Raw genomic sequence first — 56267 nt, 5'->3', positions numbered from 1 at the left:
TTCTGCCGTCGCCTTTTTGATGATGATTCACCATCGCGGGTGGCCGTTCCCGTGATAAAGCGAACGGCCTGACCTGCAAGGAGGAGATGCAAGGGTGCAGCAGGAAGCCGCAGCGCAAGCGACCAGAGGGAGTGCGAACGGGTGAGTGATGTCCCCTTTCATAGACTCCGGGTCGGGCCAGAGTCTTTCACGGGTAAGGCAGCACGCGGTGAGCAAAGTACTCAAAAGGTGAAGCTGGAATTAAGCCAGCGGGCGAAGCCCGTTTCCTTTCTGGGGCCGGTAGCGGCCCCAGTCAGGGCGGCGCTGACGGAACGGCAGCTGCAAGCCCGTGCGCCGGAGATGGGGAATTATGACCGGCTCTTCCGGGCGAATACTTACCATTCAAAAACAGGTGCGCCTTCCACATGATCGCCCACGGCAGAGAAGTGGATCATGCTGACATCGGCCTGACGAATTGCGCAAAAGATGAATGCACGTGTGGTTCTCGAAATACCCATTTTTTTCAGTCTGTGTAACGGGTTAGTAACAGCATCGAGCCGAATCAGGTAGCCCACTCCGGTATTCATTAACCACCCGCTGTCTTCATCCCAGAACACGATGTTGTCGAGAATATTATGATCTTCCAGTGTGATGTGATTGATGCAACACTCCAGGACAGGGCGCATCATCATGCGTGAAAGCACAACACGAGGTCCCCATTTCAGAGAGTCGGTAACATCGTTCCATGACCACTCTTCATCATCAGGAACGGGAAGCGTCAGCAACCTGAAAGGTACACCAATTTTTTCTGCAAGAATTTCTCCCATTCCGATAACAGGATCATCACGTTCATTAAGGTCACAGCACGCAATAAATTCACCGTTCAGGTAAATGGCTTCCTCGCCGTTATCAAGCTGAATAGCTGTTACACCGAGTGGCGCATTTTGTAGATAATATTTTGTCATTGGTTATTCTCCGCTATGGCGCTCAAAAGCCGCCCCGTTGCGGGGCGGCGGCTGTCAGATGTAGCCCAACTCGGCGTTCACGGTAGTCATGAACTGCTGCCAGTATTCAAATCGCAGCGCAGGTACATGCGCGCGGCGGCCACTCTTCAGGGCGTTTACAAACGCCTTCGCCTGTGCGACTATTTGCGGGTCGAAAATCATAGTTAACTCCTTTGGTTTTGATGAGGACCAGTTGCATCTGGTCTGGAAGAAGCAGAGTTCGCGCTCTGCTTTTTTATTGCCTGTGATCCGGCAATCCTTTCTGCGTCGATGACGCAAGCCTTCAGTTGTTCACCCCCGGCTCCTTCTGCCGTCTCTTTTTTCTTCGGCTTCCGGGCCAGAACGAAACGCCCTCATTGCGCAGACGATCCGGCAGCGCCCGAAAGAGGCTGCAAGGGTTAAGGACTTATTTTTTCTGTGTCACACCGGAAAAAATCAGGCCTTAAGCAGCTCTGCTGCGACCCTTTCAGACGCTTACGGGAGATGCCAGTCTGCATCAGCAATGAGAGGCTTTCGTGCGTGCGGAGGGGAAAAAGGACGGCAGAAGAAGCCGGTGAAGCCGGCTTTCCTTAGCGGACGCCAGCGGCGGCCAGTGAAAGCGGCGCGGCCGGAACGGTCGCAGCAAGCGCGGGGTTGCCGTTCGACATCGGACACTAGCGAATAGCCCGAAACCGCTTGCGGGTTCGGCGGGGCCTGGCCGGTGCGTCAGCAGCTGCCCGGCGGAGTGTGGCCTGACGACCCGGCGCGCTGGCGCGACGGGGAGCCGAAGGGGGCGCGCCTTTCGCATTTTCCTTTCTCTTTTCGCTGTCAATTTCAACATCAAAAAAAGTGCAATATCTGCACCTTTTAACCTTCAAAAAAACCATAATTTCATTATAAAATAAGTGCAATTTCTGCACTTTTTTAAGGATAAATAATGACAGGTTACGAGCTTCGACTCTGGAGAAAAGGCCTCGGCTGGAGCCGTGACAAGGCGGCTGAACAACTGGATATCAGCCTGCGAACCTATAAAGACTACGAAAACGCGCCCCGCCTGAAACGCAGCATTGCGCTGGCAACAGTGACGCTATCACTACAGGACCAGCTGCCCCGATTCAGACAGAACCGGACCAGCGGCGACAAAATGCGTGAAATGCTCAATGTGATGATCGATGATGCGATCCATCCGGATTAACGGCCCTTCCCTGCGGGCCTCCCCTGCAACGTGTCCTGCACATATTTTTGCGCCATATTCCAGACTCGCGCTTCATCTTTGCTCAGTTCCTCTGAATCAATGGCTTCACAAGTATAGTAAGCATCCCATGGCGGCGGATGACTGACAGCTTTGGGCATATTCAGCAGTTCAACCGCCGCGCGAACTGACGGAAGCACATCACCCGAATCGATCCCTTCATCAAAAATTATCTCTGTGCCCATCGCCACGTTATCCTCCAGCCACGCCAGCAGGATTTCCAGTTTGTGGGGTTTGCTCATACGTCCTCTTTCGGTGTGGCCCGGCAATCGCCGGGCCTGATTTTTCAGTCAATGGCCCGGTAAATCAGATCGCGTTCCGGGTGTTTGATGATGCTGATATAGTCCTTCAGCGCGTCCTGACGGTCGACAAGGCCCTGACAGACTCTGGCCATCTCCGGCCCCATCTCGAAAACCTGCCAGTTGAGGCGGTTCAGGCACATCAGGGTTGCAATGATCCCGGTGGCCTCCGCTGAAACCTCAGCATCGAAGTAATTTCCCGGCATGGTCACGTGATACACCCCTTCCGGCGGTACCAGATATCCGGTCGGGCGGGTAATACAGTCCTCAGTCCATCCGTCAATTCGACCGCTGATACCACGCGGAACGGCAAAGTAACGCCAGAAACCTCCTTCATACTGGCTATGTACCTGTAACCAGGAGGCGACCAGCTGGTCGCCCTGCGGCGTGAAGAATAATTCTGGAATAAAGGCCAGACGCTGGCGCGGGTCAGTGATTTCAATGCTGGCAGTCGGGGCAATCATTGTGGAAGTCATCATTATTCGGCTTTCCTTAGCGGCCGCCAGTGGCGGCCAGTTTAAGTGGCGCTGCCGGAACGGCAGCTGCAAACGCTATGTGTCAGGCGGCATTATCGAGGCCGTACATAAAGTCCTTCATTGCTTTCATGCGCCTCTGGAACTCCAGCTTGTTTTTAAAGTCGTTCCAGTAATAAACCGGGGTATAGCGCACACGATGCAGGTTCATTGTCAGCGTGTTGCCTGTGATAACTTCCGCCGGGATACCCAGTAACGAAAGCTGAACAAACGCCATATCGGCGGCGATCGGGTCAATATCGATACAACTTCCGAACATGTGATTCGAATGGTCATATCCGGCATCTAACAGGCATTCGGCATAGGCGATAATCATCCCCGCCGCGCCGCTCGCGGGGTCACTGACGGTGACAAAACCCTCGCGGCGGATCGACTCTTTCACGCCGGGCATCATCATTCGCGCCATCATCGACTGAACAGAATACGGCGTGAAGTATTGCCCCATGCCATTAGATCCCAGCTCCAGCTCCATGAAAATCGCGCCGAGAAAATCATGAAATTTGGCATCGAGCGCGCATACCATCAGGATGAACAGCTCATGCATTTTCTGAATATCTGCGGCCTCGTAGCGCTCGCAGATTTTGCGGCTACGCTCGATATTCTCCGGTGTAAGAATCCGCGCCAGATCCAGCTCACTGGCAGAAAGCGTGATGAAATCGCAGAACACATCCCAGCGGCGCATATAACGCGCGGTATCGTTAAACAGGCGGATAAACTGCTTACGTGCTGCATCGACGTGCATCAACCCGATAATCGGCTTCTTTTTGGAAACCGGAACAATTGGAATAACGTTGTCAGACTCACGCGCCTGGTTGAAAAATTCTGCAAAACTCAGTTGTGACATAGTTCCCCCTGCTTGCCGCCCCCTCAGGGGCGGCTCCGTGTATCAGTGTGTTTTCTGGCTTTCAGGAATGAAGGTCGCTTTGACCTTCGCCACAATGACGGCGTGATTCAGGTGGCTGTAATCACGCAGACGGAAATAACGCTTGCCGCAGCGCACGAAAATATCAGTCACGTTCCCGCAATACATTTCCTGCATCATGAACGTTTCAGTGTCCTGCGCGGTGTCGCTACGCCAGTTCATTGGCGGCATCATCCCTGCCGCGTCATGGAACTTGTACACGTCGATTTCGACGGGGGCAGTGACAGCCGCTTTTTCGCGGGTCAGCCAGTAGGCGCGCTCGGCCTCGGCGGTCGCGTTCATGTCCAGCGTGTGGGTCGGTTCAGTCTGATATACGTGCATAGGGATCTCCTTTCTTTTTAATCACATCACCCGTTGAGTTACGGGAGCCGCGGTTTTGACGTTTTGCGGGAACCTGCTGAAGTTTCCCGGGTTGTTTCACTTCACCCGTTTGAGAACCTTCGCCGCAGGTGCAGCACGCCACCGGCCGACGCCGGAATCCGGGGCGGAAGCGCAAAGTTTTTACCTGGAAAAAGTTTTCGCTGGAGAGCGGCAGCGGCCCTGGATGACAAGGAGGACTGTGGCGTGATTCAGCACCCAGGAGGAGGCACTCAAAGGGAGAAACGCACAACGGAGAAGACGAGCCGGGACCCGCCGCAACGTCGATACGCGGCTGCGTAGCGATGTTGCCCTGTAGAATCCCGTCGCCGGCGACGGGATGGTGAGAGCGGCGTGGCCGGAACGGCCGCAGCAAGCGTGGTGTTTGACCTTCTCCATCGGACACTAGCGAGTAGCCCGAAACCGCCTGCGGGTTCGGCGGAGCCTGGCGGGTGCGTCAGCAGCTGCCCTGGCGGAGTGTGGCCTGACGACCTGGCGCGCTGGCGCGACGGGGAGCCGAAGGTGGCCGGGTCCTTCGCCTTTCTGGTTTGAAACAGGAGGAATCCGGGAGAAAATGGCACAGCCATCAGGGAAAGTGGAACAGAAATGAGCAGAGAGAAACAAAAGGCAGGAAGAAAGCGGAATACTACAGCAGGACCAGAAAGAGAACACAGACGGAGAGGAGGACTGGAGGCGCACAGCGCCTCTCCCCCGCCCTTTCGGGCTCCCCACTCAGGGTGTTCATGCCAGCAAGATGGGGAAAAGGGCCTCCCCGCAAACAGGGAAGCCCTTCTGAAAGCGCTTGCGGTTATGTTTCAACAACATCAATCCCCTGAGTGGCGGGGGTTTCCCCCCGCCGGGGTTAGCTACTTAGCGGATTCGTAAGCCAGTAATGCAGCGACCTCCCGTTCTCCGTCCTTCAGCCTGATTTCGCAAAGCGATTTTCGGGTCAGGTATGTGAATGCCAGCAGTGTTAAACACACTATCAGCACACACCAGATAACGGGACTTCGCGGCAGTTTCATGGCCTTCTTCTCCTTGCCTTACGGCATCTAAGAGGCTATCCTGATGGTGTCGATTCATGCAGGGGCCTCGGTTAATGAAAATTAACTGGGGCTTTTGTCTTTCTGCCTCACGACACAGGAACAAACCACCGGAACATCCTGAGGCAAAAAGCCTCAAGCGCCACCGCCATTATACCGTTCATCCCTCTTTCTGCCCAGGAGTATGGCAGCTAACTGTCTTAATTTATCCTGCTTATCCGTCTTCCCGGGGATCGCCCTCCCCTCTGGCCCACTCAGTAATCTGCTCATCCAGCACGGCAAGTTGCGGGTATACCGCCTCAGCCAACAGATAAAGATCTGTCTCCAGTCCGCCATGCCAGTCGGCCCATTCGGCAGACATATCATTCAGTTTGTCGACGATGGTCTGCAGCTTCTTACGCTGACTGCGTGCGAGTTTCAGTTCCTCACGGAATGGGTTTCGTTTTCTCACGGCCAGACCTCCCGGAGGGTGATCTTGTTCGGTACCATCCAGCGCTCAAGCTCGCGTTCTTCTGGCGAACTGACCGCCGCCACGTCGTGAACATCCAGCACAACCTCCAGCGCCGACAGGTTATACCCGCGAACCAGATCTGCCAGTGACGGGCAACGTTCTGTCCACGCCCACAGCATTTTTTCAAGATCGTAGTCCCGGATATCCTGTTGTGACCAGTGGGCATACCAGGTGCGGATAGTCTCCGGTGTGTGAAATGCCAGGTCGATTTCGGCCTGCCCGGTCAGGTTGTTATACTTATCTTCCCGGTCTCTGTCGCGGCGTGCCTCCTGACGACTGTATAGCTCATCTTCACGCTGGTAACGACTTGCCTGACGCTCCCCTACACTGAATGCCTGCTCCGGAAACAGCGATGTCACCATCGAGGTATCAAGCGGCGAATAACAATGCCGACCCCGCGAGCGAATAAGAGTATCAAATGCTTCCTCATACTGAGCGAGCGGGACTTTGTCGTCCTTGTACCAGTATACGCCGCGTACCTGGTTAATGGCGCGACCGCTAATTTTGCTGCTCCCACACAGGAACCGGAAAAAGGCCCGGGCATAAGGGTGCGGCGGATTACCGAACCGCCTGTCCTTCTGGGTTGTTTCCTCAACGTGCATAATCGCACGGAGTGCAGCTTCACGTTCTGGCAGTTGCGTCACAAGAGAGAGATGGCGTGGAATGCTCATACTGGTATCTCCTCTTTCAGAATCGACATGATGTCGCATAGTCCGTATCCATCCCAGTGAAGTCCACTGATCTGAAACAAAATGCGGCTGATTTCACTGGCATCGAAGAACGAGGACTGGTGAACACAGGCCAGACGCTCTCCCTGAGACATGGAAATCAGTACAAGCCAGTAATCACTGATTTCACCAGGGCTGCATACCACCACGTCAAAGCGGCCATGTTCAGGGGTAAAGCGAACCTGAACCGGAAACAAGCCGCCGAACTCACTGCGGAATTCTCCGTTCATGTCCCATTTGTCAGGGAGTGCGAAGGCATTCATGACGGCATTAGTTAGTTCACTGCGATACTGAAAACCCGCTGCTCGATGGGCTTCAAACTCTTCGGCGGTCATCGCGGCAAGACGGGAATGATGAATACTCATAGGGTATCTCCTTATTGCCGCCCCATCGGGGCGGCTCTCCATATCAGGCGGCTAATGCCGAGTGGTCAGTTTCAGTCTGTTTTTCTTCAATCGCTTTCGGCTGCGGAGCGCATAACCACGAAGGAACCCAGCAACTGTCTTTCAGACGATCCTCGGCAAGCTCGGCAGCATCGCCCTTCTTCATCTTCGCCGCATCGGACGCTGCCCCTTCCATTCCAGCCTCTTTCAGGGATTCGACAATCTGGTCATGCTTAACGCCTTTGAAATATCCGTCTTTGGTTGGATGCCACCAGTCGCGAAAGTTGAAATCGATCGCAGTCTCCAGCGCGTCAAGTTTGCTTCGGGAGGTATGACCGTTATCGCGAGTCTGAACACCGTCAACGGAACAGGCCGTACAAAACGCCATAAGAGACATGAGCACACCACCATCCAGCGAGAAGAACGAGGTTAAATCCTGTCGCCAGCCCTCTGGTAAAAGCGCCTCAAGACGCTCACCTTCGGTCCGGATTGCGGTATATGCTTTACCCTCCTTGCCCGACGGCGCATTCATGGTCTGTGAGTAATGACCGACAGTCACGCGAACACCAAATGGATTATCCTGCTCTCCACGCCCCGTAAAGACCTCAGCACACATACGCCATGCCAGCAGCGCCACGGCTTTGGTTGGTTGGTTCATCAACGCTGCCTGAACAGCAAGCGTCCTTTCAGACGACATTTTCAGCAGTTGCGGCGCGGTAACCCCTTCGGTGATATCTTTTTTGATCGAAGTCACCGCAGGTACAGGATCCTCCCCACTTTCCGTTTCTCCGTTCTCTTTTGTCGGAAGGTCTTCAATACGGCAGACACCGCGCTGAATGACCAGTTCGCCATACTGGTAGCTGACCACAACACCCGCAGAGGCTTTAATCCCATCCGTCCAGGCACGTTGTCCTGCTTCTTCCTGCATACGACAGATTTCGGCATCAAGCTCGTCAGCTTCATCACAGGCACTGTCAAACGTATTAAATTTCTCTTTCAGTTCATCCAGACGCGCCTGTTCTTCATCGGTATAGACGGTTTCTGGTTTTTCCAGCAGCAGGTAGTCTTGCCCGTCCTGACCATAACGACCTACCGTTTCCGGACGCCCCATACTCCACGACCAGCCCTCGCTCAGTTCGTGTTGCAGTGCAATCGTGTCCAGTTTTTCCTGTACAAGGCGCTGAACCAGTACGCTGTCAGCCGTTCCAGCCCCCTCTTCCTTGGAAAACAAATCTTCACGAACCACACCGCCAGCGGTTTCATATGCTTCACGACCCACAAAGAGAAAGGCTGAACTGGTAACAGAAATTTCGGTTTCTGTGATCGCACGTTTAAGTAAATGAGCCTGAACAGATCCCCACTGCGCGTAGACGCTGTCAAACACCTGAACCTGACGTTCCTGACTGGATTCGAGGCACAGAGCCTGACACTGCTCAACAGTGATTTCATCCTGTGCGAGCTTATCCAGCAGTGCTGGGGCAAGGTTTGCCAGTTTCAACATGCGCTGAACATGGCGGGAACCATAGCCCAGACCATCACCAATCTGCGCAGCGGTTTTGCCCTGCGCCGCCAGCTTACCAAAGGCCATAATTTGCTCGGCAGGGTGCATCGCCTCCAGTTCATTGTTTTCAGCGTAAGACGCTTCAACAGCCAACTCGTCACTGACACACTTAACCGGAACCTGATAATCGGCACCAATACGTCCCGTCTCGCACAACAGATTCAGTGCGGTGAGACGTCTACCACCTGCAGCAACTCCGGATTTGCCCTCCGGCAGCATGTGAACCACGAGGTTATGCAGAAGCCCGAGGTTTTCAATCGAGTTAGCCAGACGTTTAACACTGTCAGCGGTGTAAGGGATGGTACGCACGTTCAGCGGAGATTTAATAAGATCGGACAGCGGAACGTATGTGATAACAGCGGAATCAAGCGCACTTTTCAGTTCTGCGCTGATAACTTTATTCTTCGGATTGGCCTTTTTGGCTGATTTTGCTTTAACATTTGCTACTGACATCGTTATTTCCTCCATTTTAATGATTGTCGCGTTCTGCGGAGGTGCATCTCCGCAGAACACCTTTCGTTTACTGCTGTACTGCCCTGCCGTGACTTTTCAGGTAGCCGTTCAGTACCTGTCCGGCATCCGGCTGGAAATTCCAGACCCGTTCAATCAACTGCTCATGTTCGTCACGCATAACTAACTGAAAATGCGATGACTGGTCGTTTTCTAACGTCACATTGGAGTAATACGCAGACACGTTTTTCGCGTCTTCGCGTGTAAAAGCGCCCAACGGAAGCAGTGGCGCAGGAGCATTGACGACTTCGCCATTCAGCAGCGCCGCCAGCGCATGATCCTCAGCCGTAGGCTGCCGTAATGACTCAGGCTGATTCAGAAAATCCTTCAACGATTTGCACATCACAAAACCCCTCTGGTCTGGTTTTCAGAGGCAAAGCCTCTCCTGCCGTCCTCTTTCTGGTGTTTTCACACTCTGCGGAGGACCTTTCCGCGAGAGCGTAACGGGCACGGCCCGGTGAAGCTGTCCAGGATTAGCGGGAAATTTATTCCGGCTCGTCCGGAAAAAATTTGCTGATAAAGCCCCGGCGGTCCTGGCCAGCAAGACGGGTTGTGGCGGTATCAGCGACCGGAAAGGCACTCAGCAGGGAATGAACGCAGAGGAAGTGGCGGGAGAGAGACGGCAACGTCAACAACGTTGCCCCTTACACCCCGGAACGGGGTGCATCGAGCGCAGGAACGGCGCGACAGGGCGGCGCGACCGGAACGGTCGCTGCAAGCCAGCCTTTGACGTTGCGACAGCCTGGGATGGAAACCCGCTGCCCGAAGGTTTACCGGAGGGCCGGGCAGAGACAGCGCAGCTGGCTCGGTGCGAAGCATGACAGCCCCGGTTCCCGAAGGGAAGTCGCCCGGGTCAACCAGCCCGTGGAAAAAAAGTATCTGAAAGCCCCGGTTTTTATCGTTCTGGTTATGGTTCTGGCCACGCGGCCCACGCCCACGCCCACGCCCACGCCCACGCCCACGCAGGTCAGCATGTTTCAGAAACGACAGCAGGAAAAGCAGATTTCAGAACTGATTCATCACCGGCTTCACCGGCGGAGGGAATGCGCCGCAGGCGCTTTCCCCTGCCGTCATCCCGCAGGGATGACAGGGTTTTCCCGCGCGCGAACAGGCGGCTCATTGGCCGCCTCCGGGACTAATATTTAACTTTTTGCTGGATAAACTGGCCGCCGATAAATAGTTGCTCGCGACGAGTCAACAAATCACAAATATCGTCAAGGAGCATTGGCGTCGTTATGGGTCTGAGGCCTAATTCCCTGCGGCGTTCGTTTACCAGAGTTTTGTAGTGTTTCAGAATTTTGCGTGTTTCAGGTGTCATTTTCATAGGGAACCTTTTTCCGGCAGGGTTTCCCCTGCCTTATCAGAATTAGCGACGAAAAACATAGCCATCAATGAAGTTGAAAGTGTCGATAAACAAATCACGGGCAAACGCGTCATAGTCAAAGTAGCCGCGCAGGCTCTCAGGGATAGCCGCCAGCAGGCTGTGTTCGTTCACGTAGTCCACAGCAAAATCTTCTTCGCTCACGGCCTCGCCATAGTAGGCGTCTTCGAACGCGTCAAAGTCGCATTCGCCGCTGTATTCGGCCCACGCGATAAATGCCGCGTCCTTACCTACATCCTTCGCCTGTTTGTAGGCATCGATGAAATCCCAGTCCACAGAGCTTTCAGAGGCAAACTGAGAAGGAATGCCTTCCCAGTCCTGAAACATCAGTTCCGGGTCATGCTCATTCGCGTGGAGCGCGTGACAGGCTTCCAGAAAGTCTTCTTTCTCGTCGAAATCGGTCAAATCAAACCATTTTCCGGCCAGGCTGCCACAGTTGTATTTGTGATAAGTGCCAACGTATACCGCCGGGGTGGTGGTGATAGTGTTCATGGGTGTTCCCTCCATAGTCCAGGTTATCTGAGTACCGGCTTACGCCGTGCCGACACGACAGCCCGACGAAAAGCGGAGGATGCAAGGTCGGAAGCGGAGGCCGCAGCGCAGATAAAGCAGAGGCGGTCTGGACGGTTTTTCTGCGAATTTTTGAGCAGAAAAACAACGGGAAGAACGCCGATAATCATCAAAAATAACTGCGACCGGGTGACGGTGGAGGTGGCGCCAGCCACGTGCCTTGCATACGCAGCGGTCGGGCTAAAGTGAAGGCACGGCGTTAGCCGCAGACCGCACGAAATCTCATCCCCCGCGCGCCCGTAACAGCGTGGAGGTCGCGCTGGTATAGCGGAGCAGCGCGACATCCGATTCCTGTACAGAACTGCGGGGCAATCTGCCCCGCCCGTCGGTCACGCAGCAATCCGGATTCCGGAGAATGACCGCATCATCGCGTCAATTTCGACGCGGGCCTCGCTGACCGCATCACGTAACCAGCGGCGCTCAAACCATACGCGTGATGGGCTGTCCGGGTGACGCAGCGCGAACGGTACGTCCGTGACACCAACAACGCGACCGTGACATTCGAGACGGATCTGGAGGCGACGAAACGTTTCCTGCCCGTCGAGGACGGCTTTCAGGCGCGCGTCGAGAGTGTCGTTATCCCACTCGGTATCATCGCTTCCGGCTTCCACTTCAATCACGGAGAGCGTGAAGTTGCGCGTCCGGCGGGTAAACACCAGAGGATCAGCAGCAGGACGCAGGGCTTCTGTCAGGCGGTATCCGGCAGCGGCGACACAGCTACAGACATGGTTGATTTCGTCTCGCAGGGCTTTCAGGAGGCACAGGATTTGTTTTACCGACATCCCGGCAGGACAGTTATCGTATTCCAGCGAAATCGTGCCAGCGTGGGCTTTGCGGTGGCCCAGCGAGTTGCGGTAAAGACGAACAATCAGATCGCTCCCGCTAACTAATGGCAGCAGTTCATTCAGTGCGCTATCCGGCATCAGGCCACGCAGCGCAATTTCAGGCAACAGGCGCAGCAGATCGGACGCCCCCAGTTGGCCATAGAAAGCGACGCCTTCCCCACGCGAATAATTCAGGCTGGTATCGATATCCATCGTGGCTGGCCAGCCACGGGCAACCAGCGTGTTACGGGTGTGACGGTGCATAAAGCGATAAGCGGTGGTCATAGTTTTCTCCTTGTCTCGACGCGGCGACTGCTTCGCCGTGCCGATACGACAGCCCGACGATCCGCGGGAAATGCAAGGGCGGAACCGGAGGCCGCAGCGCAGATAAAAAGCAGAAACGGTCTGGACGGTTATCGAGCGAAACCTGAGCGAGAGAACGACGGGAAGAACGTTGAAAAACATAAAAAATTTACTGCGACCGGGCGATGGTGGAGATGGCCCGGCCATGTCCCTTGCATTAACCGCAGTCGGGCTATAGTGGAGGCACGGCGTTGACACCCGCCGCGACACCGGCGCGGCATAAAAAGCGGAGTCCACGACATCCTTATGGCTGATTTGGCGGGCTGACAATGCAGCCCGGCCACGGTTAGCGGGTGAATTCGTCCCAGTGTTCGTTGAACTGATTCTGAACCCGCGGGCTTGTCAGATCACCGGTAACAACCCAGGCATCCAGGAATTTAAGCCCCTGCAGGATAGAACTTTCAACATCATCAAGCAGTGTGATGCTGTTAAACCAGACCGACTTTCCGGAACGATAAGCCCATCGGCAGCCATCACTCTCTTCCAGGCATTCCTGCCACCAGGTTCTCCCCATATAAACAACCCCGGCTTCCGCCAGCGCCAGACTCTCCGCCTGGATCAGGAAATATGACGGAAACTCAAGATCAGAAACTTCGATATCGACGCCAATCAACCAGGTATTCATTATTTCTTTGCCTCTTCAATCGCCCACTGCAGGTGATCCCAGTTGAAACCGATATTGGCATCATGGCATTCATCAGCGAGTGCCATCGCAGCCTCAATCGTCTCGTTGTCCAGCGTGTTATCGAGCGAAAGGAAATCGTCGGCCAGCCAGAACGTCCCTGTACAAAGTGCATCCAGAGGATGTTGCTGCAATCTGGCAATCATCCCCGATACAGTCATTTCACGACGCCACAGACCAGGTGCCGGGAAAACTGCGTTGGCCACATCAAACCACTCCCAGTCTCCTGGCGGTACCGGCCATTTCACCATTTCGGTCTGAACGCCTGGTAGCCGGGACAGACGCTCAAGGATCTCCCCCAGGGAAAACTTATGGCCACTTACATCGTCACTGGCCAGACAGTGGCCATTGAGAAACACCGCATGCTGGCCATCATCCAGCGTAATACACGTCAGCTTAAACATATTTCCCTCCTTAACCCGGCACCCATCTGCGCCGTGCCGACACGACAGCCCGACGATCAGTGGTTAATGCAAGGGCGCCAGCAAGGCCGGTAGCCGGTAATAGCAGAGGCGTTCCGGACGGGTTTTCCGTGAAAATTGAGCGGAAAACCGACGGAAGGAACGGCGATAAGACGTTAAATCCTAGGCGGCCGGGCGCAGCTGGCGGCGCAGCTTCCCTTGCATTCACCACAGTCGGGCTATAGTGAAGGCACGGCGCACCCATGCCTGAAGATGGGATAACCAGACGCTGCCGGTTCAATGCCGGCAGTGGATGGCTGGGGAGAGATGATGAGCCCCGGTTTCCCGGGGACATATTCAGGAAAAACTAGCGCTAAGTTCCCGGTCGTGGATGATGCGTTGGCGCACCTCATCAGCCAGATCATGGAGTACGTTCAGAGGTAGCCAATGGCGTACTGGCGCTCCCGGACGAATAATGCAAATGCCGGCGCTGCGGTCACCTTCACGGACCATGTCAAAATCACGGTAAATCGCGAGGCCAACGGCAACGACTGCGGCCCCATGGTGAAAAATTTCTGTCAGCCATAGTTGCTGTTGTTCAGCATCCGGGCGCATCAGCGGCGGCATATCATTCCACGCTTCACCAAAAACCCAGAAGTGGCGTGTCTGGCGTTCAAAAATATTGATCCCTTCATACTGGGCTCCGGTCATGTCGTTAATAATGCCGGCATCAATGAAGATCTGACGGCACAGGACCATCAAATCGGCTTCAATCGCTTCAGCCAGGCCAATACCGACCGGGTTCGCCTCCTCAAAATCAATCCGAAAACAGGGATCACCTTTCAGGATTTCGCCGCTGACGCTTGCACACAGATTGAGATCACTGCACATCTGCTGCAGGCCATGGACCGCACGGACATCAAGATGGCCACGTGAAGCAATTGCCGGCAGCATCGCCATAATAGATTCGGTAGTGATATGGCCCGAAATAGTGAAGCAATAACAGTTCGCATCAGGCTGGACAACGACTGACGACGGCCAGTTGTTTTCTGACAGGATCTGACGGCTGCGGGTTGGTGCAAGAGTCATATAAAGATTCATAGGGTGCTCCTTCGTTTGATTTACCAGGCTTCTTCTGCCGTAGCTTTTTACGTACGGGAGGATGTCTCCCGCCATAAGTGACAGGCGGCAACGTGCCATCAGGCAAAAATCAAGTTCCGGAGGCAAAGCCGCAGCGCAAGCGACCAGAGGGAGTGCGAACGGGTGCAGTTGCAGGCGACTTTATTTTTGCCGGCACGGTGCAACTGTTTAAGCGATGGCTGGAGATAATCTGACTGCAATAGAGCAGCAAAGTGACTTCATTGGATATACCCACATCGTTATCCCCCGATTCTGTGGATAAGTAACCCAGCTCTCAACGAGAGCAAGATACCACATCACCGGTGGAGTTTTTCCAGGAACTACAGAGGGTTAAAGGCAGCAAAAAATCAATACTTGAAAGTGTCTTCAATAAGGCAATAATACTGTATATGCAAACAGTATTATTTGAGGTGGTTATGTTTGAGTTTATACGTGCTGACAGCAATCCTGAGTTGACGCCCATCCCTCTCTATAGCGATCGCTGCCAGGCCGGGTTCCCCTCACCGGCCCAGGATTACGTGGAGGCCGAACTAGACCTGAACCAGTACTGTATATCGCGGCCCAGCTCAACCTATTTTGTACGAGCTATCGGCAACTCGATGACCGACATCGGCCTGCATTCGGGCGACTTGATGATCGTCGATAAAGCCGAACAGGCTCAACACGGAGACATCGTCATAGCTGAGATAGAGGGAGAGTTCACGGTTAAGAGATTGCTGCTGAGGCCACGGCCTGGACTCCAGGCGATGAACCCAGCCTACCCAACTCTATGGCCAGACCCGGAGAACCTGCAAATTTTCGGTGTCGTAACTGCCTTTGTACACAAAACCCGGGGACATGAATGATGTTCGCCCTGGCAGATGTGAACAGCTTCTATGCGAGTTGTGAGAAGGTCTTTCGTCCTGACTTACGTGATAAACCAGTGGTTGTTCTTAGCAATAATGATGGTTGTGTTATAGCCAGATCGAAGGAAGCGAAGCGGCTTGGAATCAAAATGGGGATCCCCTGGTTTCAGCTAAAAGCAATGCAGTTCCCGGAGAAAGTCCTTACGTTTTCCAGTAATTATGAGCTGTACGCAAGTCTGAGCAACCGGGTCATGGCACATCTGGAAGAACTGGCGCCCCGCGTTGAGCAGTATAGTATCGACGAAATGTTCCTGGATATTCGCGGCATCGATGGCTGTACTGACTTTGAAGATTTCGGACGGCAGCTGCGCGAGCATGTCCTAAGAGGAACCGGACTGACAATTGGCGTCGGGATGGGACCGACAAAAACTTTAGCAAAATCAGCGCAATGGGCATCTAAGGAGTGGCCGCAATTTGGTGGCGTGCTGGCCCTGACTACTGGCAATCTCCGTAGGACGGAGAAACTGCTCTCACTGCAGCCAGTGGAGGAAATCTGGGGGGTTGGTCGCCGCATAGGCAAAAAGCTGAATACATACGGCGTGACGACTGCGCTGCAGCTGGCGCGCATGAACCCTGCCTTTGTACGCAAGAACTTTACCGTGGTGCTGGAGCGGACCGTACGCGAGCTGAACGGTGAGGCCTGTATATCTCTTGAAGAGGCCCCGCCCGCGAAGCAGCAGATTGTCTGCAGCCGATCATTCGGAGAGCGCATCACGACTTACGAAGCGTTGCGACAGGCTATCTGCCAGTACGCCGAACGCGCGGCTGAAAAATTGCGGGGAGAACATCAGTTCTGCCGGCACATATCGGTCTTTATCAAAACCTCCCCTTTCGCAGTCAACGAACCGTATTACGGCAACGTGGCCAGTGAAAAGCTTCTAGTACCCACACGCGACACCCGGGACATCATTAAAGCCTCAGTAAAAGCCCTGGACTGTATCTGGCTCGACGGGCATCGATATGCAAAGGCTGGAGTAATGCTGAATGACTTCACTCCTACGGGGGTAGCACAGTTAAATCTTTTCGATGACGTTAAGCCGCAGGAACGAAGCGAGGAGCTAATGAAAGCCCTGGATGGCATAAACCACTCAGGGCTCGGGAAGGTATGGTTTGCTGGGCGCGGAATAGCGCCGGACTGGCAGATGAAAAGAGAAATGCTGTCGCCGGCATACACAACTAAATGGACTGATATACCGTGCGCCTCAATTTGAGTATCAGAGGAAGCTCTTCATTTTTTCTCGGGCTTCTTCCAGTCGCTGCTGCTCATCATCCTCTACGACTTCGGGCTTGATTGCAGGAGCAAACTGCCCTGCTCCCAGTTCCTGAAGCACTGAGCGAATATCAGCCTGCGTAGGTTTCCATCCGGTAGTCTGACTGAGCAGCCCGGTCAGCTGGTCAGCTGTAAACTCCTTGTTCAGCATTGCGGCCAGAAGCGCGGGCAATCTAGGGTCCAGTTGCTGCAGAGCCATTCCGGAAATAAACGCATTCCGGAACAACTCGCCCCGGGCAGAACGGGGAACGGCTTCAATGACTTCCAGAGCCTGTCTGTCTGCATCCCTCTCAGGATGCAGATATAACGTGAATTTTTTCCGTTCCTCACTCACTTCATTACTCCCCTTTAAATACGGCGATCGCTTCTACCAGTGCGGTCTGTGGAGAGGACATCATAACCACTTTCGGACCCAGATGTTGCCATGCCGCCTGGACTGCCGTTTCGATAAGCGGCGCACCACCACCGACAATATAAACCCGGTTTACATGACGGAAATCGGCAAGATCATCCACCACTCTAGCCCCCAGACTGACGATTGCGCTTTCAATGGTATCCATCACCAGTGGGATTTTGCTCTCGTCATTAATCACCTGGCGGACAAAATCCATATCATGGCGGTGTTTTATCAATTCATCAGCCACCATGGCACTGGTATCACTTGAAGCCATACGAAGCGCACTGAGGGCACTCTGAGTGACCATTGACACACCAATACCCGAATTACCATGAATGGCACTGACCGCATCAAACTGCCCGACAATGACGCCAACATCGAGAGTCGTTCCGCCAAGGTCGATTACCAGCGATTTCTCGTAAGGCCCGACACTGTCTTTTACCAGACGGGTAAACACGGCAGGCAGGGATTCCGGCATAACTTCAACGTGTTCAATACTGAACGTCTCACCTTTGTTCAGTTTTACCGGCCGCATAAGGTTGTCGATCTTGCGTTGAATGTTGAGCTCATTCTTCTGGCATTCTTTTGTATAGAACTCACTGATAGGCAGTGTCACCGTCAGTGAAACAGCCTGTGGCTTCAGCCCGCTGTTAAGTAATGCATGATGTACAGCCAGAACATTCACATCAGTGTACTGATACTCAATATGAGTCGTCAGGATAGACTGATTGCTGACTTCATCATAGGTGTACTTCTTGCCATCGAGCTCGTAGTTAAAAGTCTGTCGATTTCCCAGCCCCTCTACCTTCCAGCCGGTACGGAATGAGTTCGCAGATACTGACGTCTGCAGCTTCTTCCCGGCATACCAGGCAAGTTTTACGTTTGTTGATCCGTCATCACAGAAAATATTCATTATCATTCCTTAGCCCAGACATCGATAACACTCAAAGTGAGTATTAACAAATATTCTCACGGCAGTGCAACTACTCACTTTGAGTTCCTTCGAGCATGATAATATCAAAACAAACTCATAATCAAATCATTTGAACATCGAAAACACATTATTTTAATATTACTTTGACATCAAAGTGAGTTGAGATGACTTTCACCAAAAAGCATCGCTATCGGTTGACATGACAGCCAAAAAAACTATTATCATGATATTGTTTTAATATTAAAAAGGGATTGCAATGATACTTACGATAGCTAACACAAAAGGTGGCGTAGGTAAGTCTACGCTCGCGGTCAACATTGCCGTAAAAAGAGCCCTTCAGGGGAAAAAAGTTTGGTTAGTCGATGGTGATAAACAGGGTTCGTCGCAAACAGCTATTTTGGTTCGTTCAGAGGACGGTGTTGAGCCAGGTATTGCTTGCTCGCATTACCCTGAAGGTCCGGTATTAAGGAGCCAGGTTTTACAACAGAAAGATAACTATGACGATATCATCATCGAATGCGGGGGCCGAGATTCCACTGCTATGAGGGCAGCTCTGACAATCACAGACGTCCTTTTAGTCCCTTCAGCACCGGGAAGTTTCGAAGCTTGGGCTATGGATGCCAACGCCGAGCTAATCAAAGAAGCGCGGAGCATAAGAGATGGGTTGGTCTGCTATTCGCTTTTGAACAAAGCAGATACTCAAGCCAGATCCTCCTACAACAGAGATATGCTGGAAATGATGGAAGAGTACAAAGAGGACATCCCAATCCTCGACAAAGTCATCTATCAAAGAAAAGTCTACGCCAATGCTGCAGGCAGTGGAAGAACCGTAAGTGAACTGAAATTACGTTCGCATGAAAAGATTGCAGTACAAGAGCTAGATACTCTCATATCAACACTATTTGAATAGTTAAATGCAATCAAAATAATATTAAAGTAATGTATAGGTGATATGAAATGGCGCTCCAAAAAAAACCCAAAAACCAGCAATCTGTTTCAAATAATGAGGCAGTAGAAAACTTCATAAACTCAGCCCCCGATGCAAAAATCCCCGCGTCGAAGGGAGTAGTTAAAGGTAAAAAACAGCAGATCACAATCACGATGGACCCTGAACTGATTAAGCGTATAGATGAAGCAGCTGCAGAGAACGGGCAATCCCGCGCTGCTTTCATTAATATGTCATGCATAAACATACTGGACTATGGTTTGCAAATTGCTGGCAAGAAGAAAATCAGCGACTAAAAACATCAAAACACAATGAAAGCAATATCTATTTGATGTTGTTTTAATATTAAAACAACATCAAATCAATCTTTTCTGATTCTTACTGTTATCTTAGATTTTTTTTATCATCGCAACAGCCTCAGCCCCAGACATCTGAAACTGCACCCTGTGCCTTGCTGCGACATCGAGAGCAAACACCTTCGTATACACCTCAGTTGAGCTGATGCTCTTATGCCCCATTAAACTCTGCAGTACCTTCAGTGGTATACCGGCATAAAGCATGTGCATGGCGTAGGAATGACGGAACGTGTGCGGTGTCACCGGCACGGAGAACGTCACCCCGTCGGCCGCTGCCGCTTCAACTGCTTCGCTGAGCCAGGTGCGGACCGTCCGATCGGTAATCTCCCAGATACGCGCCTTCTCGGTTCTGCCGCTTCGCTTATTGCGTCGTTCAAGAGGTATTTTCAGCGTGGCCACCATCATCTCCAGCTGGCTGACATAGTTCGCATCGGAAAGCGGAACCAGGCGATGCACCTGACTGCCGGCAGGCGATCGGCCGGCCGTTCGGGCCGCTTTCTCCGCCCGCTGCTTGAGTGTGGCCAGCTGCACGAACGGGTAGGGTGATGCCAGAGAAAAATCCCCTCGCGTCAGCGCCAGTGCCTCATTAATACGCGCGCCCGTATTCCACAGTGTTGCCAGCAGCATCTTGCGGTGCAGATCGGGAACATAGTGGAGCAGGGCACTCACTTCCGGAGCCAACAGGTATCTGGGCAGTTCGTCCTGAACGAGAGCCATCTGACGCAGGGCCAGCGCCGCCGGATAGTCGATGGACACAGGCAACTGAGCTACCGTTCCTGGCTGCTGCCCCAGGGTAACGAGTCCGGTCATCAGTGTGACTCTCCGGCTGACGATATATTCAGTGCTGATGCGATGATTTCCCGGTTTTCCTCATTACGCCAGTTACCGAAATAGTCAACTTCCTGACGCAGGGATATGTCAGCAGCCTCTATCAGGTTCGATATTTTCTGCAGGGTATTCTGCAGCTGCTGTGCTGATATCACCCGTGGCACATCATGTTCATCCACGCCGTTGCGGTGTACAAGATCATTTCGCCAGTCTGAGATGATGCCCAGTGGCTCAGTTGGCCAGACGGGAGGGATGTGCAGCACGGCCCCGAAATAGCGCTCAATGGTTTTAACGTTATGAAATGTCATTCGGGAAACATAATTTCGGGCTGCAGGCCTGAACAGTTCAACATCCATTGTGCGGGCGGCGGTTTTATCTTTATTAGTGACCTTAGGTGCGGATTTCAGATAGTACTCATTAAGGAAACGTTTAAGGGGCCAGTCATGCTCAAGCAGAGCCCTGGCGCAGTACATCAGGTACGCCTCCATTACAGTCACGGCATGGACGAAAGACATCCTGTACACCAGTTCAGGATGCTCCTTATCGAGTAGGATATACAGCTTCTTCAGCTCCTTCTTTGCGTGTATGTAACGCTGATGAACATTGTTCAGGGAAGCCACAAAGAGCCCGTGTTCATGTTCCCACTGAGCCTGATCGGCCATCGCTTCCTGCTCCCAGCAGTACAGGTTCGCGGCCTGCTCCCATTCTTCAGAGTTGGGATTAACATCCGGGTAATTCTCCTCAAGCCATTCATTAAACCGTTCAGCTTCCAGATCCTGCATATATTCCTTCATGCTACCCATATTGCTGTGACCTCTTATAGTGTCTTAATAAAGAAGAAATCCTGCCTTCCGTATGTATTCAGCGATCGGCAGCCAGTTCTTCAGCCAGCTTCACAAACCCTTTGTGCTCAGTCTGCAGGTAATGACTGTAAATCCGGGCATCACGTTCTGTCAGTTTTGATGGATTGCCGGTGAAGTAATGCTGCAGCACCGCAATACAGTGACTGTAGGTATCGAGATCGTATTCCCAGTCGCCCAGTTCCCCGACCGCATCCAGTTCCTGGCGAAAGACGTCATACTTCCGGCCGAGGACTTCAAGGCCGAGACTGGTGGCAGCATAAATATTGTTTTCGCTAGGTACAGCGATAGCATTACGGATCTTCTCAAACGCGTAACTGAAAGTATTTTTATCGTTCAGAGCGGTAAACATGTTCTTTCCTCAGTTGATTAATTAGCTGTGCAATTTTACCACACCTTAATCATCTCCGGATGAGAGGCACTCTGTTGCACAAGTGACTTTCACAAAACTAAATTTCACATAATGAAATAATAACCAAGCTTATAGCCACTCAATTAAATTACCGGATACCTGTTTTCCAGTGATCCGATTTTTTAGCTATAGCAATATTTCCGGAAGTGTACCACGCACACGGAATAAGCAAAGCGCCAAAATCCGCTGCCGCGCGCCGGGTCACGGGGGAGTGCGGAAACACAACATATAGCGTCATTAGCAGCTGAAAACACCGCTACATCTTGTGTCTGTGGGCCGCCGCGCGGAGGGGCGGGTGAGGAAGATCCGGAACCAGGGGTTTTCGGATCTCTGCGAGAAGAGAAAGAAACTAATACTACTGGAGCAATAATTATCAGTTATTGTTGCTTTAATTACATTATTGCCTGAAAGGCAACAATCATCACACTCTGTTGCAGAAATCAGCACACCGAAAAAGAAAGCCGCCCCTCTCATGCGTAACCCGTTACATGCGCTTCGGGTTCAGATCAAATATTGATTAACCCTTGACGGAAATAAAATGAAGCCGGTACGGGATCGCCGTAATATGAATAAAATTATTCAAAGCCTTCGGGCATTCATCAGCAACTGAATAAAGGTATCAAGGAATGTATCCTGTATTTGAGAATGGCTCCTGCTGGGTCAAGGTAGATTTTCATCTTCATACCCGTGCAGATAAAGAATTTCGCTATGCCGGAGAGTCCGACAGATATATTCGCGACTACGTCAGTGCCCTGAAAGCGGCTGGAGTGGGCGTCGGCGTGATCACCAATCACAATAAATTCGATCCCGGTGAGTTTAAGGCACTGCGCAAAGCCGCGCGCCGTGAAGGTATGGAGCTGCTTCCCGGCGTGGAGCTGTCCGTTAATGATGGCCAGGCCGGTGTGCATACGCTCGTGGTGTTTGCTGATGAGTGGTTTATCAATCCGCAGCAGACAAACCATATTGAAAGTTTCCTGACGGCCACGTTTGCGGGCGTTGATAATTTTGAGAACGAAAATGCCCGTTCAACAGAAAATATCACACAGACCATCCAGCGCCTTGACCGGTACGAACGGGATTACTTTATTGTGTTTGCCCACGTGGAGGCCCCTAACGGATTATGGGGCGGGCTGAGCCCTGGCAGGATTGGGGAGCTTTTTGATAACGAGCTTATCCGCCGGCGCGTGACGGGATTTCAGAAGGTGATGACCCACGACCTGCGGATCAAAATTAAGGGCGTGCTCGGTGAACGCTATCCTGCCGAAGTCCAGGGATGCGATGCCAAAACGCTGGATAACATTGGTGTCAGAAAAGTCGCCAGCTATCTGAAACTGGGGGATTACAGTTTTGAGGCTGTCCGCTTTGCGCTGCAGGATTTCCCGCACCGCGTCAGCAGGGAGAAACCGGCACTGAGCCACAGCCATATCCGCCAGATAGCATTCGAGGGAGCCGGTTCGCTGGGCGGAACTGTGGTGAAATTATCTCCGGAGCTGAACACCCTGATAGGGATCCGCGGCAGCGGCAAATCCTCCATCCTTGAAGGGATCCGGTATGCCCTGGACATTCCCTTTGGCGAGAAGGCTTCTGACCGCGATTACAAAGAAAATCTGGTCAGTAATTTACTCAAAAGCGGGGGGAAGATTACCGTTGAGGCCGTATGCCGTCACGGGCGGGCCTATCAGATAGTCCGTATCTTCGGTCAGGAGCCGCAGGTCATTTTTGACGGACAGGCCCGGCACGGGGTGGCGCTGCGGGAAACGGTGCTGCACAAGCCGGTGTATTTTGGCCAGAAAGATCTGTCCAATACCGGTGCCGGATTTGAACATGACCTGATTGAAAAACTGGTCGGGGAGCGCCTGGCCGCCGTGCGGAACAAAATCCGCCAGCAGGAAGACGCCGTCCTTGACAGGTTACGCGAGTATCGTCGTCTGAAAACATCAGGAGAAACACTCTGTGAATGGCAGGCGAAAGAGAAGGATGCGCAGTTTCGCCTGCGCTTTTATGCCCAGCACGGTATGGAAGAAAAACTGGCGCGTCAGACCACCTTCGGACGGGATGAGCGCTACCTCAGCAGTACCACTGCACGGGCAACCCGGGCGCTGGACAGTCTGCAGGACGTGATCAGGGAAAAACTCGATGAGCTGAAGCAGGATCAGAAACATGAGTCCGCCCATAACCAGGCGGATATTGATGATTATCGTGAGGGATATGACCGCTTTACCGCGCATCTCGGCTCCCTGAACACCATCGTGGACGGCGCCCGCCGGCTTCTCAGAGAACTCGATACGAAGCAGCAGGCTTTTCTGGAGAAAAAGCTGGCGCTGACGGAGGAATTTGCCGAAATAGAGCGTGGCCTAGCTGAAGAGCTGCGGCTGGCAGGCGTGGAAAAAGCCGATCCGGCTGACTTTCTGAAGCTGAAGGCCGGGCTGGAACTTGCGCAACAGAAAATTGCCGAGCTGACCCGGGCTAAAAGCAGTCAGGCGTTACTGGAGAAAAATCTGACAGAAGCGCTGAGCCGATTACATGAACTGTGGGTGGAAGAATATCAGGAAATTGAAGCCGTACTGGCCGGCATCAGCCAGGCCGGTTCGCCTCTGAAGATCGTGCCGTGCTTTGCAAACGACAAAAAAGCCATGCAGGCCGTTCTGAAAGAGGCCTTCACCGGCAGCCGGCTGCGGGAAAGTACCTACCAGACCGTGGCTGACAGCTTCAGAGATTTTGGCGAGCTCTGGCTGAACAGGGATAAACTGCCGGGGATTATCAGCGGTTCTGCAGAGACATTCAGCATGTATCTGGAACAGCAGATAGAATCGCTGATTGTCTGGCAGATCCCGAATACCTACACCATTGAATTCCGGGGTAAGCCCCTTGAACAACATTCGCTGGGTCAGCGCGCCTCCGCTTTAATGCTGTTTGTTCTGAATCAGCAGGATAATGATGTGGTTATCATCGATCAGCCCGAAGACGACCTGGACAATCAGACGATTTATGACGACGTGATTAAAATCATCCGGGCAATGAAACCCCGTACCCAGTTTATCTTTGCCACTCATAATGCCAACATCCCGGTGCTGGGAGATGCAGAGAATGTTTGTGCCTGTAAATATGCAGGCGGAAAGATCCAGACATCCGCTGGCGGCGTGGATGCCCCGCCTGTACAACAGCACATCATTTCTGTGATGGAGGGAGGGCGTGAGGCCTTCGAGCGACGCAGGGAAGTTTATGGCTCGTGGCTCAGCAAAACCTGATTCCATCATGCTTAAGGGCATGCAGAAAAAGCCGCAAATGCGGCTTTTTCAATTTTCCGATTATACCGCTTTTCGGATCTGCGAGAGAGTTGAGAAGAATTATTTCCATTTTGGAGAGGATAGGTAGACGATTGTTACTCGTTTTGGACAAGTCAGCCTGAAGGAAAATCAGCGACGAACCGGCACTGATTATTTGCATCCTGAACGTCTGTCCTTACCTCTGACATTGCGACCATCCTTAAAGCCCGCTTTACGCAACATCAGACGTTAGTAAGTCATTCTCAATATTGCTCTAATCAAAGTGAATCCCCAGATCTGATGCAATTTATGCAAATCAAATGCTCCAGAAGACGGCTGGCAGACTATCAACAGGATATCTGTATGGCCACTCTTGCACTCTGCATTCCGATTGACGCCGCATCGTAAGTTGAAGTTTGCTAATCTTTGAGATGTAGTACCCTCTATACAGTGCGGATTTTAATTAATGGAATAAATGATTATGAGTGAAAATGATACAATCCAAAAGAAGTCTAAAAGCCAGATTAACAAAGCGGTATTCTTTACATCTGCTTTGTTAATTTTCCTTCTTGTCGCCTTTGCCGCCGTATTCCCGGATGTCGCCGACAAAAATTTTAAACTACTTCAGCAACAAATCTTCACGAATGCCAGCTGGTTCTACATCCTTGCAGTGGCCCTGATTCTACTGAGTGTCTCGTTCCTGGGACTCTCACGCTACGGTGATATCAAACTGGGTCCGGACCATGCACAGCCTGATTTTAGCTATCACTCCTGGTTTGCGATGCTTTTCTCGGCAGGGATGGGGATCGGCCTGATGTTCTTTGGCGTTGCTGAACCTGTGATGCATTATCTTTCACCTCCTGTCGGCACTCCAGAGACCGTTGCGGCAGCGAAGGAAGCAATGCGCCTGACGTTCTTCCACTGGGGCCTGCACGCATGGGCAATCTATGCCATTGTGGCACTGATCCTGGCCTTTTTCAGTTACCGTCACGGTCTGCCTTTAACGCTGCGTTCCGCACTTTATCCCATTATTGGCGAGCGCATATACGGACCTGTAGGCCATGCGGTTGATATTTTCGCCGTTATTGGCACCGTCTTTGGCGTTGCGACATCGCTGGGGTACGGTGTTTTGCAGGTGAATGCTGGTTTGAATCATCTTTTCGGGGTGCCTATTAATGAAACGGTGCAGGTGATTCTAATCGTTGTCATCACTGGTTTAGCGACGATTTCGGTGGTGTCCGGCCTGGACAAGGGAATACGTATACTGTCTGAGCTCAACCTGGGCCTGGCAGTGCTGCTGCTGGCGCTGGTCCTGTGTCTGGGACCAACCGTGCTTCTGCTGAAGTCATTTGTGGAAAATACGGGCGGTTATCTTTCTGAACTGGTGAGTAAAACTTTTAACCTTTATGCGTATGAACCTAAGTCGAGCAACTGGCTGGGGGGCTGGACATTACTGTACTGGGGATGGTGGCTTTCATGGTCGCCGTTTGTGGGGATGTTCATCGCAAGAGTCTCGCGCGGTCGAACCATTCGCGAGTTTGTCACCGGCGTGCTGTTTGTTCCCGCCGGCTTCACGCTCATGTGGATGACGGTGTTTGGTAACAGCGCAATCTATCTCATTATGAACCAGGGGGCGGCTGATCTCGCCAATACCGTTCAGCAGGATGTCGCGCTGGCCCTGTTTAATTTCCTGGAGCATTTCCCGTTTTCTTCCGTGCTGTCATTTATTGCAATGGCGATGGTCATTGTCTTCTTTGTCACCTCGGCTGACTCCGGGGCAATGGTTGTTGATACGCTGGCATCGGGTGGCGTCGCTAACACGCCTGTATGGCAGCGAATTTTCTGGGCCTCGCTCATGGGGATTGTGGCAATCGCACTGCTGATTGCGGGGGGACTGAGCGCGCTGCAAACCGTGACAATAGCGAGCGCATTACCTTTCTCAGTGATTTTACTGATATCCATATACGGATTATTAAAAGCCCTGCGTCGGGATTTGACCAAGCGTGAAAGCCTGAGCATGGCGACTATTGCTCCGACTGCAGCGCGTAACCCGATTCCATGGCAGAGACGCTTGCGCAATATCGCTTATCTGCCAAAGCGCTCTCTTGTGAAACGCTTTATGGGCGACGTTATCCAGCCCGCCATGACGCTGGTTCAGGAAGAACTGAATAAACAGGGAACGATAAGCCATATAAGTGATACTGATGACGAACGAATTCGGCTTGAAGTCGATTTGGGCAATGAGCTGAACTTTATTTATGAAGTGAGACTTCGTGGCTATAACTCACCGGCTTTCGCCATGGCTGCAATGGACAATGACGAGCAGCAAGCTGAGCAACATCGATATTATCGCGCTGAGGTCTATCTGAAAGAAGGCGGTCAAAACTATGATGTGATGGGCTGGAATCAGGAACAGCTGATTAATGACATACTGGACCAGTACGAAAAACACCTGCACTTCCTGCACCTCGTTCGTTAATACAAAAATGCCGTCCTGCCGGGCGGCATTTATTTTCCCGAACTTAATACAAGGATATGCTGAATGATTTCACGCTGGCAATGGATTCTCAGGCAGACACTTAAAAAGCTATGGTTCAGGGCAACGTTATTCGCAATGGTAGCAATAATAACGGCCCTTTTATCTATTCTTTTTAGATCAATGATCCCAGAGTCAGTATCAGTGAAGGTTGGTGCGGAAGCAGTTGATAATATTCTGAACATACTGGCATCGAGTATGCTGGCGGTGACCACATTTTCACTGAGTATCATGGTCACCGCTTACGGTTCAGCCACTACTAATGTGACGCCCAGAGCCACGCGTTTAGTTGTAGAAGACGTAACCACACAAAATGTACTGGCCACTTTTATCGGTTCTTTTCTCTTCAGCCTGGTAGGGATTATTGCCCTCAATATGGGAGCCTACGGAGAAAGGGGTAGAGTCATTTTATTCATTGTAACACTGGTTGTCATTGCCTTAATAATCATCACATTGCTTCGCTGGATACAGCATTTGACCTCTCTGGGCAGGGTAGGTGAGACAACAGCAAAAGTAGAACAGGCGGCGATCGAGACATTTATTGCGAGAGCAAAAAGTCCATGTCTTGGCGGATATCCATGGCTTGAGAACAATGAACAACCAAAAGGAACTGTTGCCGTATATCCGGAGAAAATTGGCTATGTTGAATATATTGACATGGTCAAGCTCGGCAGTCTGCTGAGCAATGATCCTCGTCATGTATATCTTGTGGCGCAGCCAGGCAGTTTCATACATCCATCGATGCCAGTTTTGTACCTGAGTTCTGGTCAGGAGTCATCAATCTGTACCGATTTACTTGAAACGATCATTGTCTCGGATGTGCGTTCATTTGCTCAGGATCCCCGATTCTGTCTCAGCGTCATGGCCGAAATAGCCTGCAGGGCCCTTTCGCCCGCAGTAAACGATCCCGGTACTGCGATTGATGTCATTGGCAGAGGTGTTCGAATACTCTCCGCTTACGCGCAGAATAAAATAGATGAAACTGAAGTGATATATCCTTCAGTACATGTTGCGCCACTTCAGATCAAAGACCTACTGGAAGACTTTTTCTTACCTGTTGCACGTGATGGTGCGAGTATGAGGGAGATTCAGATAAGAGTCCTTAAAGGACTGTCTATGCTGAGTAAGGGTTGGCCTGGGATGTTTGCTGAAGCCGCACATATACTGGCATCTGAAACATTAGAGCATGCAACTCGTACTGATCATATAGCCCATGACGAATATCTTATAAAATCAATTTATTATAATTTATTCAGTGGCGAAAATCCTAATAAAAAACCATAGTTGCGGGACAAAGGATTTGTCCTCTGGCAAGGTGAAAGCAAAGCATTCCAGTGAGAATGAGCGTCTACTTTGAGCTGTGATTTCAACTGATGGACGCAACACAATTATTGAACTCACAGCGTGAAGCGGACGTAGCTAATTTTGCACAGCCCTCGATTAGAAAATTTAAGAATCCAGCCTTCAATGGTGTCATGGCGACAGGCAATACTCCAGTCCAGTGGCATATGAAGCCACATTGTCGCTGCCGGGAATTTGTTTCACCCATTATCGCACCGGAGAACAGGCAGAAGACGAAGCAGCGCTTATGGCAGCGATCCTTGCAGATGCAATGAATGCCGGAGCTGAACGAATGGCACAGAGTTCACGGGATGTCACCATTCACCGGATGATGGTCATGGTGGAGCGTCATTTACGCGCTGCAATCTATGCATCTACCACCTCGGTACTAGTCGACGCGCAGCAGGACCATCCTTTTGCCGCAATCTGGGGGGATGGTCACGTATCATCCTCGGACGGACAGTTCTTCCCGGCTGGCGGACGGGGTGAAGCCAGCCTTGAATACAATGCAAAATACGGCAAGCGGCCAGGCGCGTCGATTTATGGCTTTTTGTCGAACTGGTTTGCGTCCTTTTTCTCCAGAATGATCCTGGCCTCTGAGAGTGAGGCGCCTTACGTACTCGACGGTTTGCTTCACAACGAAAGTTCTGTGGAGATTCATGAGCATGCCACTGATACTGCCGGTGCGACTGAAACAACATTTTCGATGTTTCACTCCTTTGGCTACAGGCTCATACCCCGCATTCACAACCTCGGGAGTCGCAGGCTGTACGTCATTACGCCCTCAGAGGAGTACAGGCCACTTGATGCTCTGATTGCCGGAAGGGCCAGGATGGATGTTATAGAGCAACGCTGGGATGAAGTGCTGCGGCTTAAGGCTTCGATCGGAGCTGGTCTGATGCCACCGTCGTTGATACTAAAAAAGCTGGCTGCCTCCCCCAGACAAAACAGGCTCAACCAAGCCCTGCGTGAAATGGGACGTATTGAACGCTCTATTTTTATCTGTGACTGGCTGCTTGATACCCGCTTACGTCGCAGATCGCATGCCATCCTTAACAAAGGTGAAAGTCGTCAAGTGCTTGCCCGCGCCATAATGGTACTGGATTAAGCTGATGAAGCCCATGGACCCGCCACCGGCGATGGTCGCCAGCGCCATTCTCGGGCACCGCCACGATGCTCCAGCTCTTGCCCGACTGCAGGAAGCCGGGGATTAATCTACCCGTGTTTTCCGGTTTCAGCCCCCGCCCGCTTAAAAAACTGTTCACGGCTAACCAGTGCTGGACGTCTTTCCTCGACGCCGGTGGTTTGCGCGGTATCGAAGTCGAAGCCGTCACCAAAATGCTCGCCTGCGGGACCCGCATCGGCGGCGTGAAGGAATATGGCTGCGATAATCCTGACTGCCACCATGTTAAATATATCACCAACGCCTGCCACAGCCGTACCTGCCCCTCCTGCGGGAAAAAGGCCACTGACCTCTGGATTGCCGCTCAGCTTAACCGCCTGCCGGACTGCGACTGGATACACCTGGTCTTCACCCTCCCCGACTCGCTGTGGACTCTGTTTGAGGTCAACCGCTGGCTGCTCAACGACCTCTGCCGCCTCGCTGTCGATAACCTGCTGAATGCCGCCGGCAAAAGGGCGCTGGATATCGGTATTTTCTGCGCGATTCACACTTATGGACGTCGTCTCAACTGGCACCCTCATGTCCACGTATCTGCCACCTGCGGCGGCATCAATGCGCTCGGAAAGTGGAAGAAAATCAGCTTCCGCAAGGATGCCATGCGCACCCGCTGGATGTGTAATATCCGCCAGTTGCTGCTGAGCGTCTGGTCTGAAAGTATTGCAATACCATCCTCTCTCACCCATATCACCACCGAATCACAGTGGCGCAGCCTGGTTCTGACCACCGGCGGCGATTACTGGCATGTATACATGTCAAAAAAGACGGTCGGGGGCAAAAACACCGTGAAATACCTGGGCCGTTACCTGAAAAAGCCGCCGATTGCAGGCTCGCGGCTGGCACACTATGCCGGAGGCACCATGCTGATCTTTCGCTACCACGACCACAATACGGGAAAGCAGGCCACGGAAACGCTGACGCAGCGGGAAATCGTGGCGCTGCTGAAACAGCACATCCCGGAGAAGTTTTTACGGATGGTGCGCTATTTTGGTTTTCTGGCCAACCGGGTGTGCGGAGAAAAGCTGCCGGTGGTCTACAGCGCGCTGGGGATGGAAAAACCGGAGCCGAAGGTGTGCTATGCGCAGATGAGTAAGCAGTTCCTGCGGCGAGACCCGTTTGAATGCGTGCTGTGTGGAGGCAGGATGGTCTACCGTCGTGCAATATCGGGGCTGAATGTGGCAGGGCTGAAGAAAAATGCGCGGGATATCAGTCTGCTGAGGTATATCCCAGGCTGATGCAGAATAAATGTGCCTGTAATTCGGGGGGGAGTATAAAAAACAGCCCGCCGCGGTATAAAAATCGACCTCGTGTAGAGAGAAATACCGGAGTGATGGGAAAAACGGTTTACCGCACGAGGCATAAGTTGCGGACAGCAGTATCGCCTAGTTTTTCAATTTACTATACGTCAAGGTTCTTAGTGAGCCGTTTTTAAAAGAAATGATAAGATAACATTGTTTATAAATTGTTGATGTTTGATTTAGTAGCATATGAAATCCAGCAGCTTTATAGGGTTTTCCTTTTATCTCTGCTTGCTGGGTTCCAGAAACGTTAAATTTTAAACGGAGGGGGCTTTTGTTTAAGGCAAATCATGTTCCGGTATTAATGTATCATCATGTCAGCCATTGCCCTGGGCTGGTTACACTTTCTCCCGAGACATTCCGGAAACAAATGAAATGGTTGGCTGAAAACAACTGGAAAACACTGTCATCAGATGAACTGGAGTTTTTTTATCGGGGTGGAAAACTTCCCCGTAAAAGCGTTATGTTGACATTTGATGATGGATACCTTGACAACTGGTTTCAGGTATATCCTTTATTAAAAGAGTTTAATCTTAAAGCACATATTTTTTTAATTACCGGTTTTATTGGGAATGGTCCGGTTCGTCACTCTCCTGGAAAGGAATATTCTCATCGCGATTGCGAACATCAAATAGCAACCGGGAATGCTGATAATGTTATGCTTCGCTGGTCTGAAGTGAACGAAATGTTGCAATCTGGTCTGGTCGAATTTCATCTTCATACGCATACTCATACACGTTGGGATAAAAAGTTCAGTTCACGAGAAGAACAGTGTAAACATCTTCGACAGGACTTATTGAGCGGGAAAGAATATTTAAAAGAAATGACAGGGAAATGCAGTAAACATTTGTGTTGGCCGGAAGGTTATTATAACAAGGATTATATTCAGGTCGCTGAAGAACTTGGATTCTATTATTTATATACAACAGAAAGAAGAATGAATGCTCCTGCTAAAGGAACTGCTCGGATAGGAAGAATAAGCACCAAGGAACGGGAGAATTGTGCATGGCTGAAAAGACGACTTTTTTATTATACAAGACCGTTTTTTTCATCGTTGCTGGCCCTTCATAAGGGGCCAAGATTACCGGATGATTAATAATGAATATACTATTTACGGAATCATCACCGAATATAGGTGGTCAGGAATTACAGGCTGTTGCTCAAATGAAGGCCCTGAAGAAAATGGGGCATTCAGTTATGCTTGTCTGCAGGGAAAACAGCAAAATTGCTTTTGAAGCCAGTAAGTTTGGAATTGATATCACATTCGCGTTATTTCGAAACAGTCTTCACATTCCTACTGTATGGAGATTACTCGGAATAGTTCATAGTTTTCAGCCCGATGCAATCGTTTGTCACAGTGGACATGATAGCAATATTGTTGGTTTGGTACGGTTATTCACCAGGAAACATCCATTCAGAATTATCAGGCAAAAGACATATTTGACACGAAAAACAAAAGTTTTTTCAATAAATCATTTTTGCGATGAGGTGATTGTTCCCGGAACAAGTATGAAGACACATCTGGAGCAGGAAGGATGTCGAACTCGGGTTACTGTTGTGCCTCCAGGCTTTGATTTCCAGAAATTATACGTTGATTCCCGAAACAGTTTGCCTCCGAGTGTTCTTTCCTGGCTGGCGTCCCGAAGGGGATGCCCCGTTATTGCTCTGGTAGGAATGTTGCGCCCGGAAAAAGGGCACGAATTTATGTTGAATTTACTGTTCCATTTAAAAATGAATGGACGACAGTTCTGTTGGTTGATTGTGGGGTTTGGTTCGCCTGAACTGCGGGAGCATTTACAGTATCAGATTGGCAGTATGGGCATGCATGATGATGTTTTTATTGCTGACAATGTTTTTCCTGCCGCCCCCGTATATCGGGTTGCCAGTCTGGTGGTTCTGCCTTCAGAAAACGAATCTTTTGGTATGGTACTGGCAGAAGCATCGGCATTTTCTGTGCCTGTAGTGGCCAATCAGATTGGTGGAATCCCTGATGTTATTCAGAACAACCAGACCGGGACATTGTTACCAGCAGGTAATAAGCACGCATGGATGTGCGCCCTGAATGATTTTTTTAATGACCCTGGGCGTTTTTATCAGATGGCTCGCCTGGCAAAACAGGATATAGAAGAGCGGTTTGATATTAATAAAACTGCGTTAAAAATTCTCACATTAGCGAAGCACAAGTAACAATATGTTTTCTGTAAGTAACTTATCATTTATCGGTTTCCTTAAAAGGATTGCTTTTTCCTCAGATTCACTACCGGGGAAGTGGGAACACAGAAAATTTCGGTTCATGTACATTTTGCGATGTGCTATAAATCCGGTTGCCAGTATTCGATATTATTACGAACTGCGTTCCTTGCAGTGCATTGAGGATATTCTGGCAATACACCCCACGTTGCCAGCAAGAATTCATCGCCCTTATTTGCATAAAGGGGGAAGCGCCTGGACCCGGGGACAATATATTCTTGAGCATTATCGCTTTGTGCAAAATTTGCCAGAAAAATATTCTGAATTTTTGTTTCCACAAAAATCGGTATCATTAGTCCAATTCATCGGGAAAGATGGAGAGAATTTTGATATCCAGTGTTCTCCCAGTGGTTTTGACCGGGAAGGAGAGTTGACGTTGTCATTGTTTTTCAATAAAACAGTGATTGCCCGGTTAACATTTTCAGTCATTCTGACTCAAAATGGATACACCGCTTTTATTGGCGGATTGCAGGGAGCCCCTAAAAATACCGGACCTGATGTTATTCGGTGCGCAACCCGGGCCTGTTATGGGCTTTTCCCAAAACGGATTATTTTTGAAGCATTTTGTGCGTTGATGAAAGCTTGTAATGTCTCTGAGTGTCTGGCAGTCAGTGAGCACAGTCATGTTTTCCGGCAATTGAGATACCGGTATCAGAAACGCAAAACCTTTGTTGCGGTCTACAGTGATTTCTGGGAGTCTGTAGCAGGAAAAACCTGTGGTGACTGGTACAGATTACCAACACAGGTGGTTCGAAAGCCGCTAAGCGATATAGCCAGTAAAAAACGCTCTGAGTACCGAAAACGATACGCTTTGCTGAATTATATCCATGAAACTACTATCCGCTCTTTGGATGCATATCCTGTAAACTCAGAACATCAGGACGGCTTTGTTGAATAAATCAGATTTCGGGTAAGTCTCCCCCGTAGCGGGTTGTGTTTTCAGGCAATACGCACGCTTTCAGGCATACCTGCTTTCGTCATTTTGGGGTCCGCTTGGAAAACGGAATCTATGGTCACTCCCGTTTTTGCAACACCGATTTTGACGACAAGTTGGCTTGCTTGAATCTATCCGGCGTCTGAATGGGATTTTATTCCCGCGCCTTGATGAGTTCCGCGCCTGATGAACCTCCAGAAAATATACGGCTTCAATGAGCCTTTCCGTTTTACAGGTTCCTCAACAGGCCGGTGGGCCGTTAGTATCATCAATATCAGTATTCGCAAAACCAGATCAGTAATTCTTTAAACCGGTGTATTTCTGCCGTTATGCTACATAAGTTTGCTGTCGTGCCGTTAGGGCCCAGGCTATTCTGGCCAGCTTGTTTGCCAGAGCACAAGTGACGACAAAGTTGCTTTTCCGGCACAGTAAATCCCTGACCCAATCGGCCAATTTGCCAGACTGGTGTTCCAGTTTTTGTATGAATACCCTGGCACATTGAACCAACAAAGTTCGGATCTTTTTATTACCTCGCTTACTAATTCCCAGCAATGTCGTCCTACCTCCCGTGCTGTACTGCCGAGGTACAAGCCCTGTTGCCGCCGCAAAGTCACGGCTGCTGGCGTACTGCTTCCCGTCGCCAATCTCAGTTGAAATAGTACTCGCTGTCAGTGTTCCGACGCAGGGAATGCTCAGCAAGCGCTGTCCAACCTCATCTTCGTCCAACTTTCGTTTCAACTGGGATTCCAAATCTTTAATCTGCTCAACAAGATAGTGATAATGCTGTTGTAATTTCAGCAATAACTGGCTGAGGTAAAGAGGCAAACTATTATCCTCAAGAATGGTACTCAGTCGGCTAATAACGGCAGCTCCTCGGGGAACGCTAATGCCAAATTCCAGCAGAAAAGCATGCATTTGATTGGTTGTTTTTACCTTATCCTGAACCAGGGATTCACGGACACGATGCAGAGCCCGCATTGCCTGCTGAGATTCCGTTCTGGGCTGCACAAAACGCATAGACGGACGCGATGCAGCTTCACAAATAGCTTCGGCGTCGACAAAGTCGTTTTTATTGCTTTTAACGAACGGGCGGACAAATTGTGGTGATATCAGCTTTGGGGAATGCCCCAACTCTTCCAACTTGCGTGCCATAAAGTGAGAACCGCCACAGGCTTCCATTGCGATGGTTGTAGCGGGGCATGTCGCCAAAAATTCGATCAACTTTGGCCGGGTAAATTTTTTACGGTAAACAGCCTTCCCGCGACGATCCTGGCAATGAATATGGAAAGAGTTTTTACCCAGATCGATACCAATGAGCGCAATGTTTTCCATGATAGTTCTCCGAATGAAAGCCTGTCCTCAGCATAGTACCGGGAAGGAGGGAGTGACCATCTCATTAATTATCCCACGCTAAGACTATATTTTGTACAGCAGTGGAGAAGGATGAGAGACCAGCAGTTCATTAACAGGGACTCCTTTTTGCTTAAGCGGCTCAATGGTTCATTCTATATAAACCGTATTCCAGAGTGTTATCGCCGCCGTATGTAGTGTCAGCGCCGGTGGCGTGGTAACACTGATCCTCCCACCCCCAGATCCCTGATTTCATTCAGCCGGTGCATGAAGGATGCTCGCCCAAGGGCCTCACCCTTATTCAGCCCCGCCTGTATGCATCGGCCTAAGCCTTTATCGCAAAATCAGTCCAGCATAAACAGCGTCCGATCTCTGCAGAAAATCGCCCTCTGCGCTACGAGTTTGAACGCATTTACTCTGTTTATAGGTAACATTCGCTCCACGATATAATGATATCGGCAACGTATTCAGCATCCTGAGCATGAGTCAGAAGGTGATCCGCCTTACCCAACGAAATGAAACTCTTGGGATGCTTTGCTGCTTTGAATATTTTTTCGGCCTGCTCAATTAACACAGTATCATCTTCAGTCGCATGAAAAATAAGCAGAGGCTTGTTCATGGCGAACACCTTATGAGCGATTTTGTGTTCCTGAATATTGTCCAGCATCTGTTTCTTTAAGGTAAATACCCGCCCGGCCAGCTCAACGGGATAGGCTCCATGCTGGTTAATGTTTTCAACATCATCCTTAAAAAGACGTTTTACGTGTGTCAGTTCTCCGGGTGATCCTATGGTGACAACGGCCTTTGCCTCAGGAACTTCGCCGGCAATAGACAGAATGGCCGATCCCCCCAGGCTATGGCCGATGAGCAAAGAAGGCGCTTCGTACTGTCGGCGGAGATAATCTACCGCGCAAAGCAGATCCGAAATATTGGATGAGAAGTTGGTGTTGGAAAAATCCCCTTCGCTGTTTCCCAGACCAGTAAAATCAAACCGGAGAACGGCGATAGCATTCTCTGTCAGTTTCCGCGCAATACGCGCCGCGCCTTTGAGGTCTTTGCCACACGTAAAACAATGAGCTAACAGCGCAAACGCTTTAGGATTTTCAGGAAGTTCAAGCAATCCGGCCAGTTCTTCACCAGCCGCATTTTTGAACGTAAATTTTAGTTTTTTCATAGGATATTCCAGGTCTTAAACTGATTTCATATGTTTGATCGCAGGGAAAAATAATCTTCTGCTCTGCATCTGGCATTACGCGTTTTCCTTCCTCTACTGGGGATGTGAAACAGAATTCATTCCGAATGCCTGTCCTCACCTTCCAGTTTGAAAGCTGATTATTGCTTCCTGTTCGGTGATCACTTACGCTATGCTACCAACTAGATGGTAGCTTACAAGAATTTTATGAGGTCTCACTGAATGGCCAATTGCGCGCTCATTCTTAAAATATCCCTGGCAATGCTGGCGTTTGCTGCAAACTCTATTCTGTGCCGTCTGGCCCTGCAGGGAGGCCACATTGATCCCCTTTCATTCAGCAGCCTCAGGCTGGCCAGTGGTGCACTCGTCCTGTCACCTTTCTTGTTTTATCACGCAAAAACTACATTATCGCTGTGGCGTCCGCTGAGCGGATTTTACCTCATGGTGTACGCAGTGCTCTTCTCTGTCGCCTATATCCATCTCGATACCGGGGCAGGTGCGCTGTTACTTTTTGGTGCCGTACAGTTTGCGATGGTGATCCACGGATTATTTAAAGGGGAATCACTCTCCGTTACCGGCTCCTCATCGTGTATAACCCCTTTCTCTCTGGCCGTTTTGTCCTGTCAGGATGTCGTCAGAACCCGGCATAACACCCTGTGCCGGGAACACAAAAGGCACGGATGAACAGGTCGTGAATATTCTTAGTGAAGCCTGCTGATGACATGTCTGGCGACAAAAAAATGCCGCCCTTAAGGGGCGGCTTATGCCAGCGTCACGGGGTTATCGTCTGACCGCCATGATGCCCGCATCGACATCCCAGATAGCGCCCGTCACCCATGAGGTTTTGTCAGACAACAGGAAGAGAATAGTGTTTGCCACATCTTCGGCAGTTCCGACGCGTCCCAGCGGGTGGAAATCGTTCAGCGACTTCATAGCATCTGCGATATCCGCTTTGTCCATGAAGCCTTCGTATATCGGCGTATGAACAATCCCGGGAGACACCGCGTTGACACGAATACCCGCGCTGGCCAGCTCAATCGCCAGATTACGCGTCAGGGCATGCAGACCCGCTTTTGCCATTGAATAGGCCGAGGCCGGCGAGTCACCCAGTGCAGCCTGAGCACCAATCGAACCGACGTTGACGATAGACCCTTCGAGCTTCGCGGCGAGCATGTTCTTCACGACATCCTGTGTAATAAAGAACGTGGCTCGGTTCAGCGAAAGATACATGTCATAATCGGCAAAGCTGTGCTCGGTAAATCCTTTGGGCATGAAGATACCGGCGGCATTCACCATCAGGCTGATATCGCGATGGTGAGCATTAATTTCCTGACGGATAGTTTCCATACCTTCTTCGGTCATCAGGTTCGCCGCGATGACCGCAACCGGTCCCAGAGGGCTCAGTTCTTTTTGCACCGCTTCGGCTTTGTCTTTTTTATTCCCGGTCAGCACGACACTGCCGCCCGCTTCCAGTACCATGCGTGCCACGGCCAGGCCCATGCCGCTGGTACCGCCGACGACGAGCAGTTTTTTACCTTTGAAAAAAGTGTTCATTTTCTGACTCCATTACTGGTGGGTAAGACGTTGCCGGCAGCGTGAAACTGCCGGCGGTTGACGGATTAAATACTGCAGCCATCCGTTCCGCAGGTCTGACCCGCAGTGGCTGAAAATTCGGTTTGCTGTTCATCCCAGACCTGACGCAGGGCATTCAAAAAGTTATCTGCTGCCTGAGCCCCGCTGATGGCATATTTTTCGTTCATCACAAAAACCGGAACGCCGCTGAGGCCAATAGACTGTGCGTGGGCTTCATCGTCGGAAACGGTGGCGCGAAAATCGTCATTTTCCAGGGCGGCTTCAGCGTCAGCTTTCGGCATACCGGCTTCTACGGCCATGGCAACGAGCTGCTGACGGTCAAAGAGAGAGCGACCTTCGGTGATACTGCCATGATAAAAACGTTCTTCCACCGCGTCCGCAATTCCGGCCTTACGCGCGGCAACCAGCAGGGTGTGTGCATCTTCTGTATCACCAAACATCATGCCGTCGAAGTTGTAGATCAGACCTTCAGATTTACCGGCGGTGCCCACCTGATTCATCATCAGCTCCGCTGAATGCTGACTGCCCAGCTTTTTAACGATGGCATCCTTAAAAGGCATCGCGGGAGTACCACCGGCCAGACGGTAGCTGTGATGGCGGATCACCACCTGGTCGCGAAATTCAAAGCGATTCAGACCCTGTTCAAATCTTTTTTTAGCAATCCAGCACCACGGGCAGACCAAATCTGACCAGATATCGATGGTAAGGGTGGGTTTCAGCGTTTGCATAATGATTCCTCAAAGACGTTGGGCGGTCGGATCTCACTTATCAGAGAACCGCGACCGTATGGGATTTATTGCGCCTGCCAGACCGGGTAATCGGTATAGCCTTTTTCCGGGGAACCACTGACGCCGTAGTAGGTGGCGCGGTCACTTTCTGCCAGTGGCCAGCCGTTTTGCATTCTTTCAACCAGATCCGGGTTAGCGATGTAGGGCACACCAAATGCCACCAGATCCAGCTCATCATCTTCCAGAGCCTGCTCTGCGATATCACGGGTAAAACCGCCGGCAGCGATGATGGTGCCTTTAAACGTGTTGCGAAAACGGCGGCGGAAGCCTTCCGGAAGTGGCGCTTTGGTGTACACCGGCTGATAGTAAAGGTGTACGTAGGCCAGTTCCCGCTGACCGAGCGCGTCGGTGATGGCTGACCAGGTTTGCTCTTCACCTTCATACGGCGCGAGGTCATAAATGCGGCCGAACGGTGACAGGCGCACGGCAACGTGGCTGTTACCCACGGCTTCCGCCACGGCGTCAATGGTCTCCAGCAGGAAACGCTGACGATTTTCCACCGAGCCGCCGTATTCGTCGGTGCGGGTGTTCAGTTCGCTACTGAGGAACTGGTCAAAGATGAATCCGTTTGCCGCCATGATTTCCACGCCGTCAAAGCCGGCTTCCATCGCCAGGCGTGCGGAGTGCACGAAGTCTGCAGTGATGCGTTTAACTTCATGCGTTTCCAGCGCGCGTGGCTGGCTTGGTACAACCGGGCCCGGTTCTCCGGATTCGGTCAGCGCAAAAACGGTGGTATTGACCGCCTGAACGGTGCCCGCTGAAACCGGCGCTATGTGGCCTGGCTGAAGAGAGACGTGAGACATACGGCCGACGTGCCAGAGCTGCGCGAAAATACGGCCACCTTTGGCGTGAACCGCTTGTGTCACCTTACGCCAGCCCTGGACGTGTTCGTCGTTGTAGATACCAGGGGTATAAAGGTAACCCCGGCCTTCTTCTGAAACCGGCATCCCTTCGGTGATGAGCAGGCCAGCAGAAGCACGCTGTGCATAGTACAAAGCCACGACCTCATCCGGCACGTCATTCATGGTGCGGGTGCGGGTCATCGGTGCCATGACTACACGGTTTTTTAACGCCAGGCCAGACAGATTGTAGGGGGTGAAAAGCTTACTCATCGTATACCTCACAAAAAACAAAAAGGAGTATCCCGGCAGGGATTTGCACAGCCCGGCAGTATCATCGACTGGACGTCGCGCACTGGAGTTGCATAAACATCTGATGGGTGGCAATATACCAACCATCTAGTAGGTAGGTCAATGGCTGTGTCGTATTTTTTTGTCATAACGCAGCCATTTCTGAATTGTCACTCATTTTGCGAGGTCATCACCATGCGTACATTAACAGCTTATAACGAAGATAATTTCCGCCAGATAGAGCAGTACAAAGGAATATCGGTGGTACGTTTCTCTGCACCCTGGTGTCCGCCCTGTCAGGCCAGCGAAGAAATGTTCAGTCAGTTTGCAGACCGGCTCGATAGAGATATTCAGGTGGGGAAAGTCAATGTAGATCAGGCGCCGGTGCTGACAACCAAATACGAGATCTGGGGGCTGCCGTCTGTGCTGATATTTCATGAAGGGCAATTAGTTAAACGCATACCGGGTGTGAAACCTGCATCGGTATATGCTCAGGCTATTGCGGACATAAAAAAAGGGCAGTAATGCCCTTTTAACGTGGAATTTATTAATGCTTAACCGCGTGCCTGACCGACGGCATCCAGAGTGCGGGCTGAATAAATGACCGCCGCGCCAGCGTTGAGGTTAATCGCCACGCCCAGCGCTTCAGCAATTTCAGCGTCGGTTGCACCGGCTTTCACAGCTGCGTCGGCGTGAAAAGCAATACAGCCGTCGCAGCGGGTTGTGACTGCGCACGCCAGGGCAATGAGTTCACGCACTTTTGCGCCCAAAAGGTCAGTTTTGTTACCTGCGTTGCCCAGGGCAACCACGCCTTTCATGGTCTCGGGGGTCAGTTTGCCCAACTCGCCTAAACGTTGCATTAACTCTGAGCGATAGTTGTTCCAGTCCAGCATAGTGTCATTCTCCTGAATGAGGGGTATTAAGAAGCAGTTTTATATACTTAAGGCTGTTGGCGAAGACTTCGGGTCTGGCCGTTGCATGCGCCACTACGCTTGAGCCTTCACAGACATTAATGATCATCAAAGCAATATCTGATGGTTCGGCATGGGATGAAAACTCACCTGACTCCATGCCCGCCCTGACGACTTTTGTGAGCCACTCGATTTGCATATCGAAATAAAGTGATGTCTGTACAGTAATTGCCTGAGGCAGATTGGCGGTCTCTGCTGACAACGCACAACACAGTGGCAGTAGCGAAGCTTTATGGCTTTGCGCGAAGATATCGATGTAAGCCGCAATTCTTCTCTCCGCGCTTTTCTCAGTCGCCTCTATCTGCTCAAATACGCGTTGTGTATCAGAGAACGCCTGTATTACCACCTGCTCACCCAGAATATCTTTGGTCGGGAAATGGTGATGAATACTGGCCTTGGTGATACCCACTATTTTTGATAAATCAGCATAGCTGAATGCTGAATACCCTTTTTCGCGCATCAGGTGTTCTGCTTCGCTGAGCAGCCGTTCCCGTGTCATGGTTGTCATAATTACTCCATATAATCTACTAGTTGATAGATTATATTGTTGCTATTTTTCCGTAGCAAGTTGTATCACTGACTCAGTATCGTGCAGAGCTGAACGTCACTGCCATCCTGCATTCTGAATGGCAGCATTACATCTCTGACATCACGCCAGGCGTGTAATCATTTCAACCGGATTAGCCAGAGTATCGTGGATTGGCGAATTCTTTTGCATTTCGCTGACCAGCGCTTCTAACTCCTCGCGACTGGCGGTCTTGCTCGTAAGGTGAACATCGACGCGAATAGATTTCGCACCTTTACGCACGTTGCTGTCCAGCCCAAGGAAGCCGTTGAGGTTGATATCGAAATTAAGATCCAGCTCGATACCGTCCAGGTCGATCCCTTTTTCAGCAGCCATCATGGTAAGGGTGGCGGTATAACAGCCAGCCAGCGCCTGCATGATGTATTCAGTCGGGCTCATGCCGGTATCGGTGCCGAGTAAACCTGCGGGTTCATCACCGATATTAGAAAATTTCCCCACACGGCAGGTATCGATAACGCCGTTCTGGATTGTGGCGCCGGTCTCTGTGCGAACGGTTAATCCGCCGCTGGAACGGGCTTTCATCTGGAAAGTCAGGTTACCCAGGCCAGGCTGGCTGCGAACTGCTTCACGGGTATTGTGGATCGCAGCTGCGTCTGCAGAAGGTTTAACGGTAGTAGACATAATGGCTCCTGTAATTTCTTGATAAAAGGTATAGCTGGTGTAATCAGTACCAACCATCTAGTTGGTAGATTAATATCGCGAACCTCTTTTGTCTACTCTTTAATAAAAAATAGGGGGAAAAGAACCCAGCAGGCTGTTTTATTTCATAATAACCATTTGATTTTTTTTATAATCTTCCCAGCCGCTCACTCTTGCAGCAATCCAGCCTTTACCCGAAGGATAGTCTGGCGGGTGGTATTAAATTCCCGGGCAATAGCACTGATACTGATGCCAGCATTTAGGCGCTCTGTCACTGTTTGCTTTTGTTCCTCGCTCAGGATGGGGGGGCGACCGAAGCGTTTTCCAGCCGCTTTTGCCCTCGCAATACCTGAATACGTTCGCTCAAGCAGCAAATCCCGCTCAAACTCCGCTACAGCAGAAATTACCTGCATAGTCATTTTTCCGGCCGGACTGGTCAAGTCAACGCCTCCGAGTGCGAGACAATGAACGCGAATATCTAAAGCCGCCAGTTGCTCTACTGTTTTTCGGATATCCATCGCATTACGACCCAGACGGTCAAGTTTGGTGACAATCAGTACATCCCCATTTTCCATGCGATCTAGCAACCGGATAAATCCGGGGCGTTCGCTGGCAGCAACCGAGCCACTGATATGCTCCTCAATAAGTCGTTGGGATCTGATGGCAAAACCCGCCGCTTCAATTTCACGACGCTGGTTTTCTGTGGTCTGTTCCAGAGTTGAGACCCTGCAGTAGGCAAAAACACGTGACATGGGAAACTTTCCGTACGAAATGGATGTCCGAATTATAACGTGTGTCCGAAATTAATTTCACTAAGTTTCGGACATGTGCTGTAAGTGGTGTACGAAACCGACCGATTTCGGTCAGTGCAAAGTGATAACTTAAATGAACTATATGCAGGGGAGGCATTTATGCCACGGAGACAAATACTCAGTAGTGAAGAAAAAGAACGCTTGTTGGTTGTGCCGGATGATGACGTTCTTCTGACGCGCATGTGCTTTTTGAACGAACATGACCTCGCGCTTATTAATAAACATCGCAGGCCAGCTAACCGCCTGGGTTTTGCTGTTTTACTTTGTTATTTGCGAGGACCAGGATTTCCACCCGACAATAATGAGTCCCCTCACTACGGGGTTGTTTCCCGGCTTGCGGCTCATTTGAAACTTCAGCCTGATCTGTGGGCAGAGTATGCATCAAGAGAGGTCACCCGCTGGGAACATCTGGCTGAACTCTACCGCTACCTTGAATTATCTCCCTTCAGCCGGGCGCTGCAAAAAAACTGTATTCGCCACCTTTATCCCCACGCCATGCGGACAGACAGAGGTTTTTTACTTGCGGAAGAAATGCTCTCCTGGCTCCACAGTAATAAGATTATTTTCCCCTCTGTTGAGGTGATCGAACGAACCCTTGCTGAAGCAACAACGCTTGCTGACAGAGCGGTTTTTTCTGCGCTGACCGAGCAGCTTGAACCGGGGCAAAAAGCGGCACTGGACCGCCTGCTGGTATCTGAGGGTGAACAACCTTCACGACTGGCCTGGTTGCTTCAGCCTCCGGGAAAAATAAACGGCAAAAATGTCCTGCAACATATCGACAGGTTAAATGCGATAGAGTCGCTGGCACTGCCTGACGGTATTACGCTTTCCGTGCATCAGAACCGGCTCCTGAAACTCGCACGCGAAGGCAGGAAAATGAGTAGCCGGGACCTGGCAAAATTCACGGATGTTCGCCGTTATGCCTCGCTGGTTTGTATTATATCGGAAACCAGAGCCACCCTGACTGATGAAGTTATTGATCTGCAAGCCGTGTCGAGGGCGTCAACTCCTGGCTGGATGCCTTCATATCGGATTCCAAGCGGTGGTTTACCAAACCAGTATCATTCTCAAATGTGCTTGCATTTTCCTATCGTAGCAATCCGAAAGATTTAGATGATATCAAGTCCAGTCTGTAACGTCAGTGATATAAAAGGATATGATTGTCTGATGTCTGTCACTGACCATTTTACGGATAGAAACAGAGTAAAAATTCATATAGACAATTACTTAACAAAAATGAGGCAAATTAACCCCCTTATTTGTCGTTTTGTTCATGATAATAGACGCTATCCTACTGGAACCCTGACGTACACAGAACCAGGACACAAATATTCGACCATTCTTCCCCCGTGAGGAATGGTCTTCTTTTTCATCAATTACCCAGCAATTTCCCCGATAACTCTTGTATTTCCCTGCCCAGTATAGCGTAGTATTTAGTCCCAAAGAATAACGATTAGCAGCACCCGAAACACTTATGTTACATTGCGTAATGATAACGCAACATAGCTATCTAAACCTTAAACTGGTATGATATTTGCGAACTGGTGAATATATAACATCAGACAGTGTATTGAAGCGGTCCAGGGGATGTCACCGGGCCGTTTTTTTTATTTGAAGGTATTATTAACTGAAATACTGATAATGATATATTCAGAGATTTGAAGTTGTCCCTTAAAAGTACTGTAAGAAATTGATCTTTTAATACTTAATCTAAATAGGTTAGGTATGACCGTGCCCAGGGAACAGCCGTGAGGATGGATTATCGTAACTACAAATTGTGTAAACACAAAAAGAGTATGTACTTTCCGGCCTTCAGCCAAAAGATATTCACTCACCACGCTGTCCAGCGCGTTCAAAATCATGTCTGGTAATACGTTAAACTGAACCGCAACAAGCCAGTCTATATAACAGCCTGAAAAAAATGAAAAAATAAATCATAAGAATTCTAAAGTATATCTGCGTATATGCCGATACACCTATATATTTACCATGGAGGTTCTATGTCTATATCAATACAAACTAATACAAGTATAAAAAGTTCTAACAGTTCAGCTAATAGTGAATCATCTCAGATATCACAAATTTTAAAGAAGATACAGTCACTTACAGAAAAACTTGGTAAGGTGTCGTCAGAAGATGGTATGACAACAGATCAGAAGAAAGAGATGGTGGCTATCATACAAAAGCAAATTCAAAGTTTGTCTGCTCAATTACAACAGTTACTAAAACAGCAGGCTGAGAAGCAGGACAAGGAAACGCAGACTCAGTCAGGTAAAAGGGAAGATAAGAACCTCGAAAATACTATTGATGTTTATGTATGAATAGGTATTCCGGTGTGGACAACCCTCACAACCGTTGAATAATTTTGGCCTCGTGACGAGGCCTATTCAAAGGTCTCCGGACAGACGTCACCGAGATGACCGTGGCGCCGGACCCTTTAAATCATTCAATTAATAACCTTACTTGTAGAGGTTCTCTCACTGGCACTGTTGCAAATAGTCGGTGGTGATAAACTTATCATCCCCTTTTGCTGATGGAGCTGCACATGAACCCATTCAAAGGCCGGCATTTTCAGCGTGACATCATTCTGTGGGCCGTACGCTGGTACTGCAAATACGGCATCAGTTACCGTGAGCTGCAGGAGATGCTGGCTGAACGCGGAGTGAATGTCGATCACTCCACGATTTACCGCTGGGTTCAGCGTTATGCGCCTGAAATGGAAAAACGGCTGCGCTGGTACTGGCGTAACCCTTCCGATCTTTGCCCGTGGCACATGGATGAAACCTACGTGAAGGTCAATGGCCGCTGGGCGTATCTGTACCGGGCCGTCGACAGCCGGGGCCGCACTGTCGATTTTTATCTCTCCTCCCGTCGTAACAGCAAAGCTGCATACCGGTTTCTGGGTAAAATCCTCAACAACGTGAAGAAGTGGCAGATCCCACGATTCATCAACACGGATAAAGCGCCCGCCTATGGTCGCGCGCTTGCTCTGCTCAAACGCGAAGGCCGGTGCCCGTCTGACGTTGAACACCGACAGATTAAGTACCGGAACAACGTGATTGAATGCGATCATGGCAAACTGAAACGGATAATCAACGCCACGCTGGGATTTAAATCCATGAAGACGGCTTACGCCACCATCAAAGGTATTGAGGTGATGCGTGCACTACGCAAAGGCCAGGCCTCAGCATTTTATTATGGTGATCCCCTGGGCGAAATGCGCCTGGTAAGCAGAGTTTTTGAAATGTAAGGCCTTTGAATAAGACAAAAGGCTGCCTCATCGCTAACTTTGCAACAGTGCCGTAAAGGCGGCCTTATCCACCATTTCCCGAACAAGCAGGCGCTAATATTCGCCCTGTTCGCGCGTCTGCTGGCAATCATGGAAGAAGCGATTACCGCGCTGATGCAACAGGATGGCGTGAGCTATGGCCGGTTTACCCGCGCCTATCTGAACTATCTGGCGGATCTCACGGACACCCATGAAAGCCGCCAGCTTATGGTTTTGTCGCTGGCAATGCCCGATGAACCGGTGCTGCGCAAATGCTGGCGCGACTGGATGCTGGAGAAACTGGCGCAGGGCGATGAGCTGGATAACAGCCCAACCGGCACGCTGGTGCGCTACGCCGCTGACGGCATCTGGCTTTCGGAGTTGACGGAAGGGATCACCATGAGCGCCGACCACCGTCGCGCGCTGGTTGACTCCCTGAATAAAATGACGCTTCCCGCGTGAAGCACAGACTGAGGCCGCGATGCGCTACAACATCAATGCCCGTTTTATCTACGACGCCACCGACGGAACCCTGACGCTGCCGCAAAGCGATGAACCGGACAGCCAGCTATCCCTCACCGCCAGCGCCCTGTTTAACTATTTTCTGCGCCATACCGAGATTGTCAGCCGGGAAGATGTTCTGAAAAAAGTCTGGGATGACAATGGATTAACCTCATCCAACAGCAATCTGAATCAGTATCTCAGCATGCTGCGGAAGACCTTTCGCCATTACGGCGTCGATAACATCATCGTCACCGTCTCGCGCGGCTATTTGCAGCTTAATCCCGAGGTCATTATCGAAGCGCTGGACGACGCGCCGCCGGTTTCACCACAACAGACGCCTGCCGAACCGCCGCCCGTTACGACAACGCCAGACGCACCGCGCTCCGCACATGCTCGCGGGATGTGCTGGTACATGGCCGGAGCCTGCTTGCTCACCATTGCCCTGCTTCTGGTTGCCTTCAGTCTGGTCGGCATCAGTGAATCCCAGCCTATCGCGCTGACCCGCCTCAGCCATAGCCAGTGCGAACTGCTGGCCAGCGATGAAATGCGACGTTCGGTCAGTGAAGAGTCCTACGGCAAAAACTTCGATGAGGTACGCCAGCGGCTGAATATTGCCTGTAAACCCGGTGAACGTTTTCTTTTCTTCTACGGCGATCGGCTCGAAACCAACGGGCTGGGGCGCGTGTTCCTTGCCCACTGCGCCATGCATGAAGATAACCCGTTCAGCTATTGCGATAACTACTTTTACTACTCCTGGAAGCCGTAATGAGACTCGCGCCGCGTCCGTTCTTTGCCCTCTGCGTTCTGGTATTTATTGCCGCCGCCGCGTTTAGCGCCTGGCGGCTGCTGCCTGCCGACAACGCGGGTGTCATGAGCTGTTCCACTAAGGGCATCATGCGCTTTGAGAACATGGACAAAGAGAACGTTAACGGCAATATTCACTTCAATTTTGGCGCGCAGGGTAAAGGCTCGATGGTGGTCGAAGGTTACACCGACTCCGCCGCCGGCTGGCTCTACCTGCAACGCTACGTGAAGTTTACCTACAGCAGCAAACGCATCTCGGCCACCGAGCGTCATTACCGCATCAATCAGTGGGAATCGAGCGCCTCCTCGATTGATGAATCGCCGAACGTGATTTTCGACTACTTTATGCGCGAGATGTCCGACAGCCACGACGGGCTGTTTCTCAACGCTCAGAAGCTCAACGAAAAGGCTATCTTGCTCAGCTCTATCAATTCACCGCTGTGGATCTGCACGTTGAAATCCGGCAGTAAGCTGAACTAACCCGTCAATCAAAAAAGACCATCCCCTTGTAGGGGCGTTCGCGACAGGCGGCCAGCCGCTGCGCCAGATTCCCCACATGCAGCTCCAGCTTATGGCCGTCAGGGTCGAGAAAATAGTAAGACGCCCCTTCACTGCGGTTATCTTTCCATACCTCAGCCCCCGCCTGCGCCAGCAGAGCCACCACCCCGGCAAACTCTTCTTCCGCCACGCTGAAGGCGTAGTGGGTATAGTCGCTTTCCTGAGGGGGCGTTTTACGCCGCTGCTCATCCAGCGACAAGCACAGCCACAGCGCCCCACAGGAGAGATAGGCTCCGCTATCCCAGCTGGCGTGCAGGCGCATTCCAGGTAACTGCTGATAAAATGCCAGGCTTGACGCCAGATCGCTGACCGCCAGCGTCAGATGATTCAATCCCTGCAGCATGACTTTTCCTCCCGTTATCAAACCCTGTTGTAAACTGTGATCGGCGACGCATCCCCTCCCGGCCTCACCTCATCACCGGCTAAAAAGCGCATTTTTTGCGTTTAGCCTGCCATCGGAAACCTGCGCCTCGCCACACTAATCCCCGCTCTATGTTACCCCTTTTTTGAAATCATTTAGCAATCCAATAACATTTCATCCCCCCGGAAAAAGCGGGCTAAAAATCGCCTTATTGAAGACCAAATCAGCACCGACATTACACCGGGCAGCGTAGCGGAACGTTCATCAGAGAAAAAATGGAATCAATAAAGCCCTGCGCAGCGCGCAGGGTCAGCCTGAATACGCGTTTAATGACCAGCACAGTCGTGATGGCAAGGTCAGAATAGCGCTGAGGTCTGCCTCGTGAAGAAGGTGTTGCTGACTCATACCAGGCCTGAATAGCTTCATCATCCAGCCAGAAAGTTATGGAGCCACGGTTGATGAGGGCTTTATTGTAGGTGGGCCAGTTGGTGATTTTGAACTTTTGCTTTGCCACGGAACGGTCTGCGTTGTCGGGAAGATACGTGATCTGATCCTTCAACTCAGCAAAAGTTCGATTTATTCAACAAAACCAGTTACAGCCCTTCGGCGATGATTCTCGCCGCTGAAGCCAGCACATCGCGGCGGCTCTCTGCGTTCTGTTGCGGCTGGGTAAAATAGGTCACCAGAACCAGCGGCGCACGACCCTGCGGCCAGATCACCGCAATATCATTGGTGGTGCCGTAGTCGCCGCTGCCGGTCTTATCACCCACAGTCCACGACGTCGGTAAGCCGGCCCGAATGCTGGCTGCGCCGGTCGTATTGCCTTTGAGCCACGTCACCAACTGCGCCCGCTGGGTTTCGCCCAGCGCATGACCCAGCGTAAGCTGACGCAACGTCTGCGCCATCGCCCGCGGCGTGGTGGTGTCTCTCGGGTCGCCGGGAATGGCGGTATTCAGCGTAGGTTCAGTGCGATCCAGACGAAACGTCTCATCGCCGATCGCGCGGGCAAAAGCCGTCACGCCTCCCGGGCCACCGAGCTGGGCAATCAATTTGTTCATGGCGGTATTGTCGCTGTACTGCAACGCGGCCGCGCTCAGTTCTGCCAGCGTCATTGTGCCGTTGACGTGTTTTTCGGCAATCGGATTGTAGTTAACCAGATCGGCAGGCTTGATCTCGACAGGCTGATTAAGCAGCTGCTTTTGCGTTTCACTCTGCTTAAGCACCGCCGCGGCCGCCATAACTTTACTGGTACTGCACATTGGAAAGCGTTCATCACCGCGATAAAGCACCTGCGTATTATCTGCGGTATCGATGAGCGCGACGCCCAGCCGCCCTCCGCTGCTTTTCTCCAGCGCCGCCAGCTTTTGCTGCACCGCACTCGTCTGCGCATAAAGCGGCGCGCTGCCCAGCAGCAGCGGAATGCACGCCGCCGCCGCGAACATCATCCGTTGCACTCTCTTTGTCACCATCTCAAACTCCCAATACGGTCAATCCGTGTTACATCAGTATTCCCTAAATTCCACGTGTGTTTTTTATTAGCTTCAAAAATCACTATTTCACGAAGAATTTAGACTGCTTCTCACACATTGTAACATTATTTACAACCACCTTTCAATCATTTTTGATAAATCATTGATTTCATCTTTGCTGCAATGATACTTAATAAACTCTGCAAGTTATCCACAGAGCAACACTCAATTTTATTGATGATATTCTTATGGCACTGTTGCAAAGTTAGCGATGAGGCAGCCTTTTGTCTTATTCAAAGGCCTTACATTTCAAAAACTCTGCTTACCAGGCGCATTTCGCCCAGGGGATCACCATAATAAAATGCTGAGGCCTGGCCTTTGCGTAGTGCACGCATCACCTCAATACCTTTGATGGTGGCGTAAGCCGTCTTCATGGATTTAAATCCCAGCGTGGCGTTGATTATCCGTTTCAGTTTGCCATGATCGCATTCAATCACGTTGTTCCGGTACTTAATCTGTCGGTGTTCAACGTCAGACGGGCACCGGCCTTCGCGTTTGAGCAGAGCAAGCGCGCGACCATAGGCGGGCGCTTTATCCGTGTTGATGAATCGTGGGATCTGCCACTTCTTCACGTTGTTGAGGATTTTACCCAGAAACCGGTATGCAGCTTTGCTGTTACGACGGGAGGAGAGATAAAAATCGACAGTGCGGCCCCGGCTGTCGACGGCCCGGTACAGATACGCCCAGCGGCCATTGACCTTCACGTAGGTTTCATCCATGTGCCACGGGCAAAGATCGGAAGGGTTACGCCAGTACCAGCGCAGCCGTTTTTCCATTTCAGGCGCATAACGCTGAACCCAGCGGTAAATCGTGGAGTGATCGACATTCACTCCGCGTTCAGCCAGCATCTCCTGCAGCTCACGGTAACTGATGCCGTATTTGCAGTACCAGCGTACGGCCCACAGAATGATGTCACGCTGAAAATGCCGGCCTTTGAATGGGTTCATGTGCAGCTCCATCAGCAAAAGGGGATGATAAGTTTATCACCACCGACTATTTGCAACAGTGCCACTTCGACGACTACCTGCTGCCGGCCGAGAAGTTCGCCGCACTCAAGCGCGAGCAGGCCCTGCCCCTGGCGATCAACCCGAACAGCGACCAGTACCTGGAAGAGCGTTTGCAGCTGCTGGACGAGCAGTTGGCCACCGTCACCCGCCTGGCCAAGGACAACGAGCTGCCCGATGCCATCCTCACCGAGTCAGGGCTGAAAATCACCCCGCTGGATGCGGCGGTGCCGGATCGGGCGCAGGCGCTGATCGACCAAACCAGCCAGTTACTGCCGCGCATCAAGATCACCGAACTGCTGATGGACGTGGACGACTGGACGGGCTTCAGCCGCCACTTCACCCACTTGAAGGACGGGGCCGAGGCCAAAGACAGGACGTTGCTGCTGTCCGCAATCCTCGGTGATGCGATCAACCTCGGGCTGACCAAGATGGCCGAGTCGAGCCCCGGCCTGACCTACGCCAAGCTGTCCTGGCTGCAAGCCTGGCACATCCGCGACGAAACCTATTCGGCGGCCTTGGCCGAGCTGGTCAACCACCAGTATCGCCACGCCTTTGCCGCCCACTGGGGCGACGGCACGACCTCATCCTCCGATGGCCAGCGCTTCCGCGCGGGTGGCCGGGGCGAGAGCACCGGGCACGTCAACCCGAAGTACGGTAGCGAGCCGGGACGGCTGTTCTATACCCATATCTCCGACCAGTACGCGCCGTTCAGCACCCGCGTGGTGAATGTCGGCGTCCGCGATTCCACCTATGTGCTCGACGGCCTGCTGTACCACGAGTCCGACCTGCGGATCGAGGAGCACTACACCGACACGGCCGGCTTCACCGATCACGTCTTTGCCCTGATGCACCTGCTAGGCTTCCGCTTCGCGCCGCGCATCCGCGACCTCGGCGAAACCAAGCTGTACGTGCCGCAGGGCGTGCAAGCCTACCCGACGTTGCGCCCGCTGATCGGCGGCACCCTGAACATCAAGCACGTGCGTGCCCACTGGGACGACATCCTGCGCCTGGCCAGCTCGATCAAGCAGGGCACCGTCACCGCCTCGCTGATGCTGCGCAAGCTCGGCAGCTACCCGCGCCAGAACGGACTGGCCGTGGCCCTGCGCGAGCTGGGCCGGATCGAGCGCACGCTGTTCATCCTGGACTGGCTGCAAAGTGTTGAACTGCGCCGCCGCGTGCATGCCGGCCTGAACAAAGGTGAGGCGCGCAACTCGCTGGCCAGGGCGGTGTTCTTCAACCGCCTTGGGGAAATCAGGGATCGGAGCTTCGAGCAGCAGCGCTACCGGGCCAGCGGCCTCAACCTGGTGACGGCGGCTATCGTGCTGTGGAACACGGTGTACCTGGAACGCGCCACCCAGGGGTTGGTCGAGGCCGGCAAGCCGGTGGACGGCGAGCTGCTGCAATTCCTGTCGCCGCTGGGCTGGGAGCACATCAACCTAACCGGCGATTACGTCTGGCGGCAGAGCCGCAGACTGGAAGACGGGAAGTTTCGGCCCTTACGGATGCCCGGAAAACCTTAGCGTACGATTTTTTCCGAATTCTGCGGGCTCCCCAATATTAGTTATGCCGTGCAGTTGATTGGTAATGAGGAAGATCGCAGCAGAACAGCACATGAGGTATATGCATGATCCGCCTGTTATGTTCAATAGTTATGATCGTACTGACGTTTTCTGCCAGTGCGGATATTAGCGGTAGGGTTGTGCGCGTGCTGGACGGGGATACCGTTGAAATTCTTGAAACAGGGAACAGACTGACCCGCGTTCGTCTGGCCGGCATCGATGCGCCCGAAAAGAGCCAGCCTTTTGGCCAGCGCTCCCGTCAGGCACTTTCATCGATGGTGGCGCAGCGCACCGTAACCGTCACGGGAGGAGATACGGACCGTTATGGACGGCTGTTGGGTACGGTGTGGTTTGACGCTAAGGACGTGAATGCCGAACAGATCCGTAAGGGACTGGCCTGGGCGTACCGGTATCACGGAAAACCCATCAAACCTGACTACGCTGCCCTCGAAGACGAAGCCAGACGCCAGGCAACTGGACTCTGGTCAGCCCCCGAACAGACAGAACCCTGGCGTTGGCGGAAGCAGCATCAGAGATAAAGTTATCTCAATGATGCCCCTGATTCCGCACGTTGCCGACAGCAGGGGAAACCGATTACTTATGCCAGTGTCACTGCGCATCCTTCTCCTTTCTTTTCCTGTTATACATAGCAACACTCAGATATATATTGACGGCAATAAAAAGTATTTAAGTTAAACATACTAAAACTAATGGACATATCAGAAAACAACCTATAAATTTATATATGCGTAGCAGAAACAAGTCTAATTAAATATATATCATTAAAAATCTCCTCAGGAGTTCTAAAATGAATAAAAAGAGTGACAGAATCTTTCCTAAACCAATTTTTTTGACAGTCCTGTATATAATAACGTTTTCCTTTTCTTACGCATGCTTATCTGAAATTCAACTAATTGGGTCAAATAATATTTCGCAAATTGATGCGGTGTGGCCATTAAACTGGATTACAGATCCGAACCAACGCATCTATGGTGCAGCTTTTTTAGGAGTGCTAATCTGCTGGGTTATCAATATAGTTTTCAACAAAGTAATTTTTACAAAGTATAACAATTCGAATAAAAAATCCATCTGAAGCCCATAACTATTCAGCAATGGCGGACGCTTGTTCGCCTCCTGAGCTATGCCACAAGTCGTATTACCTCAAAACCCTATCCCAGACGTTCCCTCGTTCGACGCATAGCGCTGTCAGCACATTGCTAAGGCATTTGGTCGGAAATCACCAAGCAAAAGACGGACCATAACGCGAATTAAACCCAGCAAAACTCGATCCTGCAGCAGATGACAAAGTTTTTTTCGCCGCTGTCGCTGTTATAGTGCTTACTGTTCCCTTTCAACAACGTCATTCTTCTCCCGATATTTATTTAGCCAGCTGTTTGATTCATACTCGATACAGTTAATAATACCCACTGCATCGGCATCGGCATCGGCATCGGCATCGGCATCGGCATCGAATATTACTGTAGTTGTCTCGTAAAAATACCTACCCATAAATATCACATTGAATATTTCCGCTCCAAACAGCTATTTCTTTGTTGTCATGTTGACGAGGTCTTTTATACACAGGATGTGGAACGCTAAAATTTATGTTCCACGGAAATTTCGGCAGTTCCAGTAGCTACTGTTATAAAGATAGAATCTTTATGCCGCCTGGCGGCATAAAGGCGCCAGCAGATGTTAGCCATGGCACTGAAAGTGAGTGGCGCCGTCGCCCGGCGTAGCCGGTTACAGTTCTGATAGGTTCCACCAATCCATCCCTTCCCCCTGTTAAGCCATAACCCGCTAACAGACAGCACAGGAAGCTATGTGCGTCGTCGGAGTGGTCACGACAAGGCTTAGCCGCAGTCGGGGCGTATCTCCGCGTTAGCGGGCCGTAAGGACCGCTTACGGGCGTGTTACCTGGGAGTTGTCGGCAGAATGAATTAAAGCGACTCAGAATCTAGTTACAACATCCATCATTAAAAGCGATGTCTTCCGGCCCTTTGGGCCGGGTGGCGGCGCTTTTCAGTGGTGAGTTTGTGTGCGGAGTTGAAGATCTGGAAAGTCAGTTATCAGATGTTGGCAGTTTATAAAGTTCTGAACCCTGCCCGCCATCTTTGGCGGGAGCTACTTCCAGGCGCAAAGCGCCTGAACCGTACCGGCGCGGACAACGTCCGCTGCAAGGGCGGGCGTTATACACATGTCCACAGGACAGGTGCTGAATAGGTTTTATTTTTAAAAGTAAGTAATAACTGAAGTTTAAAAGAAAGGAGATCGGGGGTTTAAAAGGATCATCGTGGTTTGTAAAAAAACCATTTAGTGGTTTGAACGATATCCTACCAGTGGATTGAAGCAATACCCTCTTGTAGTTTGTGTGGATAAGTAGAAGAAGAACGAAAAGCGGCGAAACATTGCGCGATCGGTCACAGAAATGCGTGACCAACAACGGGCGGATTTTGTTTAAGTTTATTAACCTCGAGGTCTACAGAACGAGTTTGTCATTCAGAGACCTGAAACATGGACTGGAACAGGTGAAAACGGCAATACAAGCGGTAAAGCAGGCAGGAGTAAACCGGCGCCAGGGCACCAGGTCATATCGATTGTGTATTAGCAGGCGTTAAGTTGTGACGAGCAAGGCATCACCGAGTCGAGCATAATGGCCACGCGAGAGCTTCATTCGCTCCGTGACACGACGTTCTATCTCCGCGCGCACCGAATCAAGACTACCGAAGAAGCGGCCCTTCCTGATTTCTTTCTGGATCTGCAGACGAACCAGTTGCTCAATCTCTTTACGCGTTCGGGGAGCATCTTTACGCGCCCTGTGCCGTTTCATGCCGTGTTCATAACGTGACTTATGATACTGTCGGAAGCGTTCACGCACGTATGACCAGGCTGCACTGATAAGTTCATCAGCACCGGCGCGAGGTAGCCCTTTCTTCTCACGCTGCTTGTTCTCCCACTCGATACGGCTGCGACGGGCTGCAGCAACTGCTTCCTCAGACACCCCCAGAACCTGCCACATCAGCGGCGTGAAAGTTATGTCTGTGGGGATATTGCAGCCGATTTCTTTGTCGTATTCGGTGTTATAGGTAATGAGATTGAGCTGAGCGAGAAACTTCAGTGCCCCCGTCAGGCGGGTGATCGACAGACGTTTTTTTTCCGTGGCCAGCCCGCAGCGAATGCTCATGGTAGTAAGCGATGAACCAACGCGATTAGCCAGGGGATTAAAATAATGGCACATTGCCTGAACAGCTGCTTCCAGAGCCCGTATGCGTAACACTGGCGGGCGCTTTTTGCGCTCACCACGGGCGATCAGCATAGCAACCAGAGCCTGAAACTCTGCACGCTGAGTGAAGCCAACAGCTTTCTCGCGAATTTTTTCGCAGAATGGTAGGGTTTTCTTTCCCTTTTCAGGAATGAACTCTGGATTCGGATTTTTTACCTGACGGTAAAGTGTAGTGGCTTCAGAAATCTGCTTACTCAC

At 51.3% G+C, this 56267-nt stretch carries 56 protein-coding genes and 9 pseudogenes; 24 read left to right on the top strand and 41 right to left on the bottom strand.

Features of this window, described 5'->3' with window-relative positions; translation table 11 throughout:
• Positions 1 to 374: 374 nt before the first annotated feature.
• On the bottom strand, positions 375 to 944 hold the full coding sequence (locus GHC22_RS23800) for a DUF5983 family protein (protein WP_115490304.1): 570 nt from the start codon (positions 942 to 944) through the stop codon (positions 375 to 377).
• A gap of 54 nt (positions 945 to 998) precedes the next feature.
• Positions 999 to 1145 carry a hypothetical protein gene (locus GHC22_RS23795; RefSeq protein WP_048227658.1) on the bottom strand — a complete coding sequence of 49 codons (147 nt, stop codon included), beginning with the start codon at positions 1143 to 1145 and terminating at the stop codon, positions 999 to 1001.
• A 754-nt stretch (positions 1146 to 1899) separates the two neighbouring features.
• On the opposite strand from GHC22_RS23795, the gene GHC22_RS23790 reads away from it, so the two are divergent.
• Positions 1900 to 2157, top strand: coding sequence for a helix-turn-helix transcriptional regulator (locus GHC22_RS23790; RefSeq protein ID WP_040231225.1), 258 nt, complete (start codon positions 1900 to 1902; stop codon positions 2155 to 2157).
• On the opposite strand, the gene GHC22_RS23785 is transcribed toward GHC22_RS23790, so the two are convergent.
• The 18 genes and pseudogenes from GHC22_RS23785 to GHC22_RS23705 all read right to left on the bottom strand — a co-directional run bounded on the left by GHC22_RS23785 (position 2154) and on the right by GHC22_RS23705 (position 14383).
• A complete protein-coding gene (locus tag GHC22_RS23785; RefSeq protein ID WP_040231226.1) occupies positions 2154 to 2456 on the bottom strand; it encodes a DUF957 domain-containing protein in 303 nt (100 codons plus the stop codon). The genes GHC22_RS23790 and GHC22_RS23785 overlap by 4 nt on opposite strands.
• Positions 2457 to 2500: 44 nt before the next feature.
• Entirely contained in the window at positions 2501 to 2992 is a 492-nt protein-coding gene (locus GHC22_RS23780) for an antirestriction protein (protein ID WP_115490306.1), read from the bottom strand.
• Positions 2993 to 3071: 79 nt separating this feature from the next.
• Complete coding sequence (locus tag GHC22_RS23775) at positions 3072 to 3890, bottom strand: N-6 DNA methylase (protein ID WP_087879592.1); 819 nt, start codon at positions 3888 to 3890, stop codon at positions 3072 to 3074.
• A 42-nt stretch (positions 3891 to 3932) separates the two neighbouring features.
• Positions 3933 to 4289, bottom strand: a complete 357-nt coding sequence (locus tag GHC22_RS23770; protein ID WP_040231230.1) for a hypothetical protein — start codon at positions 4287 to 4289, stop codon at positions 3933 to 3935.
• Positions 4290 to 5191: 902 nt separating this feature from the next.
• A complete protein-coding gene (locus GHC22_RS23765) occupies positions 5192 to 5317 on the bottom strand; it encodes a type I toxin-antitoxin system Hok family toxin (protein WP_228553300.1) in 126 nt (41 codons plus the stop codon).
• Positions 5259 to 5408 (bottom strand): annotated as a pseudogene (locus GHC22_RS24775) (DUF5431 family protein); the annotation flags it as partial. The gene GHC22_RS23765 and the pseudogene GHC22_RS24775, both read right to left, overlap by 59 nt.
• A 174-nt stretch (positions 5409 to 5582) precedes the next feature.
• The gene (locus tag GHC22_RS23760) at positions 5583 to 5819 is read right to left on the bottom strand and encodes a hypothetical protein (RefSeq protein WP_040231234.1); all 237 of its coding nucleotides are present in this window, start codon (positions 5817 to 5819) and stop codon (positions 5583 to 5585) included.
• The gene (locus GHC22_RS23755; RefSeq protein WP_115490308.1) at positions 5816 to 6550 is read right to left on the bottom strand and encodes a plasmid SOS inhibition protein A; all 735 of its coding nucleotides are present in this window, start codon (positions 6548 to 6550) and stop codon (positions 5816 to 5818) included. Before GHC22_RS23755 ends, GHC22_RS23760 begins: the two co-directional genes overlap by 4 nt.
• Complete coding sequence (psiB, locus tag GHC22_RS23750) at positions 6547 to 6972, bottom strand: conjugation system SOS inhibitor PsiB (RefSeq protein WP_153754026.1); 426 nt, start codon at positions 6970 to 6972, stop codon at positions 6547 to 6549. Before psiB ends, GHC22_RS23755 begins: the two co-directional genes overlap by 4 nt.
• A 43-nt stretch (positions 6973 to 7015) precedes the next feature.
• Entirely contained in the window at positions 7016 to 9004 is a 1989-nt protein-coding gene (locus GHC22_RS23745; protein WP_153754025.1) for a ParB/RepB/Spo0J family partition protein, read from the bottom strand.
• A 67-nt stretch (positions 9005 to 9071) separates the two neighbouring features.
• Entirely contained in the window at positions 9072 to 9404 is a 333-nt protein-coding gene (locus GHC22_RS23740; protein ID WP_077223967.1) for a DUF905 family protein, read from the bottom strand.
• Positions 9405 to 10028: 624 nt separating this feature from the next.
• A complete protein-coding gene (locus GHC22_RS23735) occupies positions 10029 to 10181 on the bottom strand; it encodes a hypothetical protein (RefSeq protein ID WP_153754024.1) in 153 nt (50 codons plus the stop codon).
• A gap of 15 nt (positions 10182 to 10196) precedes the next feature.
• Positions 10197 to 10385, bottom strand: a complete 189-nt coding sequence (locus GHC22_RS23730) for a hypothetical protein (protein WP_048227667.1) — start codon at positions 10383 to 10385, stop codon at positions 10197 to 10199.
• Between the two features lie 42 nt (positions 10386 to 10427).
• The gene (locus tag GHC22_RS23725; RefSeq protein WP_115490274.1) at positions 10428 to 10934 is read right to left on the bottom strand and encodes an antirestriction protein ArdA; all 507 of its coding nucleotides are present in this window, start codon (positions 10932 to 10934) and stop codon (positions 10428 to 10430) included.
• A 407-nt stretch (positions 10935 to 11341) separates the two neighbouring features.
• On the bottom strand, positions 11342 to 12121 hold the full coding sequence (locus GHC22_RS23720; RefSeq protein WP_153754023.1) for a hypothetical protein: 780 nt from the start codon (positions 12119 to 12121) through the stop codon (positions 11342 to 11344).
• Positions 12122 to 12485: 364 nt separating this feature from the next.
• Positions 12486 to 12824 (bottom strand): hypothetical protein, encoded by a 339-nt coding sequence (locus GHC22_RS23715; RefSeq protein ID WP_110498935.1) that lies wholly within the window; start codon positions 12822 to 12824, stop codon positions 12486 to 12488.
• Positions 12824 to 13285 (bottom strand): hypothetical protein, encoded by a 462-nt coding sequence (locus GHC22_RS23710; RefSeq protein WP_110498936.1) that lies wholly within the window; start codon positions 13283 to 13285, stop codon positions 12824 to 12826. Before GHC22_RS23710 ends, GHC22_RS23715 begins: the two co-directional genes overlap by 1 nt.
• A 354-nt stretch (positions 13286 to 13639) precedes the next feature.
• Complete coding sequence (locus GHC22_RS23705) at positions 13640 to 14383, bottom strand: hypothetical protein (protein WP_153754022.1); 744 nt, start codon at positions 14381 to 14383, stop codon at positions 13640 to 13642.
• A 455-nt stretch (positions 14384 to 14838) separates the two neighbouring features.
• Between GHC22_RS23705 and umuD the strand changes: the two genes are divergently transcribed.
• Complete coding sequence (gene umuD, locus GHC22_RS23700; protein ID WP_087879554.1) at positions 14839 to 15267, top strand: translesion error-prone DNA polymerase V autoproteolytic subunit; 429 nt, start codon at positions 14839 to 14841, stop codon at positions 15265 to 15267.
• Positions 15267 to 16538, top strand: coding sequence for a Y-family DNA polymerase (locus tag GHC22_RS23695; RefSeq protein ID WP_153754052.1), 1272 nt, complete (start codon positions 15267 to 15269; stop codon positions 16536 to 16538). The genes umuD and GHC22_RS23695 overlap by 1 nt, the downstream gene beginning before the upstream one ends.
• Positions 16539 to 16541: 3 nt before the next feature.
• Here the strand turns inward: GHC22_RS23695 and GHC22_RS23690 are convergent, their stop codons facing one another.
• Both GHC22_RS23690 and parM read right to left on the bottom strand, forming a co-directional pair.
• A complete protein-coding gene (locus GHC22_RS23690) occupies positions 16542 to 16865 on the bottom strand; it encodes a plasmid partitioning/stability family protein (protein WP_242514876.1) in 324 nt (107 codons plus the stop codon).
• 70 nt (positions 16866 to 16935) lie between these two features.
• Positions 16936 to 17907: a plasmid segregation protein ParM domain-containing protein gene (parM, locus tag GHC22_RS23685; protein WP_115490268.1), complete on the bottom strand. Its 972-nt coding sequence runs from the start codon at positions 17905 to 17907 to the stop codon at positions 16936 to 16938.
• A gap of 277 nt (positions 17908 to 18184) precedes the next feature.
• Here parM and GHC22_RS23680 point away from each other — a divergent pair, with 277 nt between their 5' ends.
• The gene (locus tag GHC22_RS23680; RefSeq protein ID WP_115490267.1) at positions 18185 to 18838 is read left to right on the top strand and encodes an AAA family ATPase; all 654 of its coding nucleotides are present in this window, start codon (positions 18185 to 18187) and stop codon (positions 18836 to 18838) included.
• A 47-nt stretch (positions 18839 to 18885) separates the two neighbouring features.
• The gene (locus GHC22_RS23675) at positions 18886 to 19170 is read left to right on the top strand and encodes a ribbon-helix-helix protein, CopG family (protein ID WP_087879547.1); all 285 of its coding nucleotides are present in this window, start codon (positions 18886 to 18888) and stop codon (positions 19168 to 19170) included.
• 93 nt (positions 19171 to 19263) lie between these two features.
• Here GHC22_RS23675 and GHC22_RS23670 read toward each other — a convergent pair whose 3' ends face one another.
• From GHC22_RS23670 to GHC22_RS23660, 3 genes are read right to left on the bottom strand one after another with little or no spacing between them, the layout of a single operon-like run.
• Positions 19264 to 20040, bottom strand: coding sequence for a site-specific integrase (locus tag GHC22_RS23670; protein WP_115490266.1), 777 nt, complete (start codon positions 20038 to 20040; stop codon positions 19264 to 19266).
• Positions 20040 to 20861 (bottom strand): hypothetical protein, encoded by an 822-nt coding sequence (locus GHC22_RS23665; protein ID WP_115490265.1) that lies wholly within the window; start codon positions 20859 to 20861, stop codon positions 20040 to 20042. Before GHC22_RS23665 ends, GHC22_RS23670 begins: the two co-directional genes overlap by 1 nt.
• 58 nt (positions 20862 to 20919) lie before the next feature.
• A complete protein-coding gene (locus GHC22_RS23660) occupies positions 20920 to 21270 on the bottom strand; it encodes a hypothetical protein (protein WP_115490264.1) in 351 nt (116 codons plus the stop codon).
• A 686-nt stretch (positions 21271 to 21956) separates the two neighbouring features.
• Here GHC22_RS23660 and GHC22_RS23655 point away from each other — a divergent pair.
• From GHC22_RS23655 to virK, 9 genes and pseudogenes are all read left to right on the top strand, one after another.
• Positions 21957 to 24578: a TrlF family AAA-like ATPase gene (locus GHC22_RS23655; protein WP_153754021.1), complete on the top strand. Its 2622-nt coding sequence runs from the start codon at positions 21957 to 21959 to the stop codon at positions 24576 to 24578.
• A 499-nt stretch (positions 24579 to 25077) separates the two neighbouring features.
• Positions 25078 to 27075: a choline BCCT transporter BetT gene (locus tag GHC22_RS23650; protein WP_153754020.1), complete on the top strand. Its 1998-nt coding sequence runs from the start codon at positions 25078 to 25080 to the stop codon at positions 27073 to 27075.
• Between the two features lie 63 nt (positions 27076 to 27138).
• A complete protein-coding gene (locus tag GHC22_RS23645) occupies positions 27139 to 28416 on the top strand; it encodes a DUF2254 domain-containing protein (RefSeq protein WP_153754019.1) in 1278 nt (425 codons plus the stop codon).
• Positions 28417 to 28669: 253 nt separating this feature from the next.
• Positions 28670 to 29572: pseudogene (locus GHC22_RS23640) on the top strand (Tn3 family transposase); the annotation flags it as partial.
• Positions 29568 to 29687: pseudogene (locus tag GHC22_RS24770) on the top strand (hypothetical protein); the annotation flags it as partial. The pseudogenes GHC22_RS23640 and GHC22_RS24770, both read left to right, overlap by 5 nt.
• Complete coding sequence (locus tag GHC22_RS23635; RefSeq protein WP_153754018.1) at positions 29647 to 30888, top strand: IS91 family transposase; 1242 nt, start codon at positions 29647 to 29649, stop codon at positions 30886 to 30888. The pseudogene GHC22_RS24770 and the gene GHC22_RS23635, both read left to right, overlap by 41 nt.
• Before the next feature lie 367 nt (positions 30889 to 31255).
• Positions 31256 to 32047 (top strand): polysaccharide deacetylase family protein, encoded by a 792-nt coding sequence (locus tag GHC22_RS23630; protein ID WP_172694119.1) that lies wholly within the window; start codon positions 31256 to 31258, stop codon positions 32045 to 32047.
• Between the two features lie 2 nt (positions 32048 to 32049).
• Positions 32050 to 33138, top strand: coding sequence for a putative hexosyltransferase CapU (gene capU, locus GHC22_RS23625; RefSeq protein ID WP_153754016.1), 1089 nt, complete (start codon positions 32050 to 32052; stop codon positions 33136 to 33138).
• 4 nt (positions 33139 to 33142) lie between these two features.
• On the top strand, positions 33143 to 34099 hold the full coding sequence (gene virK, locus GHC22_RS23620; protein ID WP_153754015.1) for a virulence factor VirK: 957 nt from the start codon (positions 33143 to 33145) through the stop codon (positions 34097 to 34099).
• Between the two features lie 363 nt (positions 34100 to 34462).
• Here virK and GHC22_RS23615 read toward each other — a convergent pair whose 3' ends face one another.
• The 3 genes and pseudogenes from GHC22_RS23615 to GHC22_RS23605 form a co-directional block, all read right to left on the bottom strand.
• Positions 34463 to 35467, bottom strand: a complete 1005-nt coding sequence (locus tag GHC22_RS23615; RefSeq protein ID WP_000427623.1) for an IS110-like element IS4321 family transposase — start codon at positions 35465 to 35467, stop codon at positions 34463 to 34465.
• Between the two features lie 99 nt (positions 35468 to 35566).
• Positions 35567 to 35880: pseudogene (locus GHC22_RS24765) on the bottom strand (Tn3 family transposase); the annotation flags it as partial.
• Between the two features lie 26 nt (positions 35881 to 35906).
• Complete coding sequence (locus tag GHC22_RS23605; protein ID WP_004729622.1) at positions 35907 to 36659, bottom strand: S9 family peptidase; 753 nt, start codon at positions 36657 to 36659, stop codon at positions 35907 to 35909.
• A 240-nt stretch (positions 36660 to 36899) separates the two neighbouring features.
• Here GHC22_RS23605 and GHC22_RS23600 point away from each other — a divergent pair.
• A pseudogene (locus GHC22_RS23600) lies at positions 36900 to 37247 on the top strand (EamA family transporter); the annotation flags it as partial.
• Positions 37248 to 37457: 210 nt separating this feature from the next.
• On the opposite strand, the gene GHC22_RS23595 reads toward GHC22_RS23600, so the two are convergent.
• From GHC22_RS23595 to GHC22_RS23585, 3 genes are all read right to left on the bottom strand, one after another.
• Positions 37458 to 38231, bottom strand: coding sequence for an SDR family NAD(P)-dependent oxidoreductase (locus tag GHC22_RS23595; RefSeq protein WP_004729618.1), 774 nt, complete (start codon positions 38229 to 38231; stop codon positions 37458 to 37460).
• Positions 38232 to 38296: 65 nt separating this feature from the next.
• A complete protein-coding gene (locus tag GHC22_RS23590; RefSeq protein WP_001194072.1) occupies positions 38297 to 38998 on the bottom strand; it encodes a DsbA family oxidoreductase in 702 nt (233 codons plus the stop codon).
• Between the two features lie 65 nt (positions 38999 to 39063).
• The gene (locus GHC22_RS23585) at positions 39064 to 40170 is read right to left on the bottom strand and encodes an alkene reductase (protein WP_006687059.1); all 1107 of its coding nucleotides are present in this window, start codon (positions 40168 to 40170) and stop codon (positions 39064 to 39066) included.
• A gap of 213 nt (positions 40171 to 40383) precedes the next feature.
• Here GHC22_RS23585 and GHC22_RS23580 point away from each other — a divergent pair, with 213 nt between their 5' ends.
• Positions 40384 to 40713, top strand: a complete 330-nt coding sequence (locus GHC22_RS23580; RefSeq protein ID WP_002431133.1) for a co-chaperone YbbN — start codon at positions 40384 to 40386, stop codon at positions 40711 to 40713.
• 29 nt (positions 40714 to 40742) lie between these two features.
• On the opposite strand, the gene GHC22_RS23575 is transcribed toward GHC22_RS23580, so the two are convergent.
• The 4 genes from GHC22_RS23575 to GHC22_RS23560 all read right to left on the bottom strand — a co-directional run bounded on the left by GHC22_RS23575 (position 40743) and on the right by GHC22_RS23560 (position 43136).
• Positions 40743 to 41081 carry a carboxymuconolactone decarboxylase family protein gene (locus GHC22_RS23575; RefSeq protein ID WP_000888080.1) on the bottom strand — a complete coding sequence of 113 codons (339 nt, stop codon included), beginning with the start codon at positions 41079 to 41081 and terminating at the stop codon, positions 40743 to 40745.
• Between the two features lie 4 nt (positions 41082 to 41085).
• Positions 41086 to 41667 carry a TetR/AcrR family transcriptional regulator gene (locus tag GHC22_RS23570; protein ID WP_000210409.1) on the bottom strand — a complete coding sequence of 194 codons (582 nt, stop codon included), beginning with the start codon at positions 41665 to 41667 and terminating at the stop codon, positions 41086 to 41088.
• Positions 41668 to 41808: 141 nt separating this feature from the next.
• Entirely contained in the window at positions 41809 to 42366 is a 558-nt protein-coding gene (locus GHC22_RS23565; protein ID WP_153754014.1) for an OsmC family protein, read from the bottom strand.
• 185 nt (positions 42367 to 42551) lie between these two features.
• Positions 42552 to 43136, bottom strand: coding sequence for a recombinase family protein (locus tag GHC22_RS23560; RefSeq protein ID WP_012695450.1), 585 nt, complete (start codon positions 43134 to 43136; stop codon positions 42552 to 42554).
• 159 nt (positions 43137 to 43295) lie between these two features.
• On the opposite strand from GHC22_RS23560, the pseudogene GHC22_RS23555 reads away from it, so the two are divergent.
• From GHC22_RS23555 to GHC22_RS23530, 6 genes and pseudogenes are all read left to right on the top strand, one after another.
• Positions 43296 to 44180, top strand: a pseudogene (locus GHC22_RS23555) (DUF4158 domain-containing protein); the annotation flags it as partial.
• 1016 nt (positions 44181 to 45196) lie between these two features.
• Entirely contained in the window at positions 45197 to 45517 is a 321-nt protein-coding gene (locus GHC22_RS23550; RefSeq protein WP_049040620.1) for a FlxA-like family protein, read from the top strand.
• Positions 45518 to 45741: 224 nt separating this feature from the next.
• Complete coding sequence (locus tag GHC22_RS23545; protein ID WP_001067858.1) at positions 45742 to 46446, top strand: IS6-like element IS26 family transposase; 705 nt, start codon at positions 45742 to 45744, stop codon at positions 46444 to 46446.
• Positions 46447 to 46500: 54 nt separating this feature from the next.
• A pseudogene (locus GHC22_RS23540) lies at positions 46501 to 46926 on the top strand (TetR/AcrR family transcriptional regulator); the annotation flags it as partial.
• 19 nt (positions 46927 to 46945) lie between these two features.
• Positions 46946 to 47734: a winged helix-turn-helix domain-containing protein gene (locus GHC22_RS23535; RefSeq protein WP_014839978.1), complete on the top strand. Its 789-nt coding sequence runs from the start codon at positions 46946 to 46948 to the stop codon at positions 47732 to 47734.
• Positions 47734 to 48252 (top strand): FidL-like protein, encoded by a 519-nt coding sequence (locus GHC22_RS23530; RefSeq protein ID WP_014839979.1) that lies wholly within the window; start codon positions 47734 to 47736, stop codon positions 48250 to 48252. The genes GHC22_RS23535 and GHC22_RS23530 overlap by 1 nt, the downstream gene beginning before the upstream one ends.
• A 4-nt stretch (positions 48253 to 48256) precedes the next feature.
• On the opposite strand, the gene GHC22_RS23525 is transcribed toward GHC22_RS23530, so the two are convergent.
• From GHC22_RS23525 to GHC22_RS23510, 4 genes and pseudogenes are all read right to left on the bottom strand, one after another.
• Positions 48257 to 48673: a fosfomycin resistance glutathione transferase FosA3 gene (locus GHC22_RS23525; protein ID WP_014839980.1), complete on the bottom strand. Its 417-nt coding sequence runs from the start codon at positions 48671 to 48673 to the stop codon at positions 48257 to 48259.
• Positions 48674 to 48932: 259 nt separating this feature from the next.
• Positions 48933 to 49250 (bottom strand): annotated as a pseudogene (locus GHC22_RS23520) (IS5/IS1182 family transposase); the annotation flags it as partial.
• Positions 49251 to 49284: 34 nt separating this feature from the next.
• On the bottom strand, positions 49285 to 50160 hold the full coding sequence (locus tag GHC22_RS23515; RefSeq protein ID WP_001617865.1) for an extended-spectrum class A beta-lactamase CTX-M-14: 876 nt from the start codon (positions 50158 to 50160) through the stop codon (positions 49285 to 49287).
• 302 nt (positions 50161 to 50462) lie between these two features.
• Positions 50463 to 51167 carry an IS6-like element IS26 family transposase gene (locus GHC22_RS23510; RefSeq protein WP_001067858.1) on the bottom strand — a complete coding sequence of 235 codons (705 nt, stop codon included), beginning with the start codon at positions 51165 to 51167 and terminating at the stop codon, positions 50463 to 50465.
• A 65-nt stretch (positions 51168 to 51232) separates the two neighbouring features.
• On the opposite strand from GHC22_RS23510, the pseudogene GHC22_RS23505 reads away from it, so the two are divergent.
• A pseudogene (locus GHC22_RS23505) lies at positions 51233 to 52747 on the top strand (Tn3-like element TnAs1 family transposase); the annotation flags it as partial.
• 104 nt (positions 52748 to 52851) lie between these two features.
• Positions 52852 to 53325 (top strand): thermonuclease family protein, encoded by a 474-nt coding sequence (locus tag GHC22_RS23500; protein WP_153754013.1) that lies wholly within the window; start codon positions 52852 to 52854, stop codon positions 53323 to 53325.
• 799 nt (positions 53326 to 54124) lie between these two features.
• Here GHC22_RS23500 and GHC22_RS23495 read toward each other — a convergent pair.
• Both GHC22_RS23495 and repA read right to left on the bottom strand, forming a co-directional pair.
• A complete protein-coding gene (locus GHC22_RS23495) occupies positions 54125 to 54295 on the bottom strand; it encodes a hypothetical protein (protein ID WP_153754012.1) in 171 nt (56 codons plus the stop codon).
• 1105 nt (positions 54296 to 55400) lie between these two features.
• Positions 55401 to 56267, bottom strand: coding sequence for a plasmid replication initiator RepA (gene repA, locus GHC22_RS23490; RefSeq protein WP_137378394.1), 867 nt, complete (start codon positions 56265 to 56267; stop codon positions 55401 to 55403).

Origin of the sequence: Citrobacter sp. H12-3-2 (assembly GCF_009649895.1) — a bacterium.
GTDB lineage: Bacteria > Pseudomonadota > Gammaproteobacteria > Enterobacterales > Enterobacteriaceae > Citrobacter > Citrobacter portucalensis.
This window is presented reverse-complemented; position numbering and strand designations above follow the sequence as displayed.

Excerpts from the sequence above, each read along its gene's own strand:
- GHC22_RS23800 (WP_115490304.1), bottom strand. The coding sequence starts at position 944 with ATGACAAAATATTATCTACAAAATGCGCCACTCGGTGTAACAGCTATT.
- GHC22_RS23795 (WP_048227658.1), bottom strand. The coding sequence starts at position 1,145 with ATGATTTTCGACCCGCAAATAGTCGCACAGGCGAAGGCGTTTGTAAAC.
- GHC22_RS23790 (WP_040231225.1), top strand. The coding sequence starts at position 1,900 with ATGACAGGTTACGAGCTTCGACTCTGGAGAAAAGGCCTCGGCTGGAGC.
- GHC22_RS23785 (WP_040231226.1), bottom strand. The coding sequence starts at position 2,456 with ATGAGCAAACCCCACAAACTGGAAATCCTGCTGGCGTGGCTGGAGGAT.
- GHC22_RS23780 (WP_115490306.1), bottom strand. The coding sequence starts at position 2,992 with ATGATGACTTCCACAATGATTGCCCCGACTGCCAGCATTGAAATCACT.
- GHC22_RS23775 (WP_087879592.1), bottom strand. The coding sequence starts at position 3,890 with ATGTCACAACTGAGTTTTGCAGAATTTTTCAACCAGGCGCGTGAGTCT.
- GHC22_RS23770 (WP_040231230.1), bottom strand. The coding sequence starts at position 4,289 with ATGCACGTATATCAGACTGAACCGACCCACACGCTGGACATGAACGCG.
- GHC22_RS23755 (WP_115490308.1), bottom strand. The coding sequence starts at position 6,550 with ATGAGCATTCCACGCCATCTCTCTCTTGTGACGCAACTGCCAGAACGT.
- psiB (WP_153754026.1), bottom strand. The coding sequence starts at position 6,972 with ATGAGTATTCATCATTCCCGTCTTGCCGCGATGACCGCCGAAGAGTTT.
- GHC22_RS23745 (WP_153754025.1), bottom strand. The coding sequence starts at position 9,004 with ATGTCAGTAGCAAATGTTAAAGCAAAATCAGCCAAAAAGGCCAATCCG.
- GHC22_RS23740 (WP_077223967.1), bottom strand. The coding sequence starts at position 9,404 with ATGTGCAAATCGTTGAAGGATTTTCTGAATCAGCCTGAGTCATTACGG.
- GHC22_RS23735 (WP_153754024.1), bottom strand. The coding sequence starts at position 10,181 with ATGAGCCGCCTGTTCGCGCGCGGGAAAACCCTGTCATCCCTGCGGGAT.
- GHC22_RS23730 (WP_048227667.1), bottom strand. The coding sequence starts at position 10,385 with ATGAAAATGACACCTGAAACACGCAAAATTCTGAAACACTACAAAACT.
- GHC22_RS23725 (WP_115490274.1), bottom strand. The coding sequence starts at position 10,934 with ATGAACACTATCACCACCACCCCGGCGGTATACGTTGGCACTTATCAC.
- GHC22_RS23720 (WP_153754023.1), bottom strand. The coding sequence starts at position 12,121 with ATGACCACCGCTTATCGCTTTATGCACCGTCACACCCGTAACACGCTG.
- GHC22_RS23715 (WP_110498935.1), bottom strand. The coding sequence starts at position 12,824 with ATGAATACCTGGTTGATTGGCGTCGATATCGAAGTTTCTGATCTTGAG.
- GHC22_RS23710 (WP_110498936.1), bottom strand. The coding sequence starts at position 13,285 with ATGTTTAAGCTGACGTGTATTACGCTGGATGATGGCCAGCATGCGGTG.
- GHC22_RS23705 (WP_153754022.1), bottom strand. The coding sequence starts at position 14,383 with ATGAATCTTTATATGACTCTTGCACCAACCCGCAGCCGTCAGATCCTG.
- umuD (WP_087879554.1), top strand. The coding sequence starts at position 14,839 with ATGTTTGAGTTTATACGTGCTGACAGCAATCCTGAGTTGACGCCCATC.
- GHC22_RS23695 (WP_153754052.1), top strand. The coding sequence starts at position 15,267 with ATGTTCGCCCTGGCAGATGTGAACAGCTTCTATGCGAGTTGTGAGAAG.
- parM (WP_115490268.1), bottom strand. The coding sequence starts at position 17,907 with ATGAATATTTTCTGTGATGACGGATCAACAAACGTAAAACTTGCCTGG.
- GHC22_RS23680 (WP_115490267.1), top strand. The coding sequence starts at position 18,185 with ATGATACTTACGATAGCTAACACAAAAGGTGGCGTAGGTAAGTCTACG.
- GHC22_RS23675 (WP_087879547.1), top strand. The coding sequence starts at position 18,886 with ATGGCGCTCCAAAAAAAACCCAAAAACCAGCAATCTGTTTCAAATAAT.
- GHC22_RS23670 (WP_115490266.1), bottom strand. The coding sequence starts at position 20,040 with ATGACCGGACTCGTTACCCTGGGGCAGCAGCCAGGAACGGTAGCTCAG.
- GHC22_RS23665 (WP_115490265.1), bottom strand. The coding sequence starts at position 20,861 with ATGGGTAGCATGAAGGAATATATGCAGGATCTGGAAGCTGAACGGTTT.
- GHC22_RS23660 (WP_115490264.1), bottom strand. The coding sequence starts at position 21,270 with ATGTTTACCGCTCTGAACGATAAAAATACTTTCAGTTACGCGTTTGAG.
- GHC22_RS23655 (WP_153754021.1), top strand. The coding sequence starts at position 21,957 with ATGTATCCTGTATTTGAGAATGGCTCCTGCTGGGTCAAGGTAGATTTT.
- GHC22_RS23650 (WP_153754020.1), top strand. The coding sequence starts at position 25,078 with ATGAGTGAAAATGATACAATCCAAAAGAAGTCTAAAAGCCAGATTAAC.
- GHC22_RS23645 (WP_153754019.1), top strand. The coding sequence starts at position 27,139 with ATGATTTCACGCTGGCAATGGATTCTCAGGCAGACACTTAAAAAGCTA.
- GHC22_RS23635 (WP_153754018.1), top strand. The coding sequence starts at position 29,647 with ATGCTCCAGCTCTTGCCCGACTGCAGGAAGCCGGGGATTAATCTACCC.
- GHC22_RS23630 (WP_172694119.1), top strand. The coding sequence starts at position 31,256 with ATGTATCATCATGTCAGCCATTGCCCTGGGCTGGTTACACTTTCTCCC.
- capU (WP_153754016.1), top strand. The coding sequence starts at position 32,050 with ATGAATATACTATTTACGGAATCATCACCGAATATAGGTGGTCAGGAA.
- virK (WP_153754015.1), top strand. The coding sequence starts at position 33,143 with ATGTTTTCTGTAAGTAACTTATCATTTATCGGTTTCCTTAAAAGGATT.
- GHC22_RS23615 (WP_000427623.1), bottom strand. The coding sequence starts at position 35,467 with ATGGAAAACATTGCGCTCATTGGTATCGATCTGGGTAAAAACTCTTTC.
- GHC22_RS23605 (WP_004729622.1), bottom strand. The coding sequence starts at position 36,659 with ATGAAAAAACTAAAATTTACGTTCAAAAATGCGGCTGGTGAAGAACTG.
- GHC22_RS23595 (WP_004729618.1), bottom strand. The coding sequence starts at position 38,231 with ATGAACACTTTTTTCAAAGGTAAAAAACTGCTCGTCGTCGGCGGTACC.
- GHC22_RS23590 (WP_001194072.1), bottom strand. The coding sequence starts at position 38,998 with ATGCAAACGCTGAAACCCACCCTTACCATCGATATCTGGTCAGATTTG.
- GHC22_RS23585 (WP_006687059.1), bottom strand. The coding sequence starts at position 40,170 with ATGAGTAAGCTTTTCACCCCCTACAATCTGTCTGGCCTGGCGTTAAAA.
- GHC22_RS23580 (WP_002431133.1), top strand. The coding sequence starts at position 40,384 with ATGCGTACATTAACAGCTTATAACGAAGATAATTTCCGCCAGATAGAG.
- GHC22_RS23575 (WP_000888080.1), bottom strand. The coding sequence starts at position 41,081 with ATGCTGGACTGGAACAACTATCGCTCAGAGTTAATGCAACGTTTAGGC.
- GHC22_RS23570 (WP_000210409.1), bottom strand. The coding sequence starts at position 41,667 with ATGACAACCATGACACGGGAACGGCTGCTCAGCGAAGCAGAACACCTG.
- GHC22_RS23565 (WP_153754014.1), bottom strand. The coding sequence starts at position 42,366 with ATGTCTACTACCGTTAAACCTTCTGCAGACGCAGCTGCGATCCACAAT.
- GHC22_RS23560 (WP_012695450.1), bottom strand. The coding sequence starts at position 43,136 with ATGTCACGTGTTTTTGCCTACTGCAGGGTCTCAACTCTGGAACAGACC.
- GHC22_RS23550 (WP_049040620.1), top strand. The coding sequence starts at position 45,197 with ATGTCTATATCAATACAAACTAATACAAGTATAAAAAGTTCTAACAGT.
- GHC22_RS23545 (WP_001067858.1), top strand. The coding sequence starts at position 45,742 with ATGAACCCATTCAAAGGCCGGCATTTTCAGCGTGACATCATTCTGTGG.
- GHC22_RS23535 (WP_014839978.1), top strand. The coding sequence starts at position 46,946 with ATGCGCTACAACATCAATGCCCGTTTTATCTACGACGCCACCGACGGA.
- GHC22_RS23530 (WP_014839979.1), top strand. The coding sequence starts at position 47,734 with ATGAGACTCGCGCCGCGTCCGTTCTTTGCCCTCTGCGTTCTGGTATTT.
- GHC22_RS23525 (WP_014839980.1), bottom strand. The coding sequence starts at position 48,673 with ATGCTGCAGGGATTGAATCATCTGACGCTGGCGGTCAGCGATCTGGCG.
- GHC22_RS23515 (WP_001617865.1), bottom strand. The coding sequence starts at position 50,160 with ATGGTGACAAAGAGAGTGCAACGGATGATGTTCGCGGCGGCGGCGTGC.
- GHC22_RS23510 (WP_001067858.1), bottom strand. The coding sequence starts at position 51,167 with ATGAACCCATTCAAAGGCCGGCATTTTCAGCGTGACATCATTCTGTGG.
- GHC22_RS23500 (WP_153754013.1), top strand. The coding sequence starts at position 52,852 with ATGATCCGCCTGTTATGTTCAATAGTTATGATCGTACTGACGTTTTCT.
- GHC22_RS23495 (WP_153754012.1), bottom strand. The coding sequence starts at position 54,295 with ATGGGTAGGTATTTTTACGAGACAACTACAGTAATATTCGATGCCGAT.